Source organism: Microlunatus spumicola (genome assembly GCF_039536445.1).
GTDB lineage: Bacteria > Actinomycetota > Actinomycetes > Propionibacteriales > Propionibacteriaceae > Microlunatus > Microlunatus spumicola.
On the sequence record NZ_BAAAYR010000001.1, the window covers coordinates 299,462 to 357,132 of the forward strand.

A 57,671-nucleotide genomic window follows, 5' to 3' on the forward strand; every position below is an offset into this window, starting at 1 on the left:
GCACGATGATCCGGTCCTCGTCGACGACGAGGTTGATCACCCCGCCCCCGAAGACCACGAGCCCGAGCAGCAGCACGACCGCGAGCCCGGCCAGCGCCAGGACGCCGCGCGCGGTGCTCGTCCGGCGTCGCACCGGGGCCCCGGGCACCGCCTCGGCCTCCGGCGGCTGCGGGACGTCCCCGGGGTCGCGGGCCGGCCCGTCCACCCGCGTGCCGGGCGGGGTGCGGGCGTCGACGAACGCGGTCAGCCCGGCGTCCGGGGCGTAGAGGGTGGGCTCGACCGGCACGACGATGCCGTCCTCGCCGACCAGGCGGCGGCCGCCGTCGGGCCAGGTGAGCACGGCGACGCAGCCGGAGAACAGCACCGTCGCGGGCGGGTGCTGCTCACGGACCACGCTCACGCCCGCGTCGGCGAGGCGCAGCCGGACGGTCGGGTTGCCGAGCTGGGCGTGCTCGGGGCCCTCGACGGCGGACGTCGAGGCGACGGGTGCGGCGGTCAGCCCGGCCCACTCCGCGCCCGGGCCGGGCGGGATCATGGCCAGCCCGTCGGCCCAGGCGGCCTGCGCGACGGCGGTGACGTCGGCCGCGGTGACCCCGCGGATCTCGGCGACGACCTCCTCCGGGGTCAGCACCGGCCGGTCGAGCAGCAGGCCGATCGCCTGGCCGGGCAGGTGGCCGGCGACGCGCTGGGCCTGCTCGAAGGACTCGACGCCGGACTCGGCCACGGCGGCGAGGTCCCCGGCCTCGACCCGGCCCACGCGGAGCGAGGCGAGCACGTCGACCATGCCGCCGAGGACCGCACCCTGCTTCTCGGGCAGGGCGTCGGCGTACGCGGTCACCAGCGCGGTCCCGTCGCCCAGCACCTCGCGGTCGGTGCTCACCTGGTAGGAGAGCCCGCCCTCGTGGCGCAGGGCGCGGCGCAGCGAACGTTCGAGGACGCCGGAGAACGCGCCGACGGCCGGGGACTGGGGGACCACCGCGTCCCAGGCGACCGCGCCCTCGTCGCCGAAGAAGTACGCGGGCCGGGTCGGCAGCACCGAGGTCGCCGCGGGCAGCGGCCGGCGCTCGCCCTGCGGCAGCTCGAGCCGCAGGCCGGGCGGCGGTTCGTCGGCGGCGATCCACAGCGCGGCGTTCTGGGCGGTGAAGTAGCGGGCGACCCACGCGTGCAGGTCGTCGGCCGTGAGCGAGGGGACGGCGAGCTCGGGGTAGGCGACGGTGCCGAAGCCCCGGGCGCCGTAGCGCCACAGGTCGAGCCGGGACCGGACGCCGGTGGCGCGGCCCTGGGCCTCGGTGCGCAGGATCTCCTTCTCGGCGGCGAGCCGCGCGGTCGGCAGCGCCCGCAGCGAGGCGCAGACCCCGTTGAGGAACTCCACGACCGCGGTCTGGGAGCCCTCCATGTGGAAGTAGGTGTAGCGCACGCCGGTGGCGCCGTTGTAGTGGTAGTCGGCGATGCCGGCCGAGTAGAGCGCGAGGTGCTCGACGAGGTGGGTGATGCCGCGGCGCGGCAGCTCCTCGTCGGCCATCCCGACGCGGAAGGCGAGGCCGGCGTGCAGCGGCCCGTCCGTGGGTGCGAGCAGCGTGGGGACGCCGTCGACCTCGGTCCGGCGGGTCATCGCACGACCCCGACCGCGGCGGCGCGACGTTCGCGGACCAGGGCCACCGGGTCCGTGGTCAGCGAGCTCCAGGGCGCGACGGTGGCGAGCGGGCCCAGCCGGGCGAAGAGGTCGGCCGTGGCCCGCTGGTCGCCCTGCTCGGAGAAGACGAGGGCGAAGGTGCTGAGCACCTGCACCCAGCCGGGCACGGGCAGGAAGTCCGGGTGCCACACCGACCGCTGCGCCGCGTCGACGACCTCGGCGCGGACGACCTCGCCGGTCAGGTAGGTCGCGGCCGCCGCCGGGTCCTGGGCGCGCAGATCGAGCCAGCGCTCGACGTGGGCGTCGACGACCAGGACGGCGTTCAGCGCGCCGCCCGAGGCGCCCGTCGCGCAGGCCTGCGCGAACGCGAAGGCGTCCGGCCAGGTGCCTCCCCACTTCGGGCAGAGCGACTGCAGCAGCTCGGCCTGGCCGGGCAGGTGCGACGGGTCGAGCGCGGCGAGCCGGTCGTAGCGGCGCCGGGCCTCCGCCAGGTCCAGGCCGAGACCGCGGGCCGTCGAGAGCCGGACGACCCACAGCGTGGGGTCGTCGGGGCGTCGGGCCGCCGCCTCGACGAGGACCTGCTCGGCCCGCGCCAGGCCGTCCTCGAAGGCGCGGAGCTGCTCACGGCTGACCTGCCGCGCCGGTGCGTACGTCCGGGTCCGCCAGGCGAGCGTCACGAGGTGCTGCGCCAGCAGGGCGGCGGCGCGGGAGTCGTCGGGGTCGGCGCCCAGCACGTGGCGCAGGAAGCCCTCGGGGTCGCGCGGTCCGGCCGTCAGGACCAGCAGGGTCCGCTCCGCCGGGGCCGCGTCGTCGAGCACCCGTCGGGCGGTCGGCCAGTCGTGCGCGGCGAGCGCGGACCGGAGCGGCGTGAGCCGTTCCAGGCTCGCGGCCGGATCGAGGATGACGTCGTCCACGCGCGCACTCTAGGTGAGCCGGACCCCCGCGTCCCGGCATTCGTGCAGGTTCCGCACGTACCGTGCCGGACGTCACCGGCCGGGGTCAGGTGGAGGTGGACCGCGGCACGTAGAGCGCGATGCCGACGCCGTGGCTCCCGGTGCGCTGCACCGGGCGGAAGTCGCGGCGCAGGAGCTCGAGCTCGGCCTGCGCGTCGGTCTCCGAGGGTAGCAGCTGCAGCCCGGGGCGGCCGACGACCCACACCCGCCGGCTCGCCGAGAGGTTCTCCAGCGTCGTGGCGAGGGGCAGCGGCCGACCGGTCAGGTTGCCGGTCGCGTCCGGCCCCTGGGCGAGCGACACGTCGCGCACGCCGTCGAAGGAGCCGGGGTAGACCAGCGAGAGGAGCCGACGGTTGTCGGGCAGGAAGAGCACCACGTCGCCGGGCGCCGCCTGGCGGTCGATGATGTCGGCCGCGCCGGCGAGGTCGTCCGGTCGCGAGCCCGGCGTGCGCTCCGCGCGCTGCGCGCCGACGCCGACGACGCTGACCAGGAGCACCGCGGCCGCGGCCACCAGGGCGGGCCCGGCCGGGTGCGGTCGCCGGACGACCGCCCGGGCGAGCCGCACCACCCCCAGGGCGGCCAGCAGCGCGGCCGGCGCGACGGACGGGAAGACGTAGCGCGCCACGAAGACGGGCTGCACGAACGAGGCGGCCAGGAGGGCGGCGGGCGGCAGGACCAGCAGCGGCACGGCGAGAGCCCGGAGCCGGCGTTCCGGCCGCGGTCCGCCCGGCAGCATCCCGGCCAGCACGAGCAGCGCACCCAGCACGACGAGCGGGAGGGTCGGGCCCAGGGCGAGGTGGGCCAGGTCGCGCAGCGAACCGACGCCGGGCCGGGGGATCCAGCCGACCTGGAACGGCTGGCGGCTGGTGACGGCGAGCAGGACGCCGGTCAGCAGCAGCGCCGGCGCGGTCGCCAGCGCCCAGCGCAGCAGCACCCGCCGCGTGCGGCCCCACGCGAGCAGGGTCAGCACGAGGCTCAGCGGGACCAGGACGGCGAGCAGGTTGAGCCCGATGAGGACCAGGCAGGCGACCGCGTACGCCGCCCACCAGCCCGGTCGTCGGTCGACGGCGCGCAGCAGGAACCAGACGGCGAGCAGGGCCACGGCCGCGACGAGCGCGGTCGAGCGCGCCTCCTGCGCGTAGTAGGACACCGAGGGGTTCACCGCGAACAGCAGCCCGGCCACGAGGCCGACCGTGGGCGACACCAGGCGGCTCCCGACCGCAGCGACGAGCCCGGCGGCCGCGGTCATGGCGAGCACCGAGGGGACCCGCGCCCACACCTCGCCGCCGCCGAGCTGGAGCCAGGCGTGCAGGAGCGTGTAGTAGAGCGCGTGCACGGTCTCGACGTTGCCGAGCATCGTCCACAGCTCGGGCAGGCTCCGGCGCGCGGCGACCAGCGAGGCCGCCTCGTCCCGCCACACGGAGTGCCGGTCGAGGCCCACCAGACCCAGGCAGAGCATCAGGAACGCTGGCACCAGGACGGCCGCCCGAGCGGCCCACGGGGTGGGCGTGACGGCGCTCCGCCGGGGGCCGTCGACGGCTCTCCGGCCGTCGAGCTCGTCCGACGACGCCAGTCTCAACGTCGAGGTGGGCACGTCGGAACGGTAGTCGCTGCCGGGCCCGGGTCGCCGGTTCCGGGAGGAGATTGCGCGTACCTTGCGCCGTTCTTGAGGACCCTTCGCGCCGCCGACCGCCTACATCGTCGCGGTGCCGGCGATGGTGAGGTGACGCAGGTCGGCGGGGGTCCCGCCGACCGTCGCGACCTTCTCCGTGGTGGCGTCGAAGACCCGTAGCCGGCCGTCGGTGAGGGTGAGCAGGTAGCGCCCGTTCGGGGTCCAGGCGGCCTGGTCGGTGCTGCGCCGGTCCGCCAGGGCCCCGGGGACCTCGACCCGGTGACCGCTCGAGAGCTCGACCAGCACGAGGCGCGCGCCCGACCGGGTCGGCTTGGGCAGCTCGAGGGCGAGCCAGGCGCCGTCCGGGCTCAGCACCCCGCGCCCGGTGGCCGCCGCGGCGACGTCGTCGGCGTACAGGCCGAGGAGCGACTTGTGGACGGCCGGCAGGTACCGCGGGGCCTTGCCGGGGCGGTTCACCCGGGCGTCGCAGCGCTTCTGGGTGTTGCAGTCCCAGCTCAGCACCGCGTCCGTGCCGAGCCCCAGCAGCGTGCCGCGGGAGAGCCGGCGCGTGCCCTCGGGACCGGCCTCGTACGTCCCCGCGGTGCCGGACGTGACCAGCGCCCCGGTCAGGTGCCCGACGGGGAGCCCGACGGCGTCCGGCACCCGGATGCTGGTGTCGCCGACGCGGTCGCCCTCGACGTCGACGAGCACCGCCGTACGGCCGCCGTTCCGGTCGGACTGCTGCGGGAGCACCCAGATGCCGCCGCCCGGTCCCGGGTACGCGCTGCCGGCCTGCTGCACCGAGACGGGCAGCACCTGGGCCCTGCCGCCGTCGCGGACCAGCACGCCCGTGGTTGCGCCGACCGTCTTGGAGGCGACCCAGCCGGGACCGGCGAAGAAGCTCGAGGGTTCCGCGAGCCCGGGCGTGGGCGTGACGGTCGCCGCCCCGCTGGCCAGGTCGGCCCGCTGCACGGCGCCCGCGGTCTGGAGGTGCACGACGACGTCGCCGGCCCCGGCGAGCGCGAAGCCGGCGAGCTCTCCGGGCGCGGGCGGGACCACGGCCGTCGGGTCGACCGGCGCCGCGGTCGGCGCCGGCACGGCGGGGGCGGTGGTCGTGCGCTCGTGCACCACGAACCCGCCCGCCACCAGGACCGCCACCGCCACGGGCGCCGCGACCCAGGGCCAGCGCCGCGGCCGGCGCTGCGCGTAGAAGGGGGCGGGGTCCGGGACGCCCGTTGCCGGGGCCGGGTCGGCCTCCGGCGCGGACGGGTCCTGCGGCACCGGGTCCGGCCCGCGCACGTCGTCCTCAGCCACGGACGTACTCCGCGAGGTGCTCGCCGGTCCGGGTGGACGCCGCGGCGACCAGCGCGGCGGGGGTGCCCTCGAACACGACCAGGCCGCCGTCGTGCCCCGCTCCGGGGCCGAGGTCGATGATCCAGTCGGCGTGCGCCATGACCGCCTGGTGGTGCTCGATGACCACGAGCGACTTGCCGCCGTCGACGAGCCGGTCGAGCAGCGCGAGCAGCTGGTCCACGTCCGCCAGGTGCAGACCGGTGGTCGGCTCGTCGAGCACGACCAGCCCGCCCTTGTCGCCGAGGTGCGTCGCCAGCTTGAGCCGCTGCCGCTCGCCGCCCGACAGCGTGGTCAGCGGCTGGCCGAGGCTCACGTAGCCGAGGCCGACGTCCACCAGGTGGCGCAGGATCGTGTGCGCGGCGGGCAGCCGGCCCTCGCCCTCGCCGAAGAACGCCTCGGCCTCCGTGATGGACATCCCGAGCACCTCGCTGATGTCGCGCCCGCCGTAGCGGTACTCGAGCACGTCGGCCGAGAACCGTCGTCCCTCGCACACCTCGCAGGTCGTCGCCACGCCCGCCATCATCGCCAGGTCTGTGTAGACGACGCCGGCGCCGTTGCAGCTCGGGCAGGCGCCCTCGGAGTTCGCGCTGAACAGCGCGGGCTTCACCCCGTTCGCCTTGGCGAACGCCTTGCGGACCGGCTCGAGCAGACCCGTGTACGTCGCGGGGTTGCTCCGCCGCGAGCCCCGGATCGGCGCCTGGTCGACGACGACCGTGCCCTCGCGGCCGCGCAGCGACCCGTGGACCAGCGAGCTCTTGCCGGACCCGGCGACGCCGGTCACGACGACCAGCACCCCGAGCGGGACGTCGACGTCGACGTCGCGGAGGTTGTGCTCCGACGCCCCGCGGACCTCGAGCGCCCCGCGCGGCGTCCGGACGGCGTCCTTGAGCCGGGCGCGGTCCTCGAGGTGGCGGCCGGTGATCGTCCCGCTGGCCCGCAGGCCGTCGACCGTGCCCTCGAAGCAGACCTCGCCGCCCGCCGTCCCCGCGCCGGGCCCGAGGTCGACGACGTGGTCGCCGATGACGATCGTCTCCGGCTTGTGCTCCACGACGAGCACGGTGTTGCCCTTGTCGCGCAGCCGCAGCAGCAGCGCGTTCATCCGCTGGATGTCGTGCGGGTGCAGCCCGACCGTCGGCTCGTCGAACACGTACGTGACGTCGGTCAGCGCCGAGCCGAGGTGCCGGACCATCTTGGTCCGCTGCGACTCGCCGCCCGAGAGCGTGCCGGAGGACCGGTCGAGGCTGAGGTAGCCGAGGCCGATCTCGGCGAAGGAGTCGAGCGTCCCGCGCAGGGCGGTGAGCAGCGGGGCGACGGACGGCTCGTCCAGGCCCCGGACCCACGCCGCGAGGTCGGTGATCTGCATGGCGCAGGCGTCGGCGATGCTCACGCCGCCGATCGTGGACGACCGGGCGGCCTCCGTGAGGCGGGTGCCGTCGCAGTCCGGGCAGGTCGAGAAGGTGACCGCACGCTCGACGAACGCCCGCACGTGCGGCTGGAGGGCGTCGACGTCCTTGGACAGCACCGACTTGCGGAGCCGGGGGAGCAGCCCCTCGTACGTGAGGTTTATGCCCTCGACCTTGATCTTGGTGGGCTCGGCGTGCAGGAGGCGGTTCAGGTCCTTCGCCGGGTAGTCGCGGATCGGGAGGTCCATGTCGAAGCCCGCGCCCGCGAAGATCCGGCCGTACCAGCCGTCCATCGAGTAGCCCGGGATCGTGAGCGCGCCCCCGGCGAGGGAGCGGCTGTCGTCGTAGAGCTGGGTGAGGTCGATGTCGTTCACGGCGCCGCGGCCCTCGCAGCGCGGGCACATGCCGCCGGTGATGCTGAAGCTGCGCCGCTCCTTGACCTCCTGCCCGCCCTTGGTCGTGCTCACCGCACCGCTGCCGCTGATGGAGGCGACGTTGAAGGAGAAGGCCTGGGCCGAGCCGATGTGCGGCCGGCCGAGCCGGCTGAAGAGGATCCGCAGCATCGCGTTCGCGTCGGTCGCGGTGCCGACCGTCGAGCGCGGGTCGGCGCCCATCCGCTGCTGGTCGACGATGATCGCCGTGGTCAGCCCCTCGAGGACGTCGACGTCCGGCCGGGCCTGGGTCGGCATGAAGCCCTGCAGGAACGAGCTGTAGGTCTCGTTGATCAGCCGCTGCGACTCCGCGGCCACCGTGTCGAAGACCAGCGAGCTCTTGCCCGAGCCGGACACGCCGGTGAACACGGTCAGGCGCCGCTTGGGGATCTCGATGCTGACGTCGCGCAGGTTGTTCACGCGCGCGCCGACCACCCGGATCACGTCGTGGGGGCCTCGGGACGGGACGTCCGCGACGCGTGGCGTCTCGGTGGCGGTGCTCACGGCGGCTCCTCGCTGGTCCTGGGCTGGCTTGCGAGTATGACGCCAGGGACCGACAGGACGTGACCCCGGCGGCGCCACCCGCAGGAAACGCTGACTCCCGACCGCGGCTCGACTCATCGGGGTGCCCCACCTCGGCGGTTCCTGGTACGGGGGACGAGCACGGGCGCGGGTCAGGTCACGCGGACCCGGCGCCAGAGGGCGAGGACGGCGTCGTCGCCGGTGACCTCGACGGGGGAGGGGCGGTTCCAGGCCCAGAGGTAGACCGCGGAACCCGAGCCCCGTACGACCGCGTCGGCCGCGTTCACGTCGACCGCGGGACCGGTGGTCACCCGGTGGGGCCCGTCGCCGAACCGCACCGACCAGGCCGGTCCGTCGTCGGGGACGAGGGCGAGCAGGCCCCGGCGGTCGACCGCGTACGCGGCCTCGGTGGCGAACGCGCCGACGAGCTCGGCCAGGCCGTCCTGCGCGAACGCGGCCGGCACCGGCGTCACGTCCGCGCCGCCCGCGGCCTCGACGTCGGCCCGGTGGACCGCGGTCTCGTGCGCCTGCCGCCGCCGCCAGAAGGTTCGCGGGGCGATCCCGTCGACGAAGGTGAAGCAGGCGAGGTCGGCCGGGGCGTCGCGCAGGGTGGTGACGAGAGCGTCGAGGCCGTCGGTCAGCCAGGCGGCGAGGTCGTCGTCGGGCAGGTCGGCCGGGGTGAAGGCGGCGCTGCTGCCGGTCGGGGCCGGCAGCCGCCGCCGGACGAGGTCCGTCGCCCAGCGGTGCACGGACCCGGTGTGCACGGCCACGGTCCGCACGTCCCAGGTCAGCCCCGGGACGGTCGCGTCCAGGTCGGCACCGCGGACCGCGGCGACCAGCAGGTCGCCCTCGGTCCGCAGCGCCGCGAGGTGGTCGACGGGGTCCGGTCCGGACCCGGACCCCGTCGTGCTCACGCCAGGAGGTCCCAGCGGTCGGCCATCATGATCTTCGTCCACGCCGCGGCGAAGTCGGCGACGAACTTCTTGCTCGCGTCGTCGCTGGCGTAGACCTCGGCCACGGCCCGCAGCTCCGAGTTCGACCCGAACACCAGGTCGTTGCGCGTCCCGGTCCAGCGGACCGCACCCGTCGCCGAGTCGACCGCCTCGTACGTGTCCGGCGTCCCCTCGACGGGGCGCCACTCGGTCCCGAAGGCGAGCAGGTTGACGAAGAAGTCGTTGCTCAGCACGCCGACCCGGTCGGTCAGCACGCCGTACGACGACCCGCCCACGTTGGCGCCGAGGACCCGGAGGCCGCCGACGAGCACGGTGAGCTCCGGTGCGGTGAGGCCGAGCAGGTTCGCCCGGTCCACCAGGAGGTACTCCGCGGGGAGCCGGTGGCCCTTGCCGAGGAAGTTCCGGAACCCGTCGGCGCTCGGCTCGAGCGGGACGAACGACTCGACGTCGGTCTGCTCCTGCGTCGCGTCGGTGCGGCCCGGGGTGAACGGGAGCGCGACCGGGTGCCCGGCGTCGGCCGCGGCCTTCTCCACCGCGGCGTCGCCGGCCAGCACGATCAGGTCGGCGAGCGAGACCTGCGTCGGGCCGCCGGCGGCGTTGAACGCGTCGCGCACCTGCTCGAGCGCGGTGAGCGCCCGGTGCAGCTCGTCGGGCTCGTTGACCTCCCAGCCGCTCTGCGGCTGGAGCCGGACCCGGGCGCCGTTCGCGCCGCCGCGCTTGTCGCTCGTGCGGTAGGTCGAGGCGGAGGCCCAGGCCGTGGCGACGAGGCGGGAGACGCCGAGGCCGGTGGCGAGGACGCGCTCCTTGAGCGTGGCGACGTCGTCCGCCGTGACCAGGGCGTGCCCGACGGCCGGCACCCGGTCCTGCCAGACGAGCTCCTCGGTCGGGACCCACGGGCCGAGGTAGCGCTGGATCGGGCCCATGTCGCGGTGCGTGAGCTTGAACCAGGCGCGGGCGAACGCGTCACCGAACGCCTCGGGGTCGGCCAGGAAGCGCCGGCCGATCTCGTTGTAGACCGGGTCGACCTTGAGCGCGATGTCGGAGGTGAGCATGCCCGGGGTGCGGGTCGGCTCGTTGGTCTCCGGGTCGGGCACCGTCGCCGCCGCGGCGCCGTTCTTCGGCGACCACTGCCACGCGTTGCCCGGACCCTTGCCGAGCTCCCAGTCGAGCCCGTACAGGTTCTCCAGGTACTTCTGGCCCCAGCGCGTCGGCTCCGCGGTCCAGGTGACCTCGAGCCCGCTGGTGATCGTGTCGCCGCCCTTGCCGCTGCGGTAGCTGTTGGCCCAGCCCAGGCCCTGCTGCTCGATCGCGGCGCCCTCCGGCTCCGGGCCGACGTGGCCCTCGGGGTCGGCCGCACCGTGCGTCTTGCCGAACGTGTGGCCGCCGGCGATGAGGGCGAAGGTCTCCTCGTCGTTCATCGCCATCCGGCCGAAGGTCTCGCGGATGTCGCGCGCGGAGGCCATCGGGTCCGGGTTGCCGTTCGGGCCCTCGGGGTTGACGTAGATGAGGCCCATCTGGACCGCGGCCAGCGGCTGCTCCAGCTCGCGGTCGCCGGTGTAGCGGTCGTCGCCGAGCCAGGTGTCCTCGGGGCCCCAGTAGACGTCCTGGTCGGGCTCCCACGCGTCCTCGCGGCCGCCGGCGAAGCCGAAGGTCTTCAGCCCCATCGACTCGAGCGCGACCGTGCCGGTGAAGACGATCAGGTCGGCCCACGAGAGGCGCTTGCCGTACTTCTGCTTGACGGGCCAGACGAGGCGGCGGGCCTTGTCCAGGCTCGCGTTGTCGGGCCAGCTGTTGAGCGGCGCGAAGCGCTGCATGCCCGCACCCGCCCCGCCACGGCCGTCGGTGACGCGGTAGGTCCCGGCGCTGTGCCAGGCCATCCGGATGAAGAAGGGGCCGTAGTGGCCGAAGTCGGCGGGCCACCAGGGCTGCGACGTCGTCATGACCTGCTCGACGTCGGCGCGCAGCTCGTCGAGGTCGACGGTGGCGAAGGCCGCGGCGTAGTCGAAGTCGGGGTCCATCGGGTTGGACGCGGCGCCGTGCTTGCGCAGGACCGCCAGGTTCAGGGACTTGGGCCACCAGCGCTGGTTGCTGTTGCCGCCCTCCGTGGGGTGGCTGATCCGGCCGAAGTCGACCGGGCAGCCGGCGGCCTCCTCGGTGTTCATGTGCGCCTCGCGCGTCTGCGTGTCGACCTGCTCTGTGTCGACGTGCTCGGTGTCCGTGGAGTACTCGTCGGTCATGGTTCGGTGAATCTCCGATTGCTCGAGGGCGATCTGGGGTAGCAGTACCAGTTTCACGCCTCGACCGCGGTCGGGACGCATCGCCCGCCCTGCGGGTGTCCAGGGTCACCCCGGCGGCGGCTCCTCCAGCTGCTCCCGCACCGACGACCGGCCGACCGTACGAGCCTCGTCGACGTGGCCCTGGACCTCGGCCACGACCTCCGCGAGCGCCTGCTCCGGGTCGGAGCGACCCCAGCCGGGCGGCGGCCGGAGGACCTCCGGCTCGGACTGCGGCACGGCGCCGCGGAGCCGGATCCAGACCGTCCCGCAGGTCTCGGCCCAGTCGGGCGCCACTCGCACGCTGTCGATCTCGGCGTAGCGGTAGAGCGTCGTCCGGAGCCGTCGGACCTCTACCCCGTCCGGCGTGAGGCGGACGCGGAGGCGCGCGTCCCGCCAGCCCACCGCCACGGCAAGCAGGACCACCCCGAGGCCGGACAAGACGTTGCCGCCCGCGAAGAAGACCAGGAGCAGGTGCAGGCCGACGGCCAGCACCGCGCCCACCGCGAGGCGCAGCGGCCACCGCCGGTCGTCGCGTGCGTCCCAGACGGTCGTCGTCACGGCCGCGGCGGTGACGGCGGGTCGTGCGGGTCCGCGGGGGCCGCCGACCAGCGCTCCTCGATGCGGCCGTAGCGCCAGACGGCGAGGGCCCCGACCCAGGCGACGACGAACAGGCCGACGATGGCGTAACCCGCCCGGTCGAGCGGGATGCCCGCCACGGCGGCGAGCGGGCCGCGGTCGATGCCGAGCTGGTCGGCGAGGACCCCGACCAGCTCGATGGTGCCGATCACGAGGGCCACGGCGACGCTGATCGAGGTGATCGTGAGGTTGTAGTAGACCTTCCGCACCGGCCTGCGGAACGCCCACCCGTACGCGCCCGTCATCAGCACGCCGTCGAGGGTGTCCATCAGGCACATGCCCGCCGCGAACAGGACCGGCAGCACGAGGATCGCGTAGAAGGGCAGGTCGAACGCCGCCGCGCCGCCCGCGAGCACGAGCAGGCCTACCTCGGTCGCCGTGTCGAAGCCGAGGCCGAAGAGCAGGCCGACGGGGTAGATGTGCCAGGGCTTCGTCACGGTGCGGGTCAGGCCGCCGAGGAACCGGTTCAGGAAGCCGCGCCGCTGGAGCTGGTCCTCCAGCTCCTGCTCGTCGTAGTCGCCGTGGCGCATCCGGCGGAACACCCGCAGCAGGCCCACGAGCACGACGAGGTTGAGCACGCCGAGCACCCACAGGAACAGCCCGGACACCGACGCGCCGACGAGGCCGGTGACGGCGTGCAGCCGGGAGCCGTCGTCGGTGACCTGTCCGGCGAGGACCTTCACCCCGGCGGAGATGCCGAGGGCGAGGGCGAAGACGACGCTGGAATGGCCGAGCGAGAACCAGAAGCCGACCGACAGCGGACGCCGGCCCGTGCCCGTGACCGCCCGGTCGGCGAGCAGCTTGCGCGTCGTGTTGTCGACGGCGGCGATGTGGTCGGCGTCGAAGGCGTGCCGCAGGCCGAACGTGTACGCCAGCACGCCGACGCCCACCCCGAAGACGGGCGTGGAGCCGCCGAGCTGGTGGTGCTCCGGCACGACCAGGCCGAGCAGCACCCCGACGCCGACGACGTGCAGCCCGACGACGACCGCGCCCATGGCGACGAGCGAGCGGCGGTCGGCGGGGTCCAGCCGGCCGACGAGGTCCTGCAGGCGACCGGTGACGGTCTGCGCGGGTGGGGCGGACGTGGTCATCGGGCTCCTCCCTGGGACGAGGCGGTGGGCGGGACGGTCGGCCCGACGCTAGTTCATCGGCGGGCGCCCGACCTGGCGCCGGACGGCCGAGACGTCGGGCCCGAGGGGCGCCAGGTGCTCGACGAGGTCGTCCGCGGCGGCGTGCAGCTGCGCGTCCGTCAGCGGGTCGAGGGCGTCGAGGACGAAGAAGGCGGTCGTGGTCGACGGGGTCAGGCGGGTCCGGACGCCCTGGCGCCAGTTCCAGCGCCGGCAGGTGACGCCGGCGTCGTCGCACCAGACGACCTCGCCCGGTTCCGGGTGCTCCACGGCCGGTCCGCCGTCGGCCGCGGTGTCGAAGGTCTCGGCGCCGGTCGCGCGGCGCAGCTGGGGTGAGCCGACGTAGCGCTGCAGGTCCTCGCCGCCGAGCGGGAGCTGGTGCAGCACGGAGACGGCGTTGTAGACGTCGGTCAGCCGGTTCACGCGCGGCAGGCCCGCACCCGCGCGGCGCAGGAGGGCCTCGAGGCTGTTGCGGGTGCGCTGCGGCTTGGCCCCGAACGCCCGGTACGCCTCGCGCCAGGCCGCCACGTGCGGCAGCTCCTCCACCGGCCCGGCCGCCAGCGCCGCGCGCGCCGACCCCTCGGCGTCCACGAGGAAGGCCTCCGTGGCCGGGTCCGTCGGGGCTCCGGCGTCCTCGGGCTGGAGGCCGTCGACCGCCAGCAGCAGGGCGCGGTAGTCCGGCCGCAGCGCGGCGACGGCCTCCTCGACGACGGCGCCCTCGAGGAACGCGTGCAGGTCCGTGGTGGTCATGGGCTCCAACCTTCCGTACGACCGCTCCGCCCAGCGGTGAGTGCAATGTCACAAAGACCAAGAAGATGCTGGGTGTTACCTGAGAAATGCTCTTGGGTATGTGACCCTTGAGCTGGCTCCTCGACGCACGGTTCGAGGGGCACCCGGGGGAGAGGAGGTCCTGATGCTGTATCCCACCGACGAGCGCGTCGTGGACGACCTCGCGATCCTGGCCCGCACCGAGGAGCCCGCCGGACCCGAGGACCCCACGATGAGCGAGGCGCTGCACAACCTGCGCGCCCTGATCATGGCGGCGGAGCGCTACCGGGTGAACGCGGCGGCGTCCGTCGGCCTCGGCACGACCGAGAGCCAGGCCATCTCGTCGCTGGCCGTGCACGGGCCGCGCGGGCAGTCCGACCTGGCCCGCGACCTCAGCCTCACCAGCAGCGCCGCGACGGCGCTCGTGGACCGGCTCGAGCGGCACGGCGTCGCCGAGCGCACCAGGCACCCCAGCGACCGGCGCCGGATGCTCATCCGCCTGACGCGCCGGGGCGAGGAGCTGGCCACGGCGGGCCAGCAGACGCTGCTCGCCAGCCTCCACATGGTCCCGGCCGCCGACCTGCCCTTCGTCTCGACCTGGTTGGGCTCGATCGCCCGCGACCTGCACGCCCGGACGCGCTGACCCGCTCCCGCACGGCTCCCCGCAGGCGGGCCCGCGCGCGGTTCACGGCTCGGGCGTCAGCGTGACCCCCACGAGCAGACCGAGGTGGTCGGTGCCCGGCACCGCCACGCTGCGGGCCGCGGTCGCCCGGACCCCACCCCGGACGAGCACGTGGTCGATGTCGATCAGCGGCGGCACGAGGCGGCGGTCGGCCGGGTAGGTCGGCACCCAGCCGGCGCCCGCCTCGTCCACGGCCGACCGCCACCCGTCCGCGGCCAGCGCGCGCTGGGTGGGGTGCGAGGCGACCGCGTTGAAGTCGCCGGCGAGCAGGCGCGGGCCCGAGGTCGGCAGCGCCGCCCGGAGGTCCTCCTGCTCCGGGAGCCAGTGCGTGCCCCCGGTGCGGGGCCGCGCCGGGTGCACGGCGACCACGGTGAGCGCCGGCCCGGACCCCGGCAGGTCGACCCGGCACACCCAGGCCTGGTTGGAGAGGTCGGCCGACAGCGGCTCCGTACGGGTGACGGGGTAGCGCGAGAGCACGACCGTCCCGGAGGCGCCGGCCGCGGGCAGCGTCCCCGTGCTGCGGTAGGGGAGCCGTTCGGTGAGCCCGTCCTCGGTCAGGGCCTGCAGCAGGGGTGCGGTGGCCTCGGTCAGCACGACGAGGTCGGCGGTCCGGGCCGCCTCCGCGAGCGCTGCGGGGTCGGCGCGGCCCAGGCGGGCGTTCAGCGCCAGGACCGTGAGGGTCCGCTCGGTCGGGGCGCCGGGGTCGGCGACCCAGCGGGGCGCGAGCAGCAGGACGGGGACGACGGTCGCGGCCGCGCAGAGCCCGACGAGGACGGCCCGCGCCACGCGTCGGCGCAGCGCGAGCGCCGCGGTCGCCGCGACGGTGGCGAGGACCAGCCCGGGGGCGGCGAGGTCGGTGAAGGCCGTGACCATCGCCCAGGTGTCGGGCCGCAGCGGCAGCACCCGGGCGGGCACATAGCGGCTCCAGAACAGCGCGCCCGAGACCACGGCGGCCGGGACGGCCAGGCCGGTCAGCAGCCGTGCGGCCGTCGGTCGTACGCGGTCGACCCGCACGGTGTGCTCCCTCGCCTCGGTGGAGCACCGACGCTAGGAGGGCGGGAGGGGTCCGCGCACCGGTCCACGGTCGTCGGGAGGTCGGACCACGGTCCCGCGTCGGCTCAGCTGCTCTCGTGGTGCGAGGTGGCGTCCTGGACCTCGCCCACAAGGACCTCGATGATGTCCTCGAGGAAGAGCACCCCCGTCGTGGCGCCGGCGTCGTCGACCGCGCGCACCAGGTGCAGGCCGTCGCGGCGCATGCCCGCGAGGGCGTCCTCGAGGTCGCCCGTCTGGTCGATGGCCCGCAGGTGCCGGATGCGCGCGCGGGGGATCGGCAGCCGCGCGGCCGGCCCGTCGACGAGGTCGAGGACGTCCTTGAGGTGCACGTAGCCGACCGGGAGGCCGGCCGCGTCCTGGACCGGGTATCGCGAGTAGCCGCCCTGCTCGACGGCCCGCTGGACGTCGGCCGGGGTGGCGCGCGGCGGCAGGCAGACGAGCTCGTCCATCCCGACCACGACGTCGCCGACCTTGGCCTCGGTGAACTCGAACGTGTTCGACAGCGTCCCCGAGCGGTCCGACAGCAGGCCCTCCCGGGTGGACTGCTCGACGATGCCGGCGACCTCGTCGAGCGTGAACGCGCTGGACGCCTCGTCCTTGGGCTCCACGCCGAAGAGGCGGACGGCCGCGTTGGCGAGGGCGTTCAGCGACCGGATGACCGGGCGCAGCACCCGGGACACGAGGACCAGCGGCGGGGCGAGCAGGAGCGCGGCGCGGGTGGGGACCGAGAACGACAGGTTCTTGGGCACCATCTCCCCGAGCACGACGTGCAGGAACGTGACGAGCAGCAGCGCTACGACGAACGACACGACGTCCACGGTGTCCGCGGAGAGCCCGGTCGGGCCGAGGGCCAGCTCGAAGAGGTGGTGGATCGCCGGCTCGGACACGTTGAGGATGAGCAGCGAGCAGATCGTGATGCCCAGCTGGGACGTCGCCAGCATCAGCGTCGCGTGCTCCATCGCCCACAGGGTCGTCCGGGCGGCGCGGCTGCCCTCGTCGGCCAGCGGCTCGACCTGGGAGCGGCGCGCGGTCACGACGGCGAACTCGGCGCCGACGAAGAAGGCGTTCGCGGCCAGCAGGACGACGAGCCAGACCAGCCCGGGCACGACCTCGTTCACGCGTCGGCCCGCCCGTCGGTCGTCCCGTGGTCGTCGGGCGCGGCCCGCTCGTCGGCGGCGCGCTGCTCGGCCGCGGCCTTCTCCTGACGACGCTCCTGGCGGGTGTGGCGTCGCTCGCCCTCGGCGACCTCCTCCTCGAGCTCGGCCGGGTCCGGCTCGTCTGGGGTGAAGCGGACCCGGTCGACCCGGCTGCCGTCGATCCGCTCCACGCGCAGCGTGCCGCCCTCGACGTCCACCTCGTCGCCCACGTCGGGCAGCCGGTCGAGGCGGTCGGTCACGAAGCCCCCGACCGTCTCGTACTCCTCGTCCTCGGGCACCCGTACGCCGGTCCGCTCGTGGAGCTCGTCGGGCCGCAGTGCGGCGTCGAAGGTGAACGAGTCGCCCTGGCGGACGAGGTCGACGCGGGCGCGGTCGTGCTCGTCGGTCAGCTCGCCGACCAGCTCCTCGACCAGGTCCTCGAGCGTGACGAGTCCCGCGGTGCCGCCGTATTCGTCGGCGACGACGGCCAGCTGGAAGCTCTGGCGGCGCAGCAGGCCGAGGAGCGTCTCGGTGGACATCGACTCGGGCACGCGCGGCGGCTCGACGGCGAGCGCGGACGCCGGGACGCGGCGGCGCTGCTCCTGGTCCAGCGCGAAGGCCTGCTTGATGTGCACGACGCCGCGGATGTCGTCGGCGTCCTCGCCGATCACCGGGAAGCGGGAGTGACCGGTGCGGCGGGACAGGTCCAGGACGTCGTCGGCGGTGTCGTCGAGGCGCAGCTTGTCCATCCGTACGCGCGGGGTCATGACGTCGCCCGCCGTCCGGTCCCCGAACCGCAGCGTGCGGCTGATCAGGGTCGCGTGGTCGGCGTCGAGGCTGCCCTCGAGGGCGGAGCGCCGGACGAGCGAGCTCAGCTCCTCCGCGCTGCGCGCCCCGGACAGCTCCTCCTTGGGCTCGATGCCGAAGCTGCGGACGATGGCGTTCGCGGTGTTGTTGAACAGCGCGATCAGCGGTCGGAAGACCGTGGTGAAGACGGTCTGGAAGGGCAGCACGAGCTTCGCGGTCGCGACCGGCAGGGCCAGGGCGAAGTTCTTGGGGACGAGCTCGCCGACCACCATCGAGAAGAGCGTGGCCAGGGCCACGCCCACGATCGTGCCGACGACCGGGACGGCCATCTCGGGCACGCCCACGCCCGCGAGGGGTCCGGCGAGCAGCGCGCTCACCGCCGGCTCGAAGGTGAACCCGGTGAGCAGGGTCGTGAGGGTGATCCCGAGCTGCGCCCCCGACAGGTGGGTCGAGGTGATCCGGAGCGCGTCGATGGTCGTGTCCAGCCGGGTCTCGCCGTCCGCCCGCCGGTTCTCCAGCTCGTGGCGGTCGAGGTTGACCAGGGCGAACTCGGAGGCGACGAACAGCCCCGTGCCCACGGTCAGGAGCAGGCCGACGCCGACCATGAGCCACTCGAAACCCACGGGTAGTCAGTCCTGTCGAGACACGGCCGCCCTGCGCGAGCAGGAGTCGTTGGTCGGCGTGGCCGCTCACGATACCGGCCGGGGCGGGGGCGCACGTCCGGCCGATGACTTCCGCCGGCGTCCGCGTCTGCCCCGTCGGGTCCATCCGGGTCGGACGAGGGAGCAGCCGTGGGAACCGTGGTCGCGCAGGCGTCGGTGTCGCTCGACGGGTGCATCGCTCGGGAGGACCACACCGTCGGGCGGCTGTTCGACCTCGCCGACGGCTGGGTCGGCGGCCCTGCTTCCCGGGCCTGGCGGCGGACGACGTCCTGCTGGGCGACCCGGAGGTCTGCGTCCCCGCCGCCCGCGTCACGCACCTGCGGATGCCGGTGCTCCGGCGCGGGAGCGGCGGCTGAGTCGGTCAGGCCCGCGTCCCGGGCCTGACCGACCGCGCGCCTACGGGGTGGGGTCCGCGACCGGACCCGTCTCGAGGCGCCGGATGCGTCCCTCGCCGGCCCGGCGCTGGAAGGTGACCCGGTCGATCTCGCTGTAGGCCTCGTTCGTCCCCGGCAGCGCGTCGGCGAGCGTGCGGACCGTCAGGGTCGTGTGCTTGCCCTGGCGGGCCGGCTTCACGTCGATCGCCAGGAACGCGTACGCGTCGTAGCGGACCTGCGACCAGGAGACGACCTCGGGCACCTTGGTGCCCTGCGTGTAGCCGGAGGCGTTCTTGGCCGAGCCGTCGGCCGACCAGTAGTAGCTGTTGACGACGTTCTCGGTGTTGTTCTCCGTCGTGTTCTCGCCGCCGGGAGGCGCGTAGCCGCGGTAGCGCTGGCCCTCGGGCAGCGCCTGGGGACCGGTCGGGACGACACCCTCGGGGGCCGGCGCGTCGGCGCCGGGCGCCGGGCGGAACGGGTAGCGGGGCCGCCCGCCGCTGCCGACGCAGATGTACGTGACGCCGTCGACCTGCGGGTGCACGACGGAACCGTCGGGCGCCGTGCGCGTCGGCTTCCCGTACCGGATGGGGTCCGTCCGCTCGAGCAGGTGGTTGTGGCCCTGCACGACGAGGTCGACCTCGTAGCGGGAGAAGAGCGGGTCGAGGGCGTCGCGCAGCCCGCCGTCGGAGGCGTGGTTGTTCGTCGTCGAGTAGGCGCAGTGGTGGAAGAAGGCGATGACGAAGTCGATGCCGTGCGCGGTGTCGGTGTCGGTGCGCCAGTGCTTCAGCGTCTTCTCGACCCAGGCCAGCTGGCTGCCGTTCGAGTAGCCCTTGTTGGTCTGGATCTCGTTGCTCAGCTCGTTCGCGTCGACGGAGATGACCGCGACGTTGCCGTAGACGAACTGGTAGACCGACGGGCAGCCCTTCGGCCCGTTCGTCGGCAGGTCCAGCCGGTCGAGGTGACCCCCGTAGCCGTGCGTCGGGCTGTCGCCCAGCTCGCGGGTGTTCCCGTAGAGGGGCTCCATGTCGTGGTTGCCCGTGGCGAACATGTACGGGGTGAAGGCGGCCTGGCTCTCGATCTGGTTGAGGAAGACGTCCCAGACGTACGGGTTGTAGAGGTTCGTCCCCGGCGCCGACGTCCCCAGCGGGGTGTGGGAGTCGTCGGCGGGCAGCCCGCTGCCGCCCGGGTCGGCGTAGCAGATGTCCCCGGCCAGCAGGGTGAACACCGGCCGCTGGGAGGCCATCAGGTTGGTCTGGGTGACCGCCGGGTGCGGGTCGCGCCCGCTGGCGCCGGCGACCGGGTCGTCGGTCTTGTAGTAGTTGTTGTCGAAGATCCCGGCGGGCCAGGTGCCGCCCGCCGCCTTCACGCTCTCCGGGTCCTGGCCCCAGGCGTACTTCGGGTCGGTCGGGGCGTTGTTCGTGCCGACGTCGGCGAACGCGGTGAAGGTGAAGGGGTCGGGGACCTCGCTGTCGTGGTTCCGCTTGCCCTTCGCCCGCGGCGGGGCCGTCGTGAAGTACGCGGTGCCGCTCTTCGCGCCGTCGGAGAGCCGCAGGCGGTAGTGGTAGACCTTGTCGGCCCGCAGCCCGTCGAGCACCGCCTTGGCGTAGAACTGGCTGCCGACCGGCCCGCCCGGGATGGCGTACTGGCCGACGAGGTGGACGATCTCGGCCTCGTAGCGCTCGCCGTAGTGGCCGGGCTCGGTGCCGACGTCGACGAAGCAGCGCAGCTTGGACGGCAGCATGCCCGTCTTGCTCACGAGCTGCGCGGTGACGGCCATGGCGTTGTCCGGCCGGTCGCCGGCGTGCGAGACGAACGACAGGTGCCGGCCCGAGATCACGGTGCCCGAGCTGCCGACGACCCCGCCCCCGGCCGCGAACGCGGCGTTCGCGAGGCCGAACTGGGCGGCCGCGTAGCCCCCGGCCCCGGCCATCACGGCCTTCAGCACGCTGCGGCGGCTGACCGCCTGCCGCGCCAGCTCCCTCGCGTTCCACTCGGTGTACTCGTCGATGGTGATGGGCTGACCGCCCTGCTCCAGAAGTGTCACGCATCGGAGCCTGCGCTCCCGCGGACCGCTCGTCCATAGACGGGCTATCGAACGACAGGTGAACAGCAGGGGTCGCCGTCACCGGTCCGGCGACCCGGACCGTTCACCCCGGTTCCCTACGGTCGCGCCCGTGAACCTGACGGTCTTCCGCCTGCCGAACCACGCCTCCGCCTGCGCCGCCGCCCGCGGTCTGCAGCGGGAGGGCCTCACCGCCCGGGCCGGCGTACGCCACCACCTCGCCTACCTGACCGTCCGCTCCGACCGCACCGACGTCGGCGCGCTGGTGCGTGCGCTCGAGCCGGGCGCGGTGCCGGTGAACGTCGAGCACCTGCCCCGTCCGCTCCCGCACGAGCCGGCCCTGGTGTCCTGAGGGCCCTGGCTCACCAGCAGGTGAAGCCGCCGTCGACGAGCAGGTCGACGCCGGTGCAGAAGCCGGCGGCGTCGCTCAGCAGGAAGACCGCCGGCCCGACGAGCTCGTCGACCCGGGCCATCCGGCCGAGCGGGGTGTCCGCCTCGAACTGCTTCACCTGCTCGGCGACCTCGGGGCGGCTGTTCATCGGGGTCGCGGTGTAGCCGGGGCTCAGGGCGTTGACACGGACGCCGCGGTCGGCCCACTCCATGGCGAGGCTGCGGGACAGGTGGGCGACGGCCGCCTTGGCCGAGTTGTAGTGGGCCTGCAGCAGCCCGCGGTTGACGATCGTCCCGGACATCGACGCGACGTTGACGATCGCGCCGTGCTCGCGCGGCAGCATCACCCGGGCCTCGGCCTGGCAGGACAGGAAGACCCCGGTGTAGTCGACGTCGACGACGCGCTGCCACTGCGCCAGCGCCATCGACTCGGCCGGCGCCGCGTCCGCGATGCCGGCGCTGTTGACCGCCAGGCCCAGCGGGCCCAGGTCCGCCTCGGTCCGGCGGACCGCCTCGGCCAGGCTCGTGGGGTCGGTGACGTCGCCGGGCACGGCCAGGGCCCGGCGCCCCGACTCGTGGATCTCGGCGACCAGGTCGTCGAGCGCGGGTCCGGCGAGGTCGAGGCAGGCGACGTCGGCGCCGCTGCCGGCGATCCCCAGCGCGATGCCGCGGCCGATGCCGCTCGCCGCGCCGGTGACCAGGGCCACCTGACCGTCCAGGCGGAAGTTCGGGGTGGTCATGGGGGCCTTTCCACGGGTCGGGCGAGCAGGAGGGCGAGCGGGGTTCAGCTCATGAACATGCCGCCGTCGACGTTGATCGCCTGCCCCGTGATGTACGAGGCCGCGGGCGAGGCGAGGAAGAGCAGCAGCTCGGCGACGTCGTCGCTCGTGCCGGCCCGCCCGAGGGGGATCCCGGCCACCCACTCGGCCATCAGCTCGCCGGGCCCGTAGTCGCCGAGCAGCCGGCCCCACTCGCGGTCGTTGTACGCCCACATGTCGGTGTCGACGATGCCGGGGCAGTAGGCGTTGACCGTGATCTGCTCGCGGGCGAGCTCCTTGGCCAGGCTCTGGGTCAGCCCGACCACGCCGAACTTGCTGGCCGCGTAGTGCGGGGTGAAGACGAAGCCCTGCCGCGCCTGGCCCGAGGCGGCGTTGAGGATCCGGCCGCGGCTGCTGCGGCGGAGCAGGGGGAGCGCCGCCTTCGCGCAGAGGAACGCGCCCGTGGTGTTCACGGCGAGGACGGTGTTCCAGGCCTCGAGGGTGAGCTCCTCGAAGGTCGAGATGGTGATGGTGCCCGCGTTGTTCACGAGGACGTCGACGTGGCCGAACCGTTCGCCGACCTCGGCGAAGCACGCGCCCACCTGGGCCTCGTCGGTCACGTCGCAGACCAGGCCGAGGATGGGCCGGCCGCTCGACCGGGCCAGCGCGGCGGCGACCTCGACGACGCCCGGGTCGCGGTCGAGCAGTGCGACCGTCGCGCCCTCGCCAGCGAAGCGCGTGGCGATGCCGAGCCCGAGGCCCCGGCCTGCGCCGGTGACGACGACGACGACGTCGTCGAACCGGGACGGCCGCGACGGTGCGGCGGGGGTGCTCATGGTCGTCTCCTCGGGATGCGGGTGCTGGTGCGCGTGCGGCCGACCGGCGGGTCAGCCGGCGTCGGTCGGGTGGGCGGCGGCGATCGCCGACCGGACGGCAGCGTGCCAGGCCTGCCGGCGCGCGTCGCGTTCCGGCGGGGTCGAGCGGGGCTCGTACGCGGTGTGCGGGCGGGGAAGCGCCTCGAGGTCGGCCAGGGACCAGAGGCCGGCACCGAGGCCCGCGACGTGCGCGGCACCGAGCGCGGAGAGCTCGGCCACCGCGGACGCGGCGACGGCGCGGCCGGAGGTGTCGGCCTGGAGCTGCATCAGCGTGGCGTTCGTGGTCGGTCCGCCGTCGGCCAGGATCGTGCCGATCGCGTCCCCGGCCTCCTCGGCGGCGGCGATGACGTCCTCGATCTGGGAGGCGATCGCCTCGAGCCCGGCCCGGGCCAGGTGCTCCAGCCGGGTCCCGGCGCTGACGCCGGTGATCGTGGCGCGCACGGAGTCGTCCCACCAGGGCGCGCCGAGCCCCGTGAACGCCGGCACGAGGACCGCGCCGTCGCTGGTCGGCCCGGCGGCCGCGGCGACCTCGCCCGGCGTACGACCGAAGAGGGCGCCCAGCCAGGTGAGCGTGGCGCCGCTGGAGCGGATGTTGCCCTCGAGCCCGTACGCCGGCGTGTCCAGCTCCCAGGCGATGGTCCGGGCGACGCCCGCGACGTCGGCGTCGGGCCGCTGCGTCACGGTCATCACCGAGGAGCCGGTGCCGTAGGTGACCTTGACCTGCCCGGGCCGCCAGCCCGCGTGCGCGAAGAGCGCGGCGTGGCTGTCGCCGAGCACCCCGGTGACGGGCACGTCGGGTCCGAGCGGGGCGAGGTCCGCGCACCGGACGTAGGGACCGGTCGACGCGACCACGCGCGGCAGCGCCTCGACCGGGACCTCGAAGAGCTCCAGCAGCCAGGGGTCCCAGGTCCGGGTCGTGAGGTCGAGCAGCTGGGTCCGGGACGCGTTGCCCGCCTCGATCAGGTGCTCGCCGCCGATGCGCCACAGCAGCCAGGAGTCGATGGTGCCCAGGCAGAGCTCGCCCGCACGGCTCCGGCGGCGGTCGGGGTCGGAGGCGTCGAGCAGCGCGGTGGCCTTGGAGGCCGAGAACATCGCGTCGAGCGGGAGGCCGGTCAGGTCCCGCACGCGGTCGGCGTGGCCCTCGGTGCGGAGCCGCTGGCACAGCGCGGCGCCGCGGGTGTCCTGCCAGCCGAGCATCGGGCCGAGGGGCTCCCCGGTCGCCCGGTCCCACAGCAGCATCGACTCGCGCTGCGTGCTGAGCCCGACCGCCGCCACCCGGGCCGGGTCGACGTCGACGAGCACGGCCCGCACGGACTCCTGGACGGAGCCCCAGATCTCGAGCGCGTCCTGCTCGGCCCAGCCCGGCCGGGGGAACGCCTGCGCGACGGCGACCGACGCCCGCGCCCGGACCTCGCCGTCGAGACCGACCAGCACCGCCTTCGTGGCGCTCGTCCCCTGGTCGACGGCCAGCAGCAGTGCGTCCACGCGAGCAGGCTGCCAAGGCGGTGAATAGATTGTCAACTCTGCATATCCAGTCAGTCGCCGCTGAGCAGCACGCCGACCTCTTCGAGGCCCTTCGACAGGCTCAGGGGGCGTCCGGTGGCAGGACGCTCGCTCGACGACGGCTCGAGAACGCTCCCTGAGCCTGTCGAAGGGCCACGAAGTGGTGGGCGTCCTCGGAGGACCCGAGAACGCTCCCTGAGCCTGTCGAAGGGCCACGAAGTGGTGGGCGTCCTTGAAGGAGTGGGACGACGAGAGCCGGGCGGCACGACGGCCGCCCGGCTCCCGGGTCGTTCTGGGTGAGGCTCGAGCCCTACGTGCGGGCTTCCTGCCCGATGTCCGGGTTGTCGGTGAAGACGTTGTCCATCCCGGCGTCGAGGAAGGTCTCGATCTCGCCGTTCAGGTCACCGACGGCGTTCGGGTCGTCGCTGCTGCGGAGCTGCAGCGGCAGGAACTGGTTCTCCCGGCGGAAGGTCCAGCCCGTGATCTCCAGGCCGGCCCGGTGGGCGTCGCGGATGACCGGCGTCGGGGCGAGCAGCCGCCCGTCGGCGTCGCGCGGGATCATCACGTCCTTGCACAGCGCGACCTGGTCGGCGTAGCGCTTGATCCCCTTCAGGCCCGCGGGCGTGACCAGGTCGGCGTAGGTGGTCGGGCTGCCGGCGGCCTTCAGGTCGTACGGGGCCCCGGAGCAGTCGACGAGCTGGATGAGCGGCAGCTTGGTCTTCTTCGCCAGCGCCTTGAGGTTCGAGGTCTCGAAGCTCTGGATGACGACGGGGTCGCTCTTCTTCTTCCAGCCGTGCGCCTTCAGCGCGGCGACGAGCGGGCCGTCGGTGGGCAGCCCGATCGAGGCGAAGTACGTCGGGTGCTTGGTCTCCGGGGCGACCCCGATCGGCTTGCCGCTGCAGGACTGCGAGTGCTTGGCGAGGTCGAAGACCTCGTCGAGCGTCGGGATCGGGTAGAGGCCGTCGAAGGCGGTGTTCTGCGGGCGGACCTTGGGCAGCCGCTCCTTGGCCCGCAGGGTGCGGAGCTCGGACAGGGTGAAGTCCTCGGTGAACCAGCCGGTCTGGCTGACGCCGTCGACGACCTTCGTCGTCTCGCGGTCCGCGAACTCGGGGTGGTCGGCCACGTCGGTCGTCCCGACGATGTTGTTCTCGTGACGCGCGACGAGCTGGCCGTCCTTGGTCGGGACGACGTCGGGCTCGATGTAGTCGGCGCACTGCTGGATCGCCAGCTCGTAGCTGGCCAGCGTGTGCTCCGGGCGGTACCCGCTCGCGCCGCGGTGGCCGATCAGGCGCACGGTGGGGGCGTCGGTGCGCACCTTCGGGAAGCCGACGACGATCATCTCGGTGTCGTCCGGGGTCCCCGGGTGGCGGGCCGAGTTGTTCGGGTAGTTGTTGTCGTTCGCGAAGAGGTAGCGGCCGCCGCTCAGCGGGACCACCGTCTCGGTCGACTGGAACGGGAAGGCGAAGGTCGAGCCCACCCCGTACGCGCCGGGCGAGGTCTCGGTGCCGATCCGCTGCGGGTTGGCGATCTTGAGCAGGTCGAGCACCAGCCGCTTGCGGGCGAAGCCGTCCTCGCGGCGGTTCAGGTCGACGCTGTAGACGCGCTTGGTGACGGACTGCGGGCCGTCGAAGTTGTCGCGCTCGAGCACGACGAGCTTGCGCTTGCCCACGAGGTGCGCGTCGCCGACGAAGTTCGCGTCGGTGTCCGTCTCGTACGCCCAGGTCTTCTTCGTGTAGCGGTTCTTCCTGGTGTCGAACTCGTAGACGACGCGGCGGCGCTTGTCGGTGTCGGCGTTCAACGCGCCCTCGAGGATCGGGTAGAGGTAGCGCCCGTCCTTGGAGCCCGCCATGGCCTCGAAGCCGCGGCTGCTGCCGATCGCCGGGGTCTCGCCGGCACCGAGCGTCGGGTTGTCGGGCGACTTGCCGTCGACGAAGGGGACCGGGGCCGACAGGAGCTTGCCGCTCTTGCTCACGTGCAGCAGGTAGGGGCCGAACTCCTCGCCGATCCAGAAGGTGCCGTCGGGCTGCCGCACGATCGACTCGATGTCGAAGTCCGCGCCCGTGAGCAGGCGGTCGGGGGTGTCCCCGTTGACGATCGGGAAGGCGATGCGGTGGTCCGGGTCGCGCAGCGAGATGAACCGCTGCACCTTGATCGCGCCGGCGCCGCCGTCCGCGGTCTCGAACTTCGGCTTGACCTTGTAGACGCGCAGCAGGAAGTCGGCCGAGTTGGCCTTGCTGCCGAAGCCGTTGTCCGGCATGGCCCAGAAGGTGCCGTTGCCGTTGTCCACGACGCCGGAGAAGCCCGGCACGACCTGACCCTTGAAGGGGCCGGTGCGGCCGTTGACCGCACCGTTCGGGGTGGCCAGCGCGCCGGAGTCGGGGCCCGGCGCGGAGTAGTCGGCCGACAGGGTGGCCCGCGCCTCCAGCGTCGGGGTCTTCACCAGCCGGCTCGGGCTCGGCCGGCTCTGAGAAGAGTCGGGGGAGTCGGGGGAGTCGGGCGCGGCCTGGGCGGCCGTGCCGCTCGCCCCGGCCGCTGCTGCGGCCAGCAGGGCGGTCGTGACCAGCCCTGCCATCCTGCGTCGTGCTCGCACGCGGGTGTTCCTCTCGTCGTCGCCGGGGCCGTCGGAGGTGCGGCCCGCGCTGGCGTCCCGAGGATCGAAGCGGCTGGTCCTGACATCGTTCCCGTTCGGAGGCGAACGCTCGGCCACGCCCCGGTGAACTCCGGGCTGCCTGCCCGTCCCGCAGCCCGCGGTCCGGCGACACTCCGAGGACTCTCCGCCGTCCGACCGCCGCGGCGGTGGTCGGACGGCGGGGAGCCCGAGGGGTCAGCGCCTCAGCGCTGCACCGCGTGGCGCAGCGTGATGGTCACCTTCTTCGTCGAGCTCTTCATCCGGACGGTGCCGGCGGCCTCGTCGACCACCGCGCCGCGGACGGAGACCTTCTTGACGTTGTCCTTGAGGCCGAGCAGCTCGATCGAGAAGGCGTCCGCCTTCTTGACCTTGCCCGAGAAGGTGATCGTCACCTTCGTCCCGGTGGACGTGGTCTTGTAGCCCACTCGACCCCCGCCGAGCGTCGGGTAGTTCTTCAGCGCGATCTTCTGGCCCTTGGCGATCCAGTCCTTCGGCGCACCGCGGCCGATGATCAAGGTGCCGTCGGACTTCTGGGCGATCAGGGAGTCGAAGAGCACCTTGGTCGCGGTCGCCTGGCCCCACATGTGCTGGTTGGAGCCACCACCGCCGGCGGCGTGCTCGATGTCCCAGGGCGAGGCGGCGTTCGGGTAGTCGACGCCCTCCCACCAGCCGAAGGGACCGCTCTGGGCGTGGTCGATCATGAACTCGTACGCCTTGATCCCCTTGTCGCGGTACTGCTCGCCGCGCAGGGCGGTGCTGCCGTAGCCGGCGTTGTAGGCGCTCGAGTAGTAGCCGTGCGGGTAGCCGCCGAAGTTGTCCTCGGAGTCCGACACGTCCTTGCGCCGCTCGAACCCGTGCGCGTACGTCTGGTCGATCCGGTCGAGCATGAGCCCCGACTGCTCGGCCCCGAAGAGGTAGCCGTCCCAGGCCCACTGCCCGAAGAGGAACATCGAGGCCCAGTTCGCGTCGCGCGGGTCCTTGCGCGGACCGGTCTCGTTCGGCTCGACCATGGAGATCGGGATGTAGTCCAGCCCGAACTTCGTGATCGTCTCCTGCAGCTGGGCGGTGACGACATGGAAGAGGTCGTCGTACTCGGCCTTCGCCCACGCGGCCTCGGTCCGGTCGCCCAGGCGCTCCGCGAGGTAGCGGTAGGTCGTCAGCCCGGCCAGCGCGGACCAGTCGTCGACGGTCCAGTAGCCCTCGCTGTCGATCGCGACCGTCTTCTTGATGATGCCCGTGCCGCCGTCGATCCGGTCGGTCTCGATCATGTGCGTCTGCTTGCTGATGTTGGCCCACTGCGACCGCACGAAGGCGGTGTCGTCCGTGCGCTGGAGGTAGAGGGCGAAGGGCCAGCTGAACTTCCACTTGGCGTCGTCGTACTGCAGCTGCGCCGGGAGCGTGGACAGGTAGTCCTTGGCGTAGGTGAAGTCACCGATCGTCAGCAGCGTCGAGACGATGCCGATGGTGTCGTGGTCGAAGAGCTCGTCGTAGCCGTTCTCGCCGACGTGCAGCTCCTTCTTGCCGTTGACGTCGTCGCGGATGATCAAGGTGTAGATGTAGCCCGCCTTGTACGCGTCCACCAGCCGCTGGTCGGGCAGCCGCGTGATGTCGGCGACCTTGTCGAGGCGCTTCTCCCAGTAGTCGCGCATGTGCCTGTAGTGCTTGTCGAAGCCGCCGCGGTCCTTCAGCCTGCTGTCCGAGGGCCAGTCGTACGTGCCGCCGAAGCGGTCGGCGCCGATGGCGTAGTCGCGGACGACCGTCCTGCCGGGCTTGACCGTCGTCTGCTTGGCCGCCTTGTTCAGCCCGACGAGCTGCTTCGACACCCGCGGGAGGGTCTGCGTCTCCTGGGTCGTGTTCTTCGTGGTCATCCGCGAGTAGGCGATCTCGTACCGGTGGCCGGAGACCGTGACCTCGTCGGCGAAGCTCGTGACGGTGTGCTTCAGCCCGCCCTTCGCGTACGTGCTGACGAAGGCCGGCAGGAAGCCCTCGGCGTTGTGCCAGTCGATCGTGCCCGGGACGTCGGGCACGCCGAAGGTCACCGTGAGGTTGTCGTGGTCGCGCAGCCGGTAGCTGCCGTCGACGTAGGCGATCGGGGCGTCGTGGTCGCCCTCCCAGCCGAACGATGACACCAGGCCGGGGTTCGACTGGTAGGAGTAGCGCTGCCCGGCGGCCGCGTGCTGCACGGCGTCCCAGGCGGTCTGCAGCCGCACGCGCTCGACCCTGAGGTCGAGGTCGGAGGGGTCCGTGGTCGCCAGCAGGGCCTTGGCCGCACCCAGCTCCCTGGCGACCTGGGCGAGCACCGCGTCGTCCACGGGCGGCAGGTCCGCGGCCTCGACCTGGTCGGCGAGGGCCTGGAGCGCCTGGCGCACGGTCGGGGTCGGCGCGAGGGCCGCACCACCGAGCGTGACGTTGCCGTCGCCGTTGCTGCGGGAGGTGAGCCGTGCGCTCACCGTCACGGCAGTGTCGGCGGGCACGTCGACCGTGAACAGCCGAGAGAGAGCGTTCCCGCCGGCGGCGAGCTCGGTGCTCGTCGCCGTCGGGCCGGTGGAGGAGCCGTACGTGACGGAGACCGTCGCGTTCGCCTGCCACACGCCGGCCACGAGCTGCAGGGTCCGCGGCACGCCTGCGGAGGCGGCGGTCAGGGACCAGCCCGCGGGGTGGCTGAGGTCGTCGCTGTCGGCGAGGAACACGCCGCCCGTCGTCGTGCCGGCCTGCTCACGCGTCGGCGTCCCGTCGCTCCAGAGGTACTTCACGGGGTTGTCGCCCTGCGGGCTGACCGCCCGGGTGCCCAGGCTCGCCAGGGTCAGCGCCGGGTCGACGCCGGCCTTGCGGTCGAGGGTCGCCCCGTCCAGGTGGAGCCAGTCGGTCGAGCCGAGCGCGCTGAGGTCCATCGTCGCGGGTGGTGCGGAGCTCGTCAGCGCGGCATGGCCGCCGACCGAGCCCTCGGCGTCGTTCACCGTGACCGCGGCGAGCGAGACGTTGCCGTCCGGGTTCCGCGTCTCCGTCAGCGTGCTCGTGACGACCAGGTTCACGTCGGCGGGCACCTGGACGGTCCAGCGCTGGACCTGGCTCGTCCCGTTCGCGCTGATGCTGCGCCGGACCTCTGCCTCTCCGCCGTCCGCGGTGCTGAACGTCACCGTGGCCGCCGCCTGCCAGACGCCGCCGATCAGGGTCACCGTCCGCGGACGGCTGCCGGAGCTCACCGACACCTGGTAGCCGGCCTCGCGGGTCGTCGGCCCGACCGTGCTGTGGTCGTACGAGTAGACGGCGCCGGTGGTGACGCCCTCGGCGCTCCGGGTCGGGGTGCCGCCCGTCCAGCTGTAGGCGTACGGGCTGTCGTCGAGCGTGCCGATGTCGCCGGCGTGGAGGGTGTCGAGGTTCCGGACCGCGATCACGGAGTCGGTGTCGCGCGCGCGGTCCTCGCCGTCCCCGGTGACGTGGACCCAGTCCACGGCGTTGCCGCCGGCCGTCAGGTCGAGGGGACCCGCCGAACCCGCGCCCGAGGGCAGCGTCTCGGCGTCGACGACGAAGACCGGCGCCGAGGTCGAGGGGGCCGGGGCGGCCGTGGCCGCGGTGGGGGCGAGCAGCGTGGCCGGGACGGCGAGGCCGGCGGTCACGACGACGGCCAGCAGGGCGCGCAGGGGGCGTCGCCTCATGGGCGTTCTCCTTCGAACGGGTGTCGAGCAGGGGGTCGGGCGGAGCAGAGGGTCGGGTCGGGCAGGTCAGGGAGTGGGTCGGACGACGAGCCGAGGGCGGATGAGGCGCTGCAGCGGCTGCTGCGCCCGGCCCTCGATCTGGGCGACGAGGGAGGACCAGATGAGCTCGGCGACCTGGTCGAGCGGCTGCGCGACCGACGTCAGGCCCGGGCGCACGACGCGCGCGAGCCGCGAGTCGTCGAAGCCGGTCACCGTGACGTCCTCGACCTGGCGTCCCGGCCGTCCCGCGAGGACCTGGACGGCCTCGAAGGCGAACGAGTCGTCGCGGCACACCAGGGCCGTCGGGCGACCGGCGTCGAGGAACGCCGGCAGCCGGTCCCGGAGCGCGTCCGGGTCGGCGACGGGCAGGACGAGCCGCGGGTCGTGGACCACGCCGTGGTCCCGCAGGCCGTCCACGAGCCCCGCCATCCGGTCGTCCTCCATGCCGCCGTCCGGGGGAGGTCCGACGTACGCGACGCGAGTGTGCCCGGCGGCGACGAGGTGCTCGGCCACGAGGCGCATCCCGTGCCTGCCGTCGACGTCCACCCAGGAGTGCGGCGCGGCCGGCTCGTGCCAGGGCCGGCCGAAGGCCACCACCGGGACGCCGTGCGCGGTCAGCCAGCCGGGACGCCGGTCGCCGACGTGGGTGGCCGGGATGACGACGCCGTCCACGGCCCGCCGGGCGGTCAGGTCCTCGAACGAGGCGATCTGCTCGGCGTCGTCCCGCCCCGCCACGTCGAGCACGAGGCGGTAGCCGTGCGCGTCGCCGACCCGGGCCAGCGCCCGGGCGAAGTCGTCGAGCATCGAGACGCGGTCGTGGCGCTCGACCCCGACGTGGAAGGAGACCAGCCGGCTCGAGCGGCGGGCGAGGGCCCGGCCCGCCTCGTCCGGGCGGTAGCCGACCGCGTTGATCGCCTGCAGCACGCGGGCCCGGGTCTCGGGCCGGACGCGGTCGGGCGCGTTCAGGACGTTGGAGACGGTCTGGTGCGAGACCCCGGCCGCCGCGGCGACGGAGTGCAGCGTGGCCCGGCGAGGGACGTCGCGTGCGGCTGCGCCGACCATCGCTCGACCTCCTCGTCGTCCGTCGACCCACCCCCTCGACGGGGCACGCTGCGGCTGGTCGGACAGTACGAATTTGAGCGTTCAAATGCAAGGGTCGGCGGGGGACCGGTTCGGCGTGGCCGAGGTGCGGAGGTTCAGGCGGCGCGGCGCGGTGCCCGCCCGCGGGAGCGCAGGACGAGCAGCGCCACGATCGTGAGCAGGACGATCACCCAGAGGTTGACCTCGTCCCAGACCCAGCTCCCGTCGGCCGGCCGCAGGGCCCCGGCGACGGCCGCGACGAGGACGCCCAGCAGGATCCCGACGACCAGCCCGAGGACGCCGGCCAGCAGCCTGGCGCGCCGGCCGCGGCGTCGTGCCAGCCCGGCGCCCGTGAGCGCGAACGTGACGGCGAGGGCCAGGGCGCCCGCGTAGAAGAACCCGTTGACCCACGGGTCGTCGAAGGGGTCGCGGCCCGCCGCGATGGTCGAGGCCTTGAGGGCGAAGAGCACGGCCGTCAGCACGGCGGCGACGAGGGCGCGCCCGAGCAGGCGCCGGTCGAGCAGCACGGCCATGGGGCCTCCCGGAGAGGGTTGCGACGAGCCTAGGGCTGCGGGGCCCGGCTGTCTGCACCTGCTGGCCCGGGTTCCGGCCCCAGCCGGTCAGTCCCAGCCCTCCTGCGGTGTGCGGCAGGAGTCCCGGAACACGTACTGCGACGGCAGCCGACGCTCGTGGCTCGACCAGTCGATGGCCGGGCGCTGCGTCGTCTCGGGCAGGTAGCCCAGGCGGTAGACCGCCATCAGCTCGAGGTCGTCCGGCACCGCGAACAGCCGCGCGAGCCGGTCCCACTGGCCCTCGACCTCCATCGGGAACGAGACGAACTGGATGCCCATGCCCAGCTCCACGGTGGTGAGCCAAACGTTCTCCATGGCCGCGCCCATGCTGAAGACCGAGTAGAAGCCGGACAGCTCGCCCGGGCGGTACTCGCCGCGGTCGAGCAGGACGGCGAGCAGCATCGGCGAACCGGCGACGAGCTTCCGGTTCTCGGCGCCGAGGGTCTGCGGGACGCGCAGCCGGTTCATCATCTGCTGCCCGCGTGGCGTGAAGACCTGCCTGGTGAACGGGCGCAGCAGCGCGGGCAGCTTGTCGAAGAGCATTCCGCTGCGCTTCTCCGCCATCTCCTCGGCGGAGAAGCGGAAGTACGGCTTGTAGCGCTCGAAGAACGTGCCGTTCGACATCGCCGTCGTCATGCTGTCGCCGCTGATGTCGGCGACCTGCTCGATCACGGCGGGATCGTCGACGACGACGAAGCGCCACGGCTGGCTGTTCAGCTGTGACGGTGCCCGGCCCGCGACCTCCATCAGCAGCCGCTGGTGCTCCTCGCTGACCGGGTCGGCGCGGAACGGCCCGTTCGTGGTCTTGCGGCGGCGTACGACGTCAAGAAACTCCATGCTGCTCCTGGATGGCTCGTACGAGGCTGGTCACGAAGAACGGTGCCGCACCGAGCGCGACCAGCGGGTGGCGGCGCGACCGTGCGCTGACCTGGGAGACGGCGGTCAGCGGCAGCGCGGCGGGCAGCAGCCGCCAGCCCGCACGGCTGTCGCTCCACAGCAGCGAGCTGGCCGCGGCGCCGGCGAGCACGCTCGTGCTGACGTAGAGGGCGTGGTGCACCCAGCGGAACCGCCGGGTGTCGACCACCCGGGCGGCGACGGCGGAGCCGAGCGCGACGTTCGCGGTGTAGCTGGCCGTGGCGGCGGCGAAGAGCGTGACCGGCCGCGGCGCCCTCACGCGGCGGCCCCGGGCACGTGCTCCAGCAGCAGCCGGAACGGGGGCGCCGCCCGGACCGTCCAACCGGGCCGCACGCCGGCCAGCTCGTCCGGGCGGTAGCTGCGCCGCAGCGACAGGAGCCCGTCGGCGTGGAGGAAGGAGGACCGGGCGAGCGGCCGCGTCGCCACCGCGTACGCGGCGTAGGCCACCGCGGAGCGGCGCAGGTCGTTGTGCAGCGCGAGACCGGTCGCGAGCCGCTCGCTGTCCGCCAGCACGCGCTGCAGGTCGGCGGGGTCGAGGTGGTGCAGCAGGTGGTTGGACACGACCACGTCGAACCGCCGGCCCTCCGCCACGAGGTCGGTGCTGGAGGCCCGGCGGTAGGTGACCGGCCCGGGCGGCAGCCGGCGGACGTGGGCGACGGCGCGCTCGTCCGGGTCGATCGCGGTGACGACGAGGTCCAGGCCGTCGGCCCGGGCCCACCGCGCCAGCCGGCGCGGGACGTCGCCGCCGCCGAAGCCGACGTCGAGCAGCGTGGGGTGCGAGGACGCGGCGAGCACGGGTCGCAGGGCGTCGACGTAGAGCCGGCGCCAGCCCGCCACGAGCCGGTTGACCACGCGGAACTGGCCGTACGTGCGGTCGAGCAGCGCCGCGTCGCAGCCGGGGTCGTCCATCAGCTCGAGCGCGTCGGTCTCCCGGCGGGCGAAGGAGGTGCGGGTCGCCCCGCTCACGCGGCCGGCCGCCGGGTCAGCAGCGCGCTCTCGACGGTCAGCCCCGGCCCGAACGCGAGCGCCGCGATCCGCTCGGGCCCGGTGGCCGGCTGCCGCAGGAGGTCGGCCAGGACGAACAGGACGGTCGGGCTGGACATGTTCCCGTAGCGCCGCAGCACGTCACGTGACGGCGCGAGGTCCTCGTCGGCCAGCCCGAGCGCGGTCTGGACGTGGTCGAGGACGCTGCGCCCGCCCGGGTGCACGGCCCAGCGGTCCACCTCGTCCGGGCGAACCAGACCGAGCAGCGACGGCACGGCGGCGGGCAGCGACGAGCCGAGGATCCGGGGGACGTGCCGGCTGAGGACCATGTCGAAGCCCTGGTCGCCGATGGTCCAGGCCATGTCCTCCTCCCCGTCGTCGCTGAGCGTGGTGCCGAGGGCGTCGAGCGTGACGACGGGGGCGCCGGGAGCCGGCGCCCGGCCGGTGACGACGACCGCGGCTGCGCCGTCGGCAAACAGCGACGAGGACAGCACGGTGTCGACGTCGTCGGCGACGTGCAGGTGCAGCGAGCAGAGCTCGGCGCAGACGACCAGCACGACCGCCTCCGGGTCGACGCGGCAGACGGCGTCGGCGAGCCGGAGCGCGGGGAAGGCGCCGTAGCACCCCATGAACCCGAGGTGGAAGCGCTGGGTCGTCACCGGCAGGCCGAGCTGGCGGACCAGCAGGTAGTCGGGGCCGGGCGCGAAGAAGCCGGTGCAGGACACGGTGACGACGTGGGTGACGTCGTCGGGGACGAGGTCGCTGCCGCTGAGCGCCTCCTTGGCGGCGGCCAGGAACAGCCCGGGCGCCTCCCGCGCGTACGCGGCGTTGCGGACGCCGGTCGACGGGGTCAGGACGGTCGATGTACGGGTGTCGTAGTGCACCGGTCCGCCCGGTCCGGTCGCACCACCGAGCTCGCCGAGGACCGTGTGCCGGGTGTCGATCGCGGAGGCGTCGAAGACGGCCCGCAGCCGCCGGGCGCCGAGCCGGCTGAGCCCGGGCTGCTCGGCCAGGACGTCGCGGAACGCGGCCTGCTCCAGCACCGTGACCGGCACGGCGGTGCCCACCGAGCGCAGGTGCACCGCACCGCCCGTCGCAGGGCGGGACGCGTCGACGGTCGCCGGATCAGCCACGGAACCTTCGTACCCGGCTCTGCCAAAGCGCACGCACGCGCCCCCCGCCGGGCGTCCGGCTCAGGCGGGGCGTTCCTCCTCGCCGACGGTGGGAACCACCTTGGGCCGTCCGCGTCGGTGGCTCCAGACGTCCCGCACGATCACCTGGATGATCCCCGCGACCGGGATGGCCAGCAGCGCGCCGAGGATGCCGGCCAGCTCGACGCCGACGAGGATGGCGACGAGCACGACCAGCGGGTTGAGCTTCACCGTCCGCGACAGGATCACCGGCTGCAGGACGTGGTTCTCGAGCTGCTGGTAGAGCACGAAGAAGATCGCGACGACGATCAGCGCGGGGATCGAGTGCACCGCGGCGGCGACGAGGGCCACGACCGCCCCCACCGTGGCGCCGACCAGCGGGATCAGGTCGACGAGGCCGACGAACAGGGCGATCAGGCCGGCGAAGGGCACGCCCATCACCTTGAGCGTGACGTAGGTCAGGGCGCCGCAGATGATGCTGATCAGCAGGTTCCCGGAGATGTAGCCCGTGATCGACTTGGCGCAGTCGGCCGAGACGCTGCGCACCCGCTCGCGCGTCTCGTCGTCGTCGACGAGGTTGAGCACGCCCGACACCACCTTCGGGCCCTCGAGCACCATCAGCAGGGCGAGCACGAACACGGTGACGACCCCGGCGAGGCCGGTGGCGAGTCCGGTCAGCACGCTGCTGGCCGAGCCCGTCAGGCCGGAGGCGTAGCCCGCGATCTGCTCCTGGTGGCCCTGGATCCAGGCGAGCGCGTGGGTGCGCTCGAGCAGCCGGCCGACGGTGCCCTGGCCGGAGCGCGCGTCGGTGATGAGCTGGGGCAGCTGGGTGGCGAAGGACGCCCCCTCGGTCGCGAGCGGCACCGCGAAGGCGGCGAGCAGGCCGGCCAGCAGGAGCACCAGGACGAAGAAGACGAGGATCGTCGCCACGGTCCGGTGCCCACGGGCGACCTTGCGCTCGACCCAGGCGGTGACCGGGTAGAGCGCGACGGTGAAGAAGACGGCGACGACGATCCAGACCAGGACGTGCTGGATCTGGTAGAGCAGCAGGAGGGCGAGCGCGGTGACGAGGACGAGACCGATCGTGGCCAGGATCGTCCGGACGGGGACCTGACCCGTCTTGGGGTTCATGGGCGTGGCAGACACACCGGAGGGCCTACCCAGGGCCATGATGTTTTACGCCGTAAACAGCGCCTCACCTGCGGGTTTGCCGCGGCGCCGCCGGGGGAAAGTTCTGGTTGCACCTCGGCGCACCCCGTGAGCCGCAGGTCCACGACCTCGAACCGACTGGAGCACCCATGAGCAGCTCGACCAACCTCCCCCGTACGCCCGACGAACCCGCACGTCCCGACGGAGCGGGCACCGGCACCGGGGCAGCCGGCCGCGACACCTCGTACGGGGGCGCGGGTTCCGCGGACCGCGTCACCGGTGAGCGCGGCGCCAGCGGCACCGGCGCCGACCGCGGCACGACCGCCGACCGCACCGGGGCGGTGCAGCAGCCGACCGGGCGCGAGCTGGAGCGCCAGCAGAAGGACCGCTTCGGCGGGATGAAGTTCGGCGCGTGCTTCTTCGGCTGGCTCACCGCGACCGGCACCGCGGTGCTGCTGACGGGTCTGCTGACCGCGGTCGGGCTCGGCGTCGGCACCCAGCAGGACCTCACGGCCGCGCAGGCCTCGGGCAGCGCGGGCACGCTCGGCGTCGTGAGCGCGATCGTCCTGCTCGTGGTCATCCTGGTCGCCTACTACTGCGGCGGCTACGTCGCGGGGCGGATGGCCCGCTTCAACGGCGTCAAGCAGGGCGTCGGCGTCTGGCTGTGGACGATCATCGCGGCCGTGGTCGTCACCGTCCTCGGGCTGATCGCCGGGGACCGGTTCAACGTGCTGAGCCGGCTGAACAGCCTGCCCGCCGTCCCGGTGAGCAGCGACGCCCTGACGACGGGCGCGATCATCAGCGTCGTCGTGATCATCGTCGCCGCGCTGGTCGGCGCGGTCCTGGGCGGCCTCGCCGGCATGCGCTACCACCGCCGGATCGACCGCGCCACGTTCACCGACTGAGGCCGGGCGGCGCCTCTGGGATGATCGGCGGCGATGAGCACCCCGCTGCACGACCCCGGCTGGCGCGGCTTCGCCAGCGACAACTACGCCGGCGTCCACCCGGAGGTCCTCGACGCGCTCGCCACGGCGAACGGCGGGCACCAGGTCGCGTACGGCGAGGACGCGTACACCGCGCGCCTGCAGGAGGTCGTCCGCGGCCAGCTCGGTGAGCGGGCGGAGGTCTTCCCGGTGTTCAACGGGACCGGGGCGAACGTGATCGGGCTGACCAGCGTGCTGCCGCGCTGGGGCGCCGTCGTGGCCACAGGCAGCGCCCACATCCACACGGACGAGGCGGGCGCCCCCGAACGGGTGACCGGGCTCAAGCTGCTCACCGTGCCGACGCCGGACGGCAAGCTCACGCCCGAGCTCGTGGAGCGGGAGGCGTGGGGCTGGGGCGACGAGCACCGCGCCCAGCCCCTCGCGGTGAGCATCACCCAGAGCACCGAGCTCGGCACGATCTACACGCCCGACGAGATCCGCGCGGTCGCCGACCTCGCCCACGGCCACGGCATGGCCGTGCACCTGGACGGGGCCCGGATCTGGAACGCGGCCGCCGCGCTGGACCTGCCCTTCGCGGCCTTCACCACGGACGTCGGGGTCGACGTGCTGACGTTCGGCGGGACGAAGAACGGGCTGCTCGGCGTCGAGGCGGTCGTCGTGCTCGAGCCGTCACGGGCGACCGGGCTCGTCTACCTCCGCAAGCTCACCATGCAGCTGACGTCGAAGATGCGCTTCGCCTCGGCCCAGCTCCTCACGCTCTTCGAGGACGACCTCGGGCGCCGCAGCGCCACCCACGCGAACGCGATGGCCCGGCGCCTGCGCGACGCGCTCGAGGCCGGCGTGGCCGACGGCTCGCTGCCCGGGCTGGCGTTCACGCAGCCGACGCAGGCGAACGCGGTGTTCGCGAGCCTGCCGCCCGACGCCGCCGACCGGATCCGCGCACGCGTCCGCTTCTACGACTGGGACCGTACGCAGTCCGAGGTCCGCTGGATGTGCGCCTGGGACACCACCGAGGCCGACGTCGACCACTTCGTCGCCGTCATCGCCGAGGAGCTCAACCGGACCGCGTGAGTTCCGGAGACGCCCCCTGAGCCGCACGAACGCCCCCTGAGCTTGTCGAAGGGCCTCGAAGAGGTCGGCGTCTTCCGGCAGGTGAAGAGATGTCGACCCGTTCCGGGCCCTTCGACAGGCTCAGGGGACGTAGGTCGGCCCACCCAGGCACACCTTCTGCGCGTAGGCACACCCTGCACGGTGTGCTTCCGTCAGAAAGGTGTGCCTCCGCTCCCTCGCACGGGACCACGCAGTTGTACTCGCGAGAACGCCCCCTCAGCCTGTCGAAGGGCCTCGCAGAGGTCGGCGTCCTCCGGCAGGTGAAGAGATTTCGACCCGTCCCGGGCCCTTCGACGGGCTCAGGGGACGTACGCCGGCCCGGCACGACGCGTCGCCCTGCTCGGCCCGCGAGTCGGCACACCGAGCTCACCGAGGCACACCGTGTGCGCGTAGGCACACCCTGCAGGGTGTGCCTTCGCAAAAAAGGTGTGCCTGCGTGAGGACGGTGTGCGTCGCGGGTCAGTGGCGCAACGAACCCGCGCGCTCATGGGCGTCGGCCACGGCCTGCTGGAGGGACGCGGCGTCGTACGCGCCGTAGTGGCGGCGTCCGTTGACGAAGAAGGTCGGGGTGCCGGAGACGCCGCTGCGGTCGGCGGAGTCGATGTCGCTGGCGATCCGGTCGGCGTGCACGTGGTGGTCGAGGTCGTCGGCGAAGCGCTCGACGTCGAGGTCGAGGTCGGCGGCGTAGCCGAGCAGGTCGGCCCGGGTCAGGTGGCCCTGGTGGGTGAGCAGCAGGTCGTGCAGCGGCCAGAAGGCGTCCTGCCGACCGGCGGCCTCGGACGCCTCGGCGGCGAGCTGCGCGTGCGGGTGGACGTCGGTCAGCGGCAGGTGGCGCCAGACGAACAGCAGGTCGTCGTCGTTCTCGAGCTCGGCGCGGGCCGCGGGTTCGGCGAGGCCGCAGTGCGGGCACTCGAAGTCGCCGTACTCGTAGAGGATCACGCTCGCGTCGCGCCGGCCGCGGTAGTGGTCGCGGGAGTCGTCGAACGGCTCGGCCAGGTCGAGCAGCGTCTGCGAGCTGCCGAGGAGGGCGCGGGCGCGCCGGTCGGGCGCGAGGAACCGCGACGCGTGGAACACGACGAGCGTCACCGCGAGCGAGAGGACGGTCGTCGCGAGGATGCCGAGCTTGGCCTCGGCCAGCTCCGGGCCGTCGAAGGCGAGGCTGGCGATGAGGAGCGAGACGGTGAAGGCGACGCCGGCGACGGTGCCGCTGCCCGCGACGGCGAGCCAGCCGACGGGGGGCTTGATCCGGCCACGGCTGAAGCGCGTCACGGCCCAGCTCGCGAGCAGCACGCCCGCGGGCTTGCCGACGACGTAGCCGAGGACGATCCCGAGAGTGATCGGGGAGGTGACGGCGCGGGCCAGGAGGTCTCCGTCGAGGGTGAAGCCGGCGTTCGCCAGGCCGAAGAGGGGGACGATCACGTACGTCGTCCCCGGCACGTAGAACCGCTGCAGCCGGGCGTTCGGCGAGAGCGTCGCGATGACCCCGACGCTCGCGGTGCGGGCGAGCTCGGGCGTCGGCTCCTCGCGGAACGTCCGGAACAGCGCCGTCGCGCCCTCCAGCCGCTCCCGGGTCGGCGTGTACGCCGAGGCCGCGAGCCCGATGGCGAGACCGGCGACGACCGGGTCGACGCCGCTCTCCAGCAGCGCGAGCCAGAGCACGACGCCCATCACCGCGTACACGGCCGGGCCCTCGACCCGCAGGCGCAGGGCCAGCAGGAACAGCCCGAACACGACCAGCGCGACGACGATCGCCGTGACGTCGAGCGGCTCGCTGTAGAAGATCGCGATGACGACCAGGGCGACGAGGTCGTCGACGACGAAGACCGTGAGCAGGAACAGCCGGACGCGGTCCGGCACGACCCGGCCGACGACCGAGAGCAGGCCGAGGGAGAGCGCGGTGTCGGTCGACATGGCCGCGCCCCAGCCGGCCGCGCTCGGCTCGCCGGCGTTCACGGCCAGGTAGAGCAGCACCGGGACCAGCATCGCCACCAGCCCGGCGACCAGGGGGAGCAGGAACCGCTTGCGGTCGCGGAGCTCGCCGAGGTCGAGCTCCCGCCGGGCCTCGAGCCCGACGACGAGGAAGAACAGCGTCATGAGCGCCTTGTTGACCCACTCCTGCAGGTCCATCGCGATCTCGTTCGACCCGAGGCGGACGGAGAGCTCGGTGGTCCACAGCGCGGTGTACGAGGCGGGCGCGACGTTGGCCCACAGCAGCGCCACGAGGATCGCGGCCACGAGCACGCCGGCGCTGCCCGACTCGCTGAGCAGCAGGGCCCGCAGGCTGCTCTGCCCCCGGCGCAGCCACGGCGTCTGGGCGGTGTCGTCCTCCGCGGGGGCCGTCTCGTCGGGCGCGGCGGGGACGGCCTGGTCAGCGCTCACGAGGCGAAGTGTGGTCGGGTTGCGTGGCCGGTCGCAAGGCCGCGTCCGCCGCCGGCGGCGGGTTCAGGCGACGGCCGGGCGCGGGCGGCGCACGGCGACGACCAGGACGACGGCGGCGACGCAGACCAGCCCGATGGCCGGCGTGCCGACGTCGAGGGCGGCGCGGAGGCCGGCCGAGGTCGCGACCGCGCCCAGCAGGAGCGCCGACGCGCCCTGCACCAGGTAGGCGACGACGAGCACCGACGACAGCATCCCCGCGCGGTGCGTGGCCGGGGCGTGCGCGTTGACCAGGGTCAGCCCGCCGAGGAAGTTGAAGCTGTAGCCCGCCCCGCCGAGCACCATGCCGCCGAAGAAGAGCGGCAGCGAGTGCGCGGTCGCCGCCAGGGTCAGCAGCCCGAGACCGACGACCGACGCGACCGCGCCGGAGGTGATCAACCACCGGGCGGGCACTCGGCGGGACACGATCGCCACCACGCCGATGACCACGGCGGAGACCGAGAGCAGCCCGCCGGTCACCAGCACGTTCGTCGAGCCGACCAGCTGGCGCGCGATCTGGGCGCCCATGGCCAGGACCACGGAGCCGAGGGCGTACGCGGCCGACACCGCGAGCACCGCGGTGGCGAAGGTCCCGCGCAGGCCGGGCGGGACGGTCAGCCCGCGCAGCCGCCACGGCCGCGGGTCCTCGGGCGCCACGTGGGCCGGCAGGAACCAGGCCAGCGCCAGCACACCGGCGACGACGACGGCCAGGACCCAGTAGTCGAGGTGCAGCGGGTAGGGCGCGTACTGCACGAGCGCCCCACCGACGAGCGTCGCGAGCGCCAGGCCGACCGCCGTTGCGGCCGTAGTGATCGAGCCGGCGCGGGCCACCTGCCCCGGCGCGCTGAAGTCGACCATCGCGGCCGACGCCGGGCTCAGCGAGAGGCCGACCCCGAGGCCCATGAACGCCCGCCCGACGAACACCCAGGCCACGCTCGGCGCCACGGCGAACAGCACCACGCCGACCAGGACCGCGACGAGCCCCAGCACGATCGAGGCGCGTCGGCCGATGTGGTCGGAGAGGTCGCCGAGGACGACCAGCACCACCACGAGGACGATCGGGTAGACCGCGAAGATCGCGTTCGTGGTGGTCGGGGTGAGGTGCCACTCGGCCGCGTACAGGGGATAGCTGACGCTCGGCGCGCCGCTCGTCCACAGCGCCAGGGCCGCCACGGCCGCGGCCGTCCAGAAGCTCGCGCGGCGCCCGAGGTGCCGGCGGGGGGTGGTCGTGAGGGCCATGGGCGTCCGTCCGAGAGGCCGCGGCGCTCTCGTGGAGAGAACGGGGAGGCTGGGTTGTCGAAGGCAACCTAGCACCTGGGTTGCGCTTGCCAACCCAGGGCTACGCTGGCGGGCATGGTCGTGTCAGCGTGGAAAGACCTCAACTGCTCCATCGCCCGCAGCCTGGACGTGCTGGGGGAGCGCTGGACGCTGCTCGTGGTGCGGGAGGCGTGCTTCGGCCGCACGCGGTTCTCGGAGTTCCGGGACGCGCTGGGCGTGGCGCCCGACGTGCTCTCGGACCGGCTGGCGACCCTGGTGGAGGTCGGCGTCCTCGAACGGCGTCCCTACCGCGAGGACGGTGGGCGACGTCGCGAGGAGTACGTGCTGACCCCGGCCGGCGACGACCTCCGGCTGGTGCTCGCCGCCCTGCAGGCCTGGGGGGACCAGCACCGGCCGGCCCGCGAGGACCGCGGGGCCCGGTTCGTCGAGGCGGCCACGGGGGAGCCGGTCACCACGAGCTTCGTCGCCGCCGACGGTCGCCGGCTCGAGCCGGGCGAGGTCCTGGCCGTCCGGCCGGTGCGCCGGCCTCCGAGCCCCGTGGTCGCGCCGGTCTGAGCTCCGCCGGCTCGAGGCCCGCCGGGCCGGTCGGCAGGCGGTTCAGGGGCCGTCGGTCCAGGGAGCCAGGTCCGGGAGCCAGGTCAGGGCGTCGGGTCGACGGCGGCGTCGGTCGTCGGCTCGGGGCGGGCGTACGGGCCGGTCGCCCGGAGCGAACGGGCGGCGTGGTCCAGGCCGGCGGCCAGCAGCGGCAGCGTCTCGGCGAGGGCCTCGACCGCACCGGGGCGCATCTCGTCGAAGGCGGGTGCCAGGCTCAACCGGCTGCGGCCGAGGGTCTGCGTGGCCTCCTCGGTGAGCTCGACCCGGTTGCGGCGCCGGTCGTGGGGGTCGGCCACCCGGCGCGCGACGCCACGCCGCTCGAGGCGGTCGACGACGCCGGTCACCCCGCCGCTGGTCAGCCCCATCAGCTGTCCCAGCTCGCCCTGGCTGAGGGCGCCGTGCTTGTCCAGATGGCTGACCGCGCGGCTCTCCACGACGTCGAGCCCGAAGTGCTCGGCAGCGGCCAGCCGGTAGACGTCCGCCGCGACGATGACCGCCACCAACCCCTTGATGGCCTCGGGCAGCGGAGCGGCGGGTTCTTCCATCGTCCAAATTTAACGGAACTCTCACGTCTTAGTCGCTAAGAAGTTAATGTTCTGATCAGTGCAGGGCCGTGAAGAACCACGGCGTGAAGTGATCAGCTGCGTCTCAGGTCTGTCGGAGGAATCTGGGACCAGCTGACCGCACTGCCCCTTCGCGCACCGCCGGAGCTCGGGATCCCGGTGGCGCCGGAGCTCCCCCTTGAGCGAAGAAGGACAGACCTTGGATCCCGCGGACTACCTGCCGACCGATCCGGAGCCGTGCCTGCGGCTGGACGACCAGCTCTGCTTCGCCCTCTACGCGGCGACGAACGCGGTCGTCCGGTCGTACCGGCCCCTCCTCCTCGAGCTCGGTCTGACCTATCCCCAGTACCTCGTGATGATGGCGCTGTGGGAGAAGGAGGACCTGAGCGTCGGCGACCTCGGCGCGCGGCTCGACCTGCCGGTCAGCGGCATCACCCCCGTGCTCGACCGCCTCGACCGGGCCGGTCTGCTGGACCGGCGTCGCGGGACGCCGGACCGTCGCGTCGTCCTCGTCGCCCTCACGGACGCCGGACGGGCGCTCGAGGAGCAGGCGGCCAAGGCCCAGCACCAGGTCAGGTGCCAGACCCTGCTCACCCCCGACGCCCTCGCGAACCTCCGCGACGAGCTCCAGGACCTCGTCCGGGTCATGGCGCACGACGCCGCCTAGCCGCGGTCGCCGGTCCCGGCATGCTGGGGCCATGAGCAGCGGCATCAGCATCGACCTCACCGGCCGGACGGCCCTCGTCTCCGGCTCCACCCAGGGCATCGGGGCGGCGATCGCCACCGAGCTCGCGCGGGCGGGCGCGACCGTCGTCGTGAACGGCCGTGACGAGGAGCGGACGCGCGCAGCGGCCGAGGCGGTCGGCGCGGACGCGGGCTCGGACCGCGTACGCGCCCTGGCCGCGGACCTGGCGACGGCCGAGGGAGCCGCCCGGGCGTTCGCGGCCCACCCCGACGTCGACGTGCTGGTCAACAACCTCGGCGTCTTCGGCAGCGCCGACCCGCTCGAGATCGACGACGACGAGTGGCGGCGCTACTTCGAGGTCAACGTGCTGTCCGCCGTCCGGCTGATCCGCACCTACCTGCCCGGCATGACGGGCCGCGGCTGGGGCCGGGTGGTGAGCATCGCCAGCGACTCCGCGATCGTCACGCCCGCGGAGATGATTCACTACGGCGTCACCAAGACGGCCCTGCTGGCCGTCACGCGCGGGTTCGCGAAGGCGGCGAAGGGGACCGGCGTCACCGTGAACTCCGTGATCGTGGGCCCGACGCACACGCCGGGCGTCGAGGACTTCGCCCGCGAGCTGGTCGGGGACCTGCCCTGGGACGAGGCGGAGGCGCGGTTCATGGCCGAGCACCGCCCGCAGTCGCTCATCCAGCGCCTCATCGAACCGGTCGAGGTCGGCCGCGTCGTCGCCTACCTCAGCTCCGACCTCGCCTCCGCCACCACGGGTGGGGCCGTTCGCGCCGACGGCGGCTACGTGGACTCGATCCTCCCCTGATGCCAGCCCCCCGGGCCTACCTGACCCCGGTCCCACCTCACCCCTGGGCCGACCAGTGGTCACTTCGGGCCGCGACCTCCCGTACGGGCTCGCCCCAGGTGACCAGTGGTCAGGATCGGGAGGGGCGGGGACGGGGGACAGGAACAGGGGCCGGGGGCAGGACGGGGTTCAGGAAACCTGGCGGTAGGGGCGGAAGAAGGTCTGCAGCTCGTGGGCGTACTCCTCGGGCCGCTCGAACGGGGCGAAGTGCCCGCCGCGGGCAGGGTGGGTGACGCGGACGGTGTTCGCCACCCGGTCCAGCCACTCCCGCGGCGGGTGCAGCAGGTCGGCGGGGTAGAGCGCGAAGCCGGACGGCACCTCGACCCGGCGGGCGTGCAGGGCGGGCGGGATGGCGGCGTTCGCGTGGTACATCCGGATCGACGACGTGATGCTGCCCGTGAACCAGGTCGTCGTCAGCAGGGTCAGCACCTCGTCGGCGCTGAACACCTCGTCGAAGCCGTCGGCGAGGTCGCTCCAGGCGTGGAGCTTCTCGACCACCCAGGCCGCGAGCCCGGCCGGTGAGTCGGTGAGGGCGGCGCCGGCGGTCAGCGGCTTCGTCCGGTGCATGGCGGCGTACGCGCCCTCGCTGGCGCCCCACGCCGCGGCCTGGTCGAGGAAGTCCCGCTCGGCGGGGGCGAGGTCGGCACGGTCGCCCACGAACACGGGCACGCCGGCGTCCGTCCGGTGCACGGCGACGACCCGCTCGGGCCGGTCGAGCGCGAGGTAGCGGCAGACGGCGCTGCCGAGGTCACCGCCGGCGACGGCGTACGCGCGGTGGCCGAGCACCTCCATGAGCTCGGCCCACAGGACGGCGACGGCCGGGGTGTCGAGCTCGACCTCGGGCGGCAGCGGGCTGTGGCCGTGCCCGGGCATGTCGGGCACGACGAGGTCGAACGCGTCCGCCGGGTCGCCGCCGTGAGCGCCGGGGTCGGTGAGCAGGTCGAGGACCTTGGAGAACCTCCACGACGAGTCGGGCCAGCCGTGCGCGAGCAGCAGGGGCAGGGGCGGCGGGGCGCCCGGGGCCCGGACGCCCGGGACGTGCAGGTAGCTGACCTCGAGGCCGTCGCCGGCGCCCAGCCGGACGCGGTACCGCGGCAGCGCGTTCAGCCCGGCCTCGTGGGCCGGCCAGTCGAAGCCGTCGGCCCAGTGGTCGACGAGCTCGCGCAGGTAGGCCGGGTCCGCCCCGAGGGACCACCCGACGCCGGTCGGGGCCGGGGGCCACCGGGTCGCGCGCAACCGCCGGCGCAGGTCCTCCCACGCCTCGTCCGACGTGCTCGGCCGGTGCGGTTCCGGAAGCCGGCCGACCCCGGTGTCCGGGGTGCTCAACGCTCGTCCGACGGCAGGTCGCGGTGCTCATGACCGGACAGTACGGCGGCCGCGTCCGGGCGGCCATCCCTGGCTGCGACCGGGGCCACCTGAAGTCTCGATCGCGGCTTCAGCCCTGTCCCGCCGGGCCGGTTGCGGGCGTCCATAGGCCTGCTTACTGTCGGCGCACCGACCACACCGTCGGCTCAGCTCGGGGCTGACGAGAGGACACGCGCGTGCCTGCACGGGACACGTTCGTCAAGACCGCACGGCTCGGCCTGCTGGCCGCGCTCAGCCTGGGGCTGCCCCTGGTCGCCGGACCCGCGTGGGCCGGCGGGACCGGGCGTTCGGCGCAGGACTCGCCGCGGCCCGTGGCCGGCGTCGAGCAGTCGCCCGTGGTCGGGGTGCCCGTCCTGACCGCGGAGCAGCGACGGACGGCCGCGGCGAAGGACGCCGGCGTGGCCGCCGCGTTCGGCCACCAGGGCACCTCCCGCCGGCTGGCGGCGAGCGACGACGGGGACGTGGACGACCCGGTCGACCTGCCGAGCCACCGCTCGATCAAGTCGATCAAGCAGAAGGCCCAGTCCCGGACCTACTGGTGCGGGCCGGCGACGCTCGAGACGCTCGTCCAGGCGTCGGACGTCGACATCTCCCAGACAACGGCCGCGAAGCGCCTCAAGACGACGCGCAACGGCACGAACTGGTACAGCGGCAGCGGGAACTACCCGATGGAGAAGGCCCTCGAGCGCTACACCAAGGGCTTCGACTACACGGCCGCGAACCTGCCGTACACGCCGAGCAAGGCGGACAAGAAGGCCTTCAAGCAGCGCCTCGTCACCGACGTCGCGGTGCACGGGCAGGGCATCGCCGGCAACGCGGTCGAGGTCACGAACGGGCCGCACCTGAACGGGCACCCGAACCGCACGATCTACCACTGGGTGGCGGTCCGCGGCTACGACGACGACGGCGAGACCACCCGCTACGCCGACCCCGTCGCCGGCTCGAGCATCTCGTGGGCCGGTCCGGTTGACCGCTACAACGAGATCGACTCCGACAAGATCGTCACGATCTTCGGCGCGCGTGGCTACATCTGGTAGGTCGCGGACCGTCGTCGGCCTGCTGACGAGCCTGGTGCTGGCCGCGCCGGTGCTGGCCGGCTGCTCGGCGGCGGGTGCGGCGCCGGTCTCGCCCTCGGGTGGAGGTTCAGGGACGTCGGCACCCTCGACCGGTTCAGCGCCCGCGTCCTCGCCCTCCTCGACGGAGCCGCCGGCCGCCCCGTCCGCCTCGCCGAGCGCCTCCGGCGCGCCCGTCTCGACCGCGGAACCCTGCCGTGTCGACCTGCCGGCGGCGTGGCGTACGGGGCTCGCCCGTGGCGTCCTCCGTCCGGTCGACGACGAGGTGCTGACCGTCGCGCTCGGGACCGCGGACGGGACGTTCGTCGTGTCCGACGTTCCCGGCGTCCACCGGCGCCTCGAGCGACGTCAGGGCCGGACGACCGAGGTGGTGCAGGACCTCGGGCTGGACCACCCGGAGTGGCAGGTGCTCGGCGCGACCTGGGACGGCCGCCACCTCGCCTACCGCGTCGACCGGTCGTTCTCGAACTTCGAGGACTTCGGGCTCTACGTGTGGGACAGCGGGAGCGGCAAGGCGCCCGTCGAGGTCGCCCACGGCGAGGAGGACGACGACGGCGAGCTGATGCAGACCCCGTTCGTCGACCCCGTGCTCGCCGACGGCTGGCTCTACTGGACCCAGACGCGCGACGCCGACCCCGGGCACACCGTGCTGTCCGGCTACCGCCTGGCCGACGGCCGGACGGAACGCCTGAGCCGCGGCTACGGACGAGCACCGGTCCGGTTCGGCGGGACGCTCGTCTGGGCCGACAGCGACGGGCCGGGGGAGACGTCGAGCCTGCGGATGCTGGACCTCCGCACGCACGAGCGCGTCCCCGTGCCCGCAGCGCTCGCCGACGCGCGCGGGCCCTCCTACCTGGCCGCGGACGAGGGCACGCTGGTCTGGGTCGGCGGCCGGAAGGGCCGGGAGGTCGACGTCTGGCGGGCGGGCTGGCCCCGTCCGCGGCTGCTGGTCGGCACCCTGGCCTCGCCGCAGCTGCCGCGCGTCGCCGGTGACGTGGTGGTCCTGGCCGCGGACGACGCGATGTACGCCGCCGACCTGCGCAGCTGGTCCTCCGCCCGGCTGACGCCGGCGTACGGCGGGGTGTGGGCGGACGGTGGACCGGTCGTCACCGTCGGCTACGCACCGGAGTCGAAGGCCGGTGCTTCGGTGCAGACCGTGCTCGACACCGCGGCGGCGGGACCGCTGGGGCGCAGCGGCTGCTGACGCCGCCCTCCGGGTCGGCGTCCGTCGAGGCTCAGACGGTGGCGCCGAGGGCCTGCGGGCGGCGGCGACGCAGCACGTGGGGGAGCCCGCGCCCCACCATGGCGAAGGTACCGCCGATCCGCTGCGGCCAGGTCGGGTCGACGACGGGCGCGGGCGGCGCGAGGTCCCCCACGTCGATGACGTGCGTGCGGACGGGACCGATCCCCTCGAGGTCCATCGCGACCTCCTGGGTGACCGGCGCGTCGGCCGCCGTCGGCCCGTCGCCCAGCAGCTCGTCGGACACCAGCAGGTACTCCGGCACCCGCACGGGGTTCTTCAGCAGGCGGTGCACGTAGATCACGTCCACCCCGACGAGCTTCTCCCGGCGCCGGATCGTCTGGGTCGCGACCTCGCCGACGTGCGCGACGAACTTCAGCGTCAGCCCGCTCGTCTGCGTGCAGCTGCCGCACGGGCACATGTTCAGCTCGACGTACCGGCGCTCGGCGTGGAACGCCCGGTGCATGGCCACCACCGCGTCCGACACCACCGCCATCGCCGCGGGCCCGTCGAGCCCGCTCGCGTCGCGGGAGAGGAAGGCCGCGTCGCCCTCGACCTCGATGAGCTTGAAGCCGGGCGCCGCGCCGATGATCTTGTCGAGCATCCGGCTGGTGGCCGCCTCGGCGTGACCGAGCACGCTGCGGTGGAACTGCATGTACTCGGTGTATCCGCCGATGTCGGCGATCAGCAGGAGTGCTCGCCGGGTCGGCATCTGACGGACGGTAGCAGCGCGCGGCCCGCTGGGCTAGAGCAGCGGCCGGGTGCGTACGCGGAACTGCGGTACGGCGTGCCCGCGGCGGGGCTCCGGCGGTTAGCGTGTGCGCGACATGTCTGCCGCCCCAGCCCTTCCCGACGACCTGGCGGCGCTCCTCGGCACCGCCGGGTCCCCCGACCGCCCGCCCCTCGATCGCCCGCTGCGTGTGCTGGGCCTCTTCGCGCACCCCGACGACGAGGTGTTCTGCGTCGGCGGCACCATCGCCCGGGCCGCTGCGGCGGGTGCGGAGACCGCGGTGGTGTCGTTGACCCGGGGCGAGGCCGGGCAGATCCGCGACTCGGCGACGGCCACGCGCCGCACGCTCGGCGTGACGCGGGTCGCCGAGCTCGAGGCCGCGACGGCCGCGCTGGGCGTGGGGCACGTGGAGTGCTACGACCTGGGCGACGGGAACCTGGCCCGGATGCCGTACGACGACGTCGTCGCGCTGGTCCGGGAGGTGCTGGACCGGCTGCGTCCCGACGTGGTGGTGACCTTCGGCGACGACGGCGGCTTCGGCCACCCCGACCACATGACGTCGTCGCACGCGGTGCTCTCCGCCCGGGCCGGGATGGCGGACCCGCCGCGGGTCCTGCACGCCCGGTTCCCCGCCCAGGACCGGCTGCTGCTGGACCTGCTGGTGGACTGGCTGACGTCGGGGGAGCAGCGGTTCGCGGGCACGGCCGGGTTCGGCAACGCCCTGCGGCTGTTCGCCGACGGTTCGTCGGTGCTGGGCTTCGCCGCGGACCACCTGCAGGTGCAGTGGTTCCCGGCGGGCTCGTACGTGATCGAGCAGGGCGAGCCGGCGAACGAGCTGTTCTGCGTCCTCTCCGGCTCGGTCGACATCGTCGTGGAGGACGCGCACGGCACGCTGACCACCAAGGACACGGCCGGGCCGGGGTCGTTCGTCGGGCAGGACGGGCTGGCCAGCGGCCGCCCCCGCAACGCGCACGTGGTCGCGCGCGACGACGTGACCTGCTTCGTCCTGGCCCCCCGCGGCCGGGACCTCTCCGCCGGACGGGGCACGACGGCCGCGGCCCCCGCCGACGGGCTCCCCGACGGCCCCGTGGCCGAGCCGCCCGGACCGGTGGCCCCGGCCCCGGCCTCCGACACCACCGCGGACGTGAGCGTCGACGTCGGCGCCGCCCTCGACGCGAAGATCGCCGCGCTCGTCGCGCACCGCTCGCAGTACGCCCTCGACGCCGACCTGCTGCCCCGCCAGGTGCTCGGCCCGCTGCTGGGCACCGAGCACTTCACCGTGGTCGGCCAGAGCTAGCCGTGCGTGCCGTCGGCGTCCTGCGCGAACGTCTGCGCAGCACCCGCACGGCCCTGCACGACCGCGACCTGGCGCGGCTCCTCGTCGTCTGGGGCGTGTGGATGACAGCGGACTGGGCGATGCTCATCACCGTCTCCCTGCTGGCCCTCGACGCCGCCGGTCCGGGCGCCGTCGGGCTCGTCGGCGCGGTCCGGGTGCTGCCCGCAGCCGTGCTGAGCGCCCCGGCGTCGGTCCTCACGGACCGCTGGTCGCGCAGCCGGCTGCTCGGCGTCGTGCACGCCGGGTGGGCCGTGCTCGCGGCCCTGCTCGTCTGGTGCGCGGTCGCCGACGCCGGCCTGCCCGTGCTGCTCGCGGTGGTCGCCGTCGGGTCGGCCCTGTCCGCCGTCGTCCGCCCGACGCTGCAGGCGATGGTCCCGACGCTCGTCACCTCGCCGGCCGACCTGATCGCCGCGAACGCCGCCTTCGCCACCATCGAGGCCCTCGGCACGGTGGTCGGGCCCGGCCTCTGCGCGGTCCTGCTCGGCGTCGTCGGGCCGCCCGGCGTGCTCGCGGTGCTGGCGGTGCTGCTCGCCGGCGCCGCGGTGGTCGCCGTGTCGATCCGGACGCCGTTCCTCCCCGCGCGGCAGGCGCGCGGCTCGACCCGCCAGGCCTGGCTGGCGCCGTTCCTGGGGTTCCGGGTGCTGGCCCGGCCCGGGTTGCGGCTGGCGATCGCCCTGTTCCTCGGCCAGACCACGATGCGCGGACTGCTCACCGTCTTCGTGGTGCTCGTGGCCACCTCGGTCGTCGGGGGTTCGGAGTCCCTGGCCGGCAGCCTCTTCATCGCCATGGGGGTCGGCGGGCTGGTCGGCGCCGTCGTCGGGATGGGGCTCGGCCCGCGGCGGGGGAGCCGCTGGATCGCCCTGGGCATCGCCCTGTGGGGCATCCCCGTCGTCGTCATCGGGCTGTGGCCCGGTGTGGGCGTCGCCGCCGTCGCGCTCGCGGTGCTGGGGTTCGGGAACGCGCTGCTCGACGTCTCCGGCTACACCCTGGTGAACCGTCTGGTGCCCGACCACCTCGCCGGGCGCGCCTGGGGCGCGTTCAACGCCCTCGGCGCCGCGGTGGTGGCCCTCGGCTCGCTGGCCGCGCCGCCCCTCGTCGCCGGGCTCGGCCTGCCCGCGGCCATGGTCCTGACGGGCGCCGTCCTCGCGCTGGCGCCGGTCGTCACCTGGCGCTGGCTCGGTCGCCTCGACGGGATGGCCGGCGGCCGCACGGAGGACGTCGAGCTGCTGCGCCGGGTGCCCCTCTTCGCCGCCCTGTCCCTCGTCGGGCTCGAGCGGCTCGCCCAGAGCGCTCGGGCGCGCGCGGTGCCCCCCGGGGAGGTCGTCGTCCGCCAGGGCGAGCCGGCCGCCGACTTCTACGTCGTCGCGACGGGGGCCGTCGCCGTCAGCCGCGACGGGCACGATGTCCGCCGGCTCGGGCCGGGCGACGCGTTCGGCGAGATCGCCCTGCTCGAGCCGGGCCCCCGTACGGCGTCCGTCACGTCCGTCGAGGACACCCGGCTCCTCGTGCTCGACCGGGACGGGTTCGTGGGCGCCGTCACCGGCCACCGGCCCACCGACGACCTCGCCCGCGAGCGCCTCGCCTCCCTGCACTCCGCCGACGCCGAGCGCGAGGGTGGGACCGCCCCGGACGAGCGTCCCGACCCCTGACGTCCTCCCGCCCCGTCTAGGCCTGGCGCCCCTCGCGCAGCCAGCGGTCGTACGTGGTGGGTGCCGTCCACACGTCGGACCCGGCCGCGGGGGTGAGGGACGTGTCGTCGAGCTCGGCCCCGAAGTAGCCGGCGTGCCGGTCGGTGCGCACCTCACGGGGGTCGCCGGTGGTGGCGAACAGCCGGCGGACGAGGGCGTCGATGCCCAGCGGCTCCGGTCCCGCGACCTGCACCACGCCGTTCAGCGGCGGTCCGGTGACGACCTCGGCGAGGTGCGTGACCACGTCGCGCGAGGCGATCGGCTGGAGGTGCGCGGACGTGGCGTGCACGACGCCGTCGACCGTGCCGGCGTCGGCGATCCCGCCGACGAACTCGAAGAACTGGGTCGAACGGACGATCGAGTACGGCACGGGGCCGGCCTCGACGGTCCGTTCCTGCGCGACCTTGGCCCGCAGGTAGCCCGAGCCCGGCAGCCGGTCGGCGCCGACGATCGACAGGATCACGTGGTGCCGCACGCCCGCCTCCCGCTCGGCCTCGAGCAGGTGCCGGGTGGATCCGGTGAAGAAGGCGAGGACGTCGTCGTCGGCCCAGGACGGCGCGTTCGTCAGGTCCACGGCCACGTCGGCGCCCTCCAGGACCTCGCGCAGGCCGCGACCGGTCGTGGTGTCGATGCCGTCGTCGCGGCCGAGGGCGCGGGCGTCGTGCCCGGACGCCACGAGGTGGGCGGCCAGCTGGCTCCCGACGAGGCCGTTCCCGAAGACGATGATCTTCATCTGTGCTCCTCCTGATCAGTGGGTGTGTCACTGATCAAGACCGGGCAGCGCGTGCCGTTGTGACGGCGCGGCGCGCCTACGCGGTGTCCGTCCGACTGGAGCGCGCTGCCGACCGCAGGAACCCGTCGATCTTGGTCGGGCTGACCTGCCACTGCAGCTGCCGGATCTTGCCGTCGACGACCTGCACGTTGAGCAGCGCCAGGGGTGCCCCGTCGACCTTGATCAGCAGCGCCGTGCGACCGTTCGCCTCGACCCAGGTGTTCTGGGTGCCGGGCCAGAACCGCGGCCGGAACGCGGACACGAAGCGAGCCACCCGCGTCCGGCCGACGACGGGGACCCGGGCCACCCCGCGGGCGCCGTTCCCGTCGGACCAGCTGACGACGTCCTCGGCCAGGAGGCGTTCGAGGGCCACCACGTCGCCGGTCTGGGCGGCCCGGACAAAGGCCTCGAGGAGGCGGCGGTGGGTCGCCGGGGCGACGGGCTCGCGCCGCTCGCCGGCCAGGTGCTTGCGGGCCCGGCTGACCAGCTGGCGGACGTTCGCGGGGCTGAGGCCCAGGATCTCGGCGATCTCGGGGTAGGGGTAGTCGAAGGACTCGCGCAGGACGTACGCCGCGCGCTCGGTCGGCGTCAGCCGCTCCAGCAGCAGGAGCAGCGCCAGCTCGACCTCCTGACCCTGGACGGCGCCGACGGCCGGGTCCGCGCTGGTGTCGACGGGTTCGGGCAGCCAGGGCCCCACGTAGGTCTCGCGCCGGGCGCGGGCCGACTGGGCGACGTTCAGGGCGAGCCGGGTCGCCGTCGTGGCCAGGAAGGCCGGCGGGTGCCGCACCTCCGCCCGGTCGGTGCCCTGCCAGCGCAGCCAGGTCTCCTGGACCACGTCCTCGGCCTCGGTCCAGCTGCCGAGCACGCGGTAGGCGATGCCGAAGAGCCGCGGGCGGACGTCCGCGAAGACGGCGGCCGCGTCCTCGAGGCCGTCGTCGACCGCCAGGTCGGGCACGGTGCTGATGCTAGAGCTCCTTCGATCCGGCGGGCACGGGTGCGTGCAGCTCGGAGTAGCCGCCGCTCGGGGAGCGCACGACGAGGCCCGACTCCGCGCCGTGCGCCCGGCGCTCCCGCTCCGCGGTCCGCAGGGTGGTGCAGGCCGTCCGGGTGACGGCGTACGCGAGGACGGGGCCGACCAGCACGACCACGCGCAGCGCGCGGATCACGCCCTCGAGGGAGACGTGCAGCTCGGTGGCGAGCACGTCCGCGCTGCCGGCGAGCCACAGCGCGCCGTAGAGCGTCACGCCCGCCGCCCCCACGGCCGTCCGCGCCGGGACGTCACGGGGCCGGTCGGCCACCGGGTGGTCCGCCCGGTCGCCCGTGAGCCGCTCCTCGACGAACGGCCACAGGGCCAGCAGGCCGACGAACAGGCCGACGGCGACGAGCGGCACGAGGACGGCGAGGGTCAGGGTCCGGCCCGCGAGGTCGACCTCCCAGCCCGGCGGGACCAGGCGCAGCGCGCCGTCGAGGAAGGCCGTGTACCAGTCGGGCTGGCTCCCCGCGTACGCCTCGCCCGGTGAGGAGGGCCCGTAGCGCCAGACGGGGGCGATCGTCAGGGTGCCGGCCATCAGCGTCACGACCCCGGCCGTCACGAAGGCCAGGCCGAGCGTCGTCGGCCCGGGACCCGACCAGGGACGCGGGCGGCGGAGTGCGGCGAGCACGACGACGAGCAACGGGGCGACCAGGTGGACGACGTACAGGTTCTCGACGATGCGACCCGGGAACTCGCCGCCCGACAGCGTCTGCGCCAGCCACGTCCCGACGAGGGGGATCGCGAGCGCCGTGCCCTGGACGATCCGCAGGCCCGTGCCGGAGAGGCTGTCGTCGGGCAGCGCGTAGCCGCTCCAGCCGGACGCGAGGACGAGCAGCAGGACCGCCACCAGCAGCACCCACCGCCGCCGCTCCGGCCGTCGGAACGTCCCGCGGAAGAAGGTCGTCGCGAGCTGCAGCAGCAGGGCCGCGGGCAGCAGCAGCGCCGCCCAGTGGTGGGCCTGCCGGACGAGCAGGCCGCCGGGCACGTCGAGCGACAGGTGCACGGTGGACGCGTACGCCCGCGAAGTCGTCACCCCGCGCAGACCGGCGTAGCCGTCCCGGCGGACGACGGGCTCCACCGACGGCTCGTAGACGAGCATCAGCAGCAGGCCGGTGAGCAGCAGCACGCCGAAGCAGGCCGCTGCGACGGTTCCCCAGACCGCCGCCCAGCCCGTCGGGCGGGAGCCCGACCGCAGCCGCCGGACGAGGCGGGCCCTACGACTCGGCGCGGTCACCGGGCTGCCCCGCCGCGAGGAAGGCGGCCCGCGGGTGCTGCACGGACTGCAGGGAGACGATGTCGCGGCCGAAGAGCAGCGCGGGCAGCCAGACCGCGAGGACCCGGACCTTGCGCTCCCAGGTCGGCACCGCGAGCACGTGGTAGCCGCGGTGCAGGACCCAGGCCGGGAAGCCCTTGATCGTCACCGGGCCGGACTGGAAGATGCCGCGACCCAGGCCCAGCGTGGCCACCACCCCCAGGTTGTGGTGGACGTACGGCTTCGGTGGCCGCCCCCGCAGGACCGCCACGAGGTTGCGGGCGAGCAGCCGCCCCTGCCGTACGGCGTGCTGCGCGTTCGGCACGGTCAGGGCCCCCGGCGTCGACGACGCCAGGTCGGGCACGGCCGCGTCGTCGCCGGCCGCCCACGCGTCCTCGACGGGTGCGTCGTCGGTGCCCACCCGCAGGTCCGCGCGCACCACGACGAGACCGCGCCCGTTCACCGGCAGGTCGGTGTGGCGCGCCACGACGGGAGCGGCGTTGCCGGCCGTCGAGACGATGAGGTCGGTGTCGATGGTCGTGCCGTCGGACAGCACGACGTGCCCGTCCTCGGCCGAGGTCATGAAGGTCTCGAGGTGCACGTGCGCCCCGCGGCGCCGCAGGTGGTCGACCACCCAGGCGCCGGCGTCGGGGGACACCTCGGGCAGGATCCGGCCGCTGCCCTCGACGAGGTGGAAGCCGAGGTCGTCCAGGCTCAGGGTCGGGTAGGCCTCGAGCAGCGCGGTCGCCAGCGACAGCAGCTCGCCGAACCCCTCGACGCCGGTGAAGCCGCCGCCCACGACCACGACCGTCAGCAGCCGCTGCCGCTCGGGACCCGGCGGGAGCACCGAGGCGAGGTCGAAGGACACGAGCAGCCGGTCGCGGACCGCGACGGCCTCCTCGACGTGCTTGAGCCCGATCGCGTGGTCCCCGACGCCGGGGACCGGGAGCCGCCGGGTCACCGCGCCTGCCGTGACCACGACGACGTCGTAGCCGATGGTCGTGGTGCCACCGTCGCCCCCGAGCTCCACCGTCGCGCGGCGGGCCGCGTGGTCGAGTGCGGTGACGGTTCCGGGGACCACGGTCGTGCGGTTCAGGTGGCGCCGCAGCGACACGGCCGCGTGCCGCGCCTCGACGCCGCCCGCGGCCACCTCGGGCAGGAAGGGCTGGTAGGTCATGTAGGGCCGTGGGTCGACCACGACCACCTCGGCCTCGCCCGGCTTGAGCCGCCTCTCGAGGTGCCACGCCGTGTAGAAGCCGGCGTAGCCGCCGCCCACGATCAGGATCTTGCGCATCGGAACCCTCCGCCGTAGCCGTCACCCCTCCAGACCACGCAGCGGCCCGGTCTGTGACACCTCAGGTCCCGGCGACGGGGCGAGGGCAGGCCTGGACGGTGGAGGTGTGGCGGGGAGCGGGGCCCGGACGTGTCCCGTCTCTCCCTCCCGGGACGGCATGATCTGTGCTGGGAGGAGCCCCCGCTGGGTACCAGCCAGGCGGGGGAGCAGGACGGAGCGAGAGGCAGGCATGACCGCAGCACCGCCACCGAGCGGCGAGCAGCCGACCGACGAGGACGGCGTACGCGCCGGTCTGACGGCGAGCTACCTGATGGCGGTGGCGCAGGAGGTCGGAGGGGCGCCCCTCGTCCCCGCGGCCCTGACCCGGGCGGCCGTCCGGGTGTTGCCCGTCGACGGTGCGGGGCTGTCCACGATGGTGAGCGTCCTGCGCCAGCCCCTCGCGGCCAGCGACGAGGACTCCCGCAAGGCCGAGGAGCTGCAGACGTCGCTCGGCGAGGGACCGTGCCTGGACGCCGCGGAGGAGCAGGCGGCGATCGTCGCGGACCACGACGAGCTGGTGGCGCGCTGGCCCCTCTACGCCGAGGAGCTGGTCCGCAAGACGTCCTACCGCGCGGTCGCCGCGGTGCCGCTGCGCGCGGCCGGGCGGGGGATCTTCGCCGCCCTGGACCTCTACAGCGCCGACCCGCGGCTCACCGACCGGCTGGACGCGCGCGACGTCGCCGAGGTGGCCGAGACCGCCGGCGCCCTGCTGACCACCTGCGTCGCCCAGATCCAGGACGTCGACAGCCCGGGAGCCGGGCCCGAGTGGTACCGCCTCGCGTCCGGCCCGCGCCACGACGTCTGGGTCGCCATCGGGATGGTGATGGGCAGCCGCGCGGAGCGGACCCGTGACGCCCTCAGCGTGCTGCGCGCCCACGCCTACAGCAAGGGCCGCAGCCTCGACGACCTCGCGGCCGACGTCGTCCACGGCCGGCTGCCGCTGAGCGAGCTGACGGACTGAGCGCACCGGGCGGCGGGCCGCCGCACCGGTCGCCGCCGCGTCGGCGACACTGACCCGTGCCGTTCTGGTCCGTCGTCCTGGTCGCGACCACCGCGGCGCACGCCGCCTTCCAGCTGACGGTGAGCGCCGTCGTCTACCCGGCCCTGGTCCGGGTGGGCCCGGACCGCTTCGCCGCCGCCCACGACGAGCACTCGCGCCGCATCGTCCGGCTCGTCGCCCTCGTCTACGGTGCCGCTCTGACCGGCGCAGTCGGGGCGGTCGTCACCGCGCCGACCTCGCCCGCGGCCTGGCTGGCGGCG

The 57,671-nt window shown here is 74.1% G+C and carries 48 protein-coding genes (2 of these 48 running past the window's edge); 13 read left to right on the forward strand and 35 right to left on the reverse strand.

The features are described 5' to 3' along the window. The 10 genes from ABD665_RS01405 to ABD665_RS01450 all read right to left on the reverse strand — a co-directional run. A protein-coding gene (locus ABD665_RS01405) for an insulinase family protein (protein WP_204912581.1) crosses the window boundary here: on the reverse strand, nt 1-1,612 show its 5' portion. It extends 92 nt beyond the left edge of the window; 1,612 of the gene's 1,704 nt are visible here — the first part of the coding sequence; its start codon is at nt 1,610-1,612; its stop codon lies beyond the left edge, outside the window. Further along, a complete protein-coding gene (locus tag ABD665_RS01410; RefSeq protein ID WP_204912580.1) occupies nt 1,609-2,547 on the reverse strand; it encodes a hypothetical protein in 939 nt (312 codons plus the stop codon). The genes ABD665_RS01405 and ABD665_RS01410 overlap by 4 nt, the downstream gene beginning before the upstream one ends. A gap of 85 nt (nt 2,548-2,632) precedes the next feature. After that, on the reverse strand, nt 2,633-4,180 hold the full coding sequence (locus ABD665_RS01415; protein ID WP_204912579.1) for a glycosyltransferase family 39 protein: 1,548 nt from the start codon (nt 4,178-4,180) through the stop codon (nt 2,633-2,635). 99 nt (nt 4,181-4,279) lie between these two features. Then, nucleotides 4,280-5,512: a hypothetical protein gene (locus tag ABD665_RS01420; protein WP_204912578.1), complete on the reverse strand. Its 1,233-nt coding sequence runs from the start codon at nt 5,510-5,512 to the stop codon at nt 4,280-4,282. Then, nucleotides 5,505-7,889: an ATP-binding cassette domain-containing protein gene (locus ABD665_RS01425; RefSeq protein WP_344740813.1), complete on the reverse strand. Its 2,385-nt coding sequence runs from the start codon at nt 7,887-7,889 to the stop codon at nt 5,505-5,507. Before ABD665_RS01425 ends, ABD665_RS01420 begins: the two co-directional genes overlap by 8 nt. A 170-nt stretch (nt 7,890-8,059) precedes the next feature. Beyond that, nucleotides 8,060-8,821 (reverse strand): maleylpyruvate isomerase family mycothiol-dependent enzyme, encoded by a 762-nt coding sequence (locus tag ABD665_RS01430; RefSeq protein WP_204912576.1) that lies wholly within the window; start codon nt 8,819-8,821, stop codon nt 8,060-8,062. After that, nucleotides 8,818-11,022 carry a catalase/peroxidase HPI gene (gene katG / locus ABD665_RS01435; protein ID WP_425562125.1) on the reverse strand — a complete coding sequence of 735 codons (2,205 nt, stop codon included), beginning with the start codon at nt 11,020-11,022 and terminating at the stop codon, nt 8,818-8,820. The genes ABD665_RS01430 and katG overlap by 4 nt, the downstream gene beginning before the upstream one ends. A 180-nt stretch (nt 11,023-11,202) precedes the next feature. Continuing rightward, the gene (locus ABD665_RS01440) at nt 11,203-11,694 is read right to left on the reverse strand and encodes a hypothetical protein (RefSeq protein WP_204912574.1); all 492 of its coding nucleotides are present in this window, start codon (nt 11,692-11,694) and stop codon (nt 11,203-11,205) included. Further along, on the reverse strand, nt 11,691-12,863 hold the full coding sequence (nicT, locus tag ABD665_RS01445) for a Nickel transporter NicT (protein ID WP_204912573.1): 1,173 nt from the start codon (nt 12,861-12,863) through the stop codon (nt 11,691-11,693). The genes ABD665_RS01440 and nicT overlap by 4 nt, the downstream gene beginning before the upstream one ends. A gap of 48 nt (nt 12,864-12,911) precedes the next feature. Next, nucleotides 12,912-13,649 carry a phenylalanine--tRNA ligase beta subunit-related protein gene (locus tag ABD665_RS01450; RefSeq protein ID WP_204912572.1) on the reverse strand — a complete coding sequence of 246 codons (738 nt, stop codon included), beginning with the start codon at nt 13,647-13,649 and terminating at the stop codon, nt 12,912-12,914. A gap of 163 nt (nt 13,650-13,812) precedes the next feature. Here ABD665_RS01450 and ABD665_RS01455 point away from each other — a divergent pair, with 163 nt between their 5' ends. Continuing rightward, nucleotides 13,813-14,310: a MarR family transcriptional regulator gene (locus ABD665_RS01455; RefSeq protein WP_204912571.1), complete on the forward strand. Its 498-nt coding sequence runs from the start codon at nt 13,813-13,815 to the stop codon at nt 14,308-14,310. A 42-nt stretch (nt 14,311-14,352) separates the two neighbouring features. On the opposite strand, the gene ABD665_RS01460 is transcribed toward ABD665_RS01455, so the two are convergent. The 4 genes from ABD665_RS01460 to ABD665_RS01475 all read right to left on the reverse strand — a co-directional run bounded on the left by ABD665_RS01460 (nt 14,353) and on the right by ABD665_RS01475 (nt 20,425). Then, nucleotides 14,353-15,363: an endonuclease/exonuclease/phosphatase family protein gene (locus ABD665_RS01460; protein WP_204912570.1), complete on the reverse strand. Its 1,011-nt coding sequence runs from the start codon at nt 15,361-15,363 to the stop codon at nt 14,353-14,355. A gap of 104 nt (nt 15,364-15,467) precedes the next feature. Further along, entirely contained in the window at nt 15,468-16,520 is a 1,053-nt protein-coding gene (locus ABD665_RS01465; RefSeq protein ID WP_344740818.1) for a hemolysin family protein, read from the reverse strand. Continuing rightward, complete coding sequence (locus ABD665_RS01470) at nt 16,517-17,968, reverse strand: hemolysin family protein (RefSeq protein WP_344740820.1); 1,452 nt, start codon at nt 17,966-17,968, stop codon at nt 16,517-16,519. The genes ABD665_RS01465 and ABD665_RS01470 overlap by 4 nt, the downstream gene beginning before the upstream one ends. Nucleotides 17,969-18,403: 435 nt before the next feature. Beyond that, on the reverse strand, nt 18,404-20,425 hold the full coding sequence (locus ABD665_RS01475; protein WP_204912569.1) for a metallophosphoesterase: 2,022 nt from the start codon (nt 20,423-20,425) through the stop codon (nt 18,404-18,406). 130 nt (nt 20,426-20,555) lie between these two features. Here ABD665_RS01475 and ABD665_RS01480 point away from each other — a divergent pair, with 130 nt between their 5' ends. After that, the gene (locus tag ABD665_RS01480) at nt 20,556-20,795 is read left to right on the forward strand and encodes a hypothetical protein (protein ID WP_204912568.1); all 240 of its coding nucleotides are present in this window, start codon (nt 20,556-20,558) and stop codon (nt 20,793-20,795) included. Between the two features lie 10 nt (nt 20,796-20,805). Here the strand turns inward: ABD665_RS01480 and ABD665_RS01485 are convergent, their stop codons facing one another. The 12 genes from ABD665_RS01485 to ABD665_RS01540 all read right to left on the reverse strand — a co-directional run bounded on the left by ABD665_RS01485 (nt 20,806) and on the right by ABD665_RS01540 (nt 36,141). Next, nucleotides 20,806-21,573, reverse strand: a complete 768-nt coding sequence (locus tag ABD665_RS01485) for an SDR family oxidoreductase (protein WP_204912567.1) — start codon at nt 21,571-21,573, stop codon at nt 20,806-20,808. A gap of 44 nt (nt 21,574-21,617) precedes the next feature. Then, entirely contained in the window at nt 21,618-22,427 is an 810-nt protein-coding gene (locus ABD665_RS01490) for an SDR family oxidoreductase (RefSeq protein WP_204912566.1), read from the reverse strand. 51 nt (nt 22,428-22,478) lie between these two features. Then, the gene (locus ABD665_RS01495) at nt 22,479-23,951 is read right to left on the reverse strand and encodes an FGGY family carbohydrate kinase (protein WP_204912565.1); all 1,473 of its coding nucleotides are present in this window, start codon (nt 23,949-23,951) and stop codon (nt 22,479-22,481) included. A 328-nt stretch (nt 23,952-24,279) separates the two neighbouring features. Continuing rightward, entirely contained in the window at nt 24,280-26,541 is a 2,262-nt protein-coding gene (locus tag ABD665_RS01500) for an esterase-like activity of phytase family protein (RefSeq protein ID WP_204912564.1), read from the reverse strand. 260 nt (nt 26,542-26,801) lie between these two features. Next, nucleotides 26,802-30,254, reverse strand: a complete 3,453-nt coding sequence (locus tag ABD665_RS01505; RefSeq protein WP_204912563.1) for a sugar-binding protein — start codon at nt 30,252-30,254, stop codon at nt 26,802-26,804. Between the two features lie 66 nt (nt 30,255-30,320). Beyond that, a complete protein-coding gene (locus tag ABD665_RS01510) occupies nt 30,321-31,355 on the reverse strand; it encodes a substrate-binding domain-containing protein (RefSeq protein ID WP_204912562.1) in 1,035 nt (344 codons plus the stop codon). A gap of 134 nt (nt 31,356-31,489) precedes the next feature. After that, nucleotides 31,490-31,906 carry a hypothetical protein gene (locus tag ABD665_RS01515; protein ID WP_204912561.1) on the reverse strand — a complete coding sequence of 139 codons (417 nt, stop codon included), beginning with the start codon at nt 31,904-31,906 and terminating at the stop codon, nt 31,490-31,492. Between the two features lie 87 nt (nt 31,907-31,993). Beyond that, nucleotides 31,994-32,782 carry a nitroreductase family protein gene (locus ABD665_RS01520; protein ID WP_204912560.1) on the reverse strand — a complete coding sequence of 263 codons (789 nt, stop codon included), beginning with the start codon at nt 32,780-32,782 and terminating at the stop codon, nt 31,994-31,996. Beyond that, nucleotides 32,769-33,119 carry a hypothetical protein gene (locus ABD665_RS01525; RefSeq protein ID WP_204912559.1) on the reverse strand — a complete coding sequence of 117 codons (351 nt, stop codon included), beginning with the start codon at nt 33,117-33,119 and terminating at the stop codon, nt 32,769-32,771. The genes ABD665_RS01520 and ABD665_RS01525 overlap by 14 nt, the downstream gene beginning before the upstream one ends. Then, nucleotides 33,116-33,826, reverse strand: coding sequence for a methyltransferase domain-containing protein (locus ABD665_RS01530; protein ID WP_204912558.1), 711 nt, complete (start codon nt 33,824-33,826; stop codon nt 33,116-33,118). The genes ABD665_RS01525 and ABD665_RS01530 overlap by 4 nt, the downstream gene beginning before the upstream one ends. Beyond that, a complete protein-coding gene (locus tag ABD665_RS01535) occupies nt 33,823-34,977 on the reverse strand; it encodes a 3-oxoacyl-[acyl-carrier-protein] synthase III C-terminal domain-containing protein (RefSeq protein ID WP_204912557.1) in 1,155 nt (384 codons plus the stop codon). The genes ABD665_RS01530 and ABD665_RS01535 overlap by 4 nt, the downstream gene beginning before the upstream one ends. A gap of 60 nt (nt 34,978-35,037) precedes the next feature. After that, nucleotides 35,038-36,141: an AI-2E family transporter gene (locus tag ABD665_RS01540; RefSeq protein WP_204912556.1), complete on the reverse strand. Its 1,104-nt coding sequence runs from the start codon at nt 36,139-36,141 to the stop codon at nt 35,038-35,040. Nucleotides 36,142-36,293: 152 nt separating this feature from the next. Here ABD665_RS01540 and ABD665_RS01545 point away from each other — a divergent pair, with 152 nt between their 5' ends. Both ABD665_RS01545 and ABD665_RS01550 read left to right on the forward strand, forming a co-directional pair. Next, nucleotides 36,294-37,049 carry a hypothetical protein gene (locus ABD665_RS01545; RefSeq protein ID WP_204912555.1) on the forward strand — a complete coding sequence of 252 codons (756 nt, stop codon included), beginning with the start codon at nt 36,294-36,296 and terminating at the stop codon, nt 37,047-37,049. A gap of 33 nt (nt 37,050-37,082) precedes the next feature. Continuing rightward, nucleotides 37,083-38,159 carry a beta-eliminating lyase-related protein gene (locus tag ABD665_RS01550; RefSeq protein WP_204912554.1) on the forward strand — a complete coding sequence of 359 codons (1,077 nt, stop codon included), beginning with the start codon at nt 37,083-37,085 and terminating at the stop codon, nt 38,157-38,159. 498 nt (nt 38,160-38,657) lie between these two features. On the opposite strand, the gene nhaA is transcribed toward ABD665_RS01550, so the two are convergent. Then, nucleotides 38,658-40,577: a Na+/H+ antiporter NhaA gene (gene nhaA / locus ABD665_RS01555; protein ID WP_204912553.1), complete on the reverse strand. Its 1,920-nt coding sequence runs from the start codon at nt 40,575-40,577 to the stop codon at nt 38,658-38,660. A 63-nt stretch (nt 40,578-40,640) separates the two neighbouring features. Continuing rightward, entirely contained in the window at nt 40,641-41,852 is a 1,212-nt protein-coding gene (locus tag ABD665_RS01560) for an MFS transporter (RefSeq protein WP_204912552.1), read from the reverse strand. Between the two features lie 114 nt (nt 41,853-41,966). Between ABD665_RS01560 and ABD665_RS01565 the strand changes: the two genes are divergently transcribed. Next, nucleotides 41,967-42,446, forward strand: coding sequence for a winged helix-turn-helix transcriptional regulator (locus ABD665_RS01565; protein ID WP_204912551.1), 480 nt, complete (start codon nt 41,967-41,969; stop codon nt 42,444-42,446). Between the two features lie 83 nt (nt 42,447-42,529). On the opposite strand, the gene ABD665_RS01570 is transcribed toward ABD665_RS01565, so the two are convergent. Beyond that, nucleotides 42,530-43,030: a MarR family transcriptional regulator gene (locus tag ABD665_RS01570; protein WP_204912550.1), complete on the reverse strand. Its 501-nt coding sequence runs from the start codon at nt 43,028-43,030 to the stop codon at nt 42,530-42,532. A 217-nt stretch (nt 43,031-43,247) separates the two neighbouring features. Here ABD665_RS01570 and ABD665_RS01575 point away from each other — a divergent pair, with 217 nt between their 5' ends. Together ABD665_RS01575 and ABD665_RS01580 are read left to right on the forward strand one after the other, a co-directional pair. After that, the gene (locus ABD665_RS01575) at nt 43,248-43,715 is read left to right on the forward strand and encodes a MarR family winged helix-turn-helix transcriptional regulator (RefSeq protein WP_344740821.1); all 468 of its coding nucleotides are present in this window, start codon (nt 43,248-43,250) and stop codon (nt 43,713-43,715) included. A gap of 31 nt (nt 43,716-43,746) precedes the next feature. Continuing rightward, nucleotides 43,747-44,550, forward strand: coding sequence for an SDR family NAD(P)-dependent oxidoreductase (locus tag ABD665_RS01580; RefSeq protein WP_344740822.1), 804 nt, complete (start codon nt 43,747-43,749; stop codon nt 44,548-44,550). A 168-nt stretch (nt 44,551-44,718) separates the two neighbouring features. Here the strand turns inward: ABD665_RS01580 and ABD665_RS01585 are convergent, their stop codons facing one another. Further along, complete coding sequence (locus ABD665_RS01585; RefSeq protein WP_204912549.1) at nt 44,719-45,915, reverse strand: alpha/beta fold hydrolase; 1,197 nt, start codon at nt 45,913-45,915, stop codon at nt 44,719-44,721. 215 nt (nt 45,916-46,130) lie between these two features. On the opposite strand from ABD665_RS01585, the gene ABD665_RS01590 reads away from it, so the two are divergent. Then, nucleotides 46,131-46,991, forward strand: coding sequence for a C39 family peptidase (locus ABD665_RS01590; RefSeq protein WP_204912548.1), 861 nt, complete (start codon nt 46,131-46,133; stop codon nt 46,989-46,991). Then, nucleotides 46,975-48,231, forward strand: coding sequence for a hypothetical protein (locus ABD665_RS01595; protein ID WP_204912547.1), 1,257 nt, complete (start codon nt 46,975-46,977; stop codon nt 48,229-48,231). Before ABD665_RS01590 ends, ABD665_RS01595 begins: the two co-directional genes overlap by 17 nt. Nucleotides 48,232-48,262: 31 nt before the next feature. Here ABD665_RS01595 and ABD665_RS01600 read toward each other — a convergent pair whose 3' ends face one another. Next, nucleotides 48,263-48,979 (reverse strand): DUF2652 domain-containing protein, encoded by a 717-nt coding sequence (locus ABD665_RS01600; RefSeq protein WP_204912546.1) that lies wholly within the window; start codon nt 48,977-48,979, stop codon nt 48,263-48,265. 115 nt (nt 48,980-49,094) lie between these two features. Here ABD665_RS01600 and ABD665_RS01605 point away from each other — a divergent pair, with 115 nt between their 5' ends. Beyond that, on the forward strand, nt 49,095-50,294 hold the full coding sequence (locus tag ABD665_RS01605; RefSeq protein WP_204912545.1) for a PIG-L family deacetylase: 1,200 nt from the start codon (nt 49,095-49,097) through the stop codon (nt 50,292-50,294). Nucleotides 50,295-50,296: 2 nt separating this feature from the next. Continuing rightward, entirely contained in the window at nt 50,297-51,982 is a 1,686-nt protein-coding gene (locus ABD665_RS01610) for an MFS transporter (protein WP_204912544.1), read from the forward strand. Between the two features lie 16 nt (nt 51,983-51,998). Here ABD665_RS01610 and ABD665_RS01615 read toward each other — a convergent pair whose 3' ends face one another. From ABD665_RS01615 to ABD665_RS01630, 4 genes are all read right to left on the reverse strand, one after another. Further along, complete coding sequence (locus tag ABD665_RS01615; protein ID WP_204912543.1) at nt 51,999-52,754, reverse strand: NAD(P)H-binding protein; 756 nt, start codon at nt 52,752-52,754, stop codon at nt 51,999-52,001. Between the two features lie 76 nt (nt 52,755-52,830). After that, the gene (locus ABD665_RS01620; protein ID WP_344740823.1) at nt 52,831-53,748 is read right to left on the reverse strand and encodes an RNA polymerase sigma-70 factor; all 918 of its coding nucleotides are present in this window, start codon (nt 53,746-53,748) and stop codon (nt 52,831-52,833) included. A 10-nt stretch (nt 53,749-53,758) separates the two neighbouring features. Beyond that, nucleotides 53,759-55,060, reverse strand: a complete 1,302-nt coding sequence (locus ABD665_RS01625) for a cytochrome b N-terminal domain-containing protein (RefSeq protein ID WP_204912542.1) — start codon at nt 55,058-55,060, stop codon at nt 53,759-53,761. Beyond that, nucleotides 55,041-56,372, reverse strand: coding sequence for an FAD-dependent oxidoreductase (locus ABD665_RS01630; protein WP_204912541.1), 1,332 nt, complete (start codon nt 56,370-56,372; stop codon nt 55,041-55,043). The genes ABD665_RS01625 and ABD665_RS01630 overlap by 20 nt, the downstream gene beginning before the upstream one ends. Before the next feature lie 229 nt (nt 56,373-56,601). On the opposite strand from ABD665_RS01630, the gene ABD665_RS01635 reads away from it, so the two are divergent. Both ABD665_RS01635 and ABD665_RS01640 read left to right on the forward strand, forming a co-directional pair. Next, nucleotides 56,602-57,372 carry a GAF domain-containing protein gene (locus ABD665_RS01635; RefSeq protein ID WP_204912540.1) on the forward strand — a complete coding sequence of 257 codons (771 nt, stop codon included), beginning with the start codon at nt 56,602-56,604 and terminating at the stop codon, nt 57,370-57,372. Between the two features lie 56 nt (nt 57,373-57,428). Next, nucleotides 57,429-57,671, forward strand: the 5' portion of a protein-coding gene (locus tag ABD665_RS01640) for a hypothetical protein (protein ID WP_204912539.1). It continues 180 nt past the right edge of the window; the window shows 243 of its 423 coding nt (coding positions 1-243); its start codon is at nt 57,429-57,431; the stop codon falls past the right edge of the window.

Coding starts and splice junctions, on each gene's coding strand:
- katG (WP_425562125.1), bottom strand. CDS start 11,022: ATGAACACCGAGGAGGCCGCCGGCTGCCCGGTCGACTTCGGCCGGATC.
- nicT (WP_204912573.1), bottom strand. CDS start 12,863: ATGACCACGTCCGCCCCACCCGCGCAGACCGTCACCGGTCGCCTGCAG.
- ABD665_RS01450 (WP_204912572.1), bottom strand. CDS start 13,649: ATGACCACCACGGACCTGCACGCGTTCCTCGAGGGCGCCGTCGTCGAG.
- ABD665_RS01455 (WP_204912571.1), top strand. CDS start 13,813: ATGCTGTATCCCACCGACGAGCGCGTCGTGGACGACCTCGCGATCCTG.
- ABD665_RS01485 (WP_204912567.1), bottom strand. CDS start 21,573: ATGACCACCCCGAACTTCCGCCTGGACGGTCAGGTGGCCCTGGTCACC.
- ABD665_RS01490 (WP_204912566.1), bottom strand. CDS start 22,427: ATGAGCACCCCCGCCGCACCGTCGCGGCCGTCCCGGTTCGACGACGTC.
- ABD665_RS01500 (WP_204912564.1), bottom strand. CDS start 26,541: ATGGCAGGGCTGGTCACGACCGCCCTGCTGGCCGCAGCAGCGGCCGGG.
- ABD665_RS01505 (WP_204912563.1), bottom strand. CDS start 30,254: ATGAGGCGACGCCCCCTGCGCGCCCTGCTGGCCGTCGTCGTGACCGCC.
- ABD665_RS01510 (WP_204912562.1), bottom strand. CDS start 31,355: ATGGTCGGCGCAGCCGCACGCGACGTCCCTCGCCGGGCCACGCTGCAC.
- ABD665_RS01515 (WP_204912561.1), bottom strand. CDS start 31,906: ATGGCCGTGCTGCTCGACCGGCGCCTGCTCGGGCGCGCCCTCGTCGCC.
- ABD665_RS01520 (WP_204912560.1), bottom strand. CDS start 32,782: ATGGAGTTTCTTGACGTCGTACGCCGCCGCAAGACCACGAACGGGCCG.
- ABD665_RS01545 (WP_204912555.1), top strand. CDS start 36,294: ATGAGCAGCTCGACCAACCTCCCCCGTACGCCCGACGAACCCGCACGT.
- ABD665_RS01550 (WP_204912554.1), top strand. CDS start 37,083: ATGAGCACCCCGCTGCACGACCCCGGCTGGCGCGGCTTCGCCAGCGAC.
- ABD665_RS01560 (WP_204912552.1), bottom strand. CDS start 41,852: ATGGCCCTCACGACCACCCCCCGCCGGCACCTCGGGCGCCGCGCGAGC.
- ABD665_RS01565 (WP_204912551.1), top strand. CDS start 41,967: ATGGTCGTGTCAGCGTGGAAAGACCTCAACTGCTCCATCGCCCGCAGC.
- ABD665_RS01570 (WP_204912550.1), bottom strand. CDS start 43,030: ATGGAAGAACCCGCCGCTCCGCTGCCCGAGGCCATCAAGGGGTTGGTG.
- ABD665_RS01580 (WP_344740822.1), top strand. CDS start 43,747: ATGAGCAGCGGCATCAGCATCGACCTCACCGGCCGGACGGCCCTCGTC.
- ABD665_RS01600 (WP_204912546.1), bottom strand. CDS start 48,979: ATGCCGACCCGGCGAGCACTCCTGCTGATCGCCGACATCGGCGGATAC.
- ABD665_RS01605 (WP_204912545.1), top strand. CDS start 49,095: ATGTCTGCCGCCCCAGCCCTTCCCGACGACCTGGCGGCGCTCCTCGGC.
- ABD665_RS01615 (WP_204912543.1), bottom strand. CDS start 52,754: ATGAAGATCATCGTCTTCGGGAACGGCCTCGTCGGGAGCCAGCTGGCC.
- ABD665_RS01630 (WP_204912541.1), bottom strand. CDS start 56,372: ATGCGCAAGATCCTGATCGTGGGCGGCGGCTACGCCGGCTTCTACACG.
- ABD665_RS01635 (WP_204912540.1), top strand. CDS start 56,602: ATGACCGCAGCACCGCCACCGAGCGGCGAGCAGCCGACCGACGAGGAC.